Here is a 57,671-nt window from a genome sequence, read left to right as displayed (position 1 = left end):
ATGCGGCTCTCACTCCACCCGGCTCGACGGCATCCCTGCCGGCCCACTCTGCCAGGTGCGGGAGGGCGCGCCGGTGCCCGGGTGCGGGACCAGGACGCTCAGCGGACCAGCAGCTCCACCCCGCCGAGGACGGTCGCCGCGATCACCAGGCGCTCGAACAGGGCCTGGTCAAGGCGGTCCGCGCAGATCCGGCCCAGGTACGCGCCGGGCAGCACGAACACCGCGAGCGCCGCGTCGAGCAGCAGCGAGTGCCCGTCCACCAGGCCGAGCGCGGCACTGAACGGCAGCTTGGAGACGTTGACGACCAGGAAGAACCACGCGGCCGTGCCGAGGAACCGCCACTTGGCGAAGCCCGCAGAGAGCAGGTAGAGGGACATCACAGGGCCGCCCGCGTTGGCGACCATCGTCGTGAACCCGCCGAGCACGCCGTACGAACCCGCCCTGAGACGGGCGCCTCCTGCCTCCCGCGCGGCGGGTTCCGGCACCCCGTCCGCGGGCGGCCGTGGCGCGGGGCGTGCGGTGGCCCGCCTGCGCCACACCGTGACGGCCGCCATCAGCAGCAGGATCGCCCCGATCGACGTGCGGACCGCCGTGTCGTCGGCCCACACAAGGAAGGCCGTGCCCACCAGGACACCCGCCGCCACGGCGGGGAACAGCCGCAGCAGCGTGGGCCAGTGGGCGTGCCGCCGGTAGCTGAGCACCGCGATCACGTCCCCGGCGGCGAGCAGCGGCAGCAGCACACCCGTCGACGCGCGGGCCGGCAGGAGGGCCGCGAAGACCGCGAGGGAGATCGTGTTGGCGCCGCTCACCGCGGTCTTGGAGAAGCCGACGAGGACGGTCGCGGCGGCCAGCGCGAGGAACGCCCACACCGAGAGGCCGAGGACGGTCACCGGCGCACGCCCGCGGTGGCGCGGGCCCGCGGCGGTCGGCGGGGGAGCGGGGCGGGGCGTGCGTCGCGTATCGGCATGGGGCGAGGCTACTGGCGGGGGACGGCCGCGCGGCCCGCGGCCGCAGGCGGCGGAGCAGGCAGGAAGCAGCCCGCCGCGCACCCGACGAGCACCGCCGCGAGGCCGACCACCCCGGCGGAGGTCAGCCGCAGCAGCAGCGCGCCCGCCGCGGCGCCCGCCAGCATCGTCACCACCGAGGCGGCCTTGCGCATCTGGCTCGCCTCGGCGCCCCGGCCGAGCGCGCTGCCCGCCGCGAACCCGGCGAGCGACTGGGTGATGACCGTCGTGGTCACGTCGCGCGCGCCCATGAGCCGCACGACGGACGTCTGGGCGCCGAGGCAGAGGGCGAGGACCGCGATCAGCACGGAGCGCGGCACGCCCGTCGTCGCCAGCAGGCCCGCGCCGACCAGGGCAGCGAGGGCCGCGAAGACCAGCGCCTCACCGGCGAACGCGACACCCGCCCGCCGCCCGCCGAGCCCATCCGGCCCGGCCGCCAGCCCGATCCTTCCGCCGAGCAGCGAGCCGGCCGCGAACGCGGCCATCGCCGTCAGCGGACCCGCCACGGACAGGCCGGAGCCCGGGGCCACGGAGAAGCCGAGGAGCAGGACGTTCCCCGTCATGTTGCCGACGAAGGCGCGGCCGAGACGCAGATAGCAGAAGGCGTCGACGAGGCCGGTCGAGAAGGTCAGGAACAGCAGCGCGGGCACCGCCCACCGGTCCGCCACGGGCAGCCGCTCGGCCATGGACCCCACCTGCCTTCCGCCGGACCCGGGCCGGCGTGTCAGAGTTCTCGCAGTTCCCGCAGTTCCCGCAGTTCCCGCAGTTCTCGCAGTACCTGCGGTTCCCGCAGTGCCGGCTCCGCCCGCGGTTCCGGCGCCGCCCGCCGTACGCACTGCCCGCTGTTCCCGCACCACCCGTTGTTCCCTCAGTCCACGCTCATTCGACCACGTTCGAGCGCCGGGTCCTTCCACCCCGGCGCAGCGGGCCACCGCCCGGCGGGCCCACCGCCGTGCACAGGCGCCCGCACCGCAGCAGAAGGAGACAGCCGTGCGCCCCACGCCAGGAGCGACCCCCGCCCCGAGCCCCGCCAACTGGGCCGGCAACATCGTCTTCCGCGCCGCGCGCCTGCACACGCCCGCGACCGTCGACGCACTGCGCGCCACCGTCGCGGCCGGCGACCGGGTCAGGGTGCTCGGCAGCGGCCACTCCTTCAACGCACTCGCCGACACGACGGGCGACCTGGTGTCCGTCGCGGGGCTGCCCGCGGCCGTGGACATCGACGCGGGCGCGCGCACCGCCGAGGTCACCGGAGGCCTGCGGTTCGCCGGGTTCACCGGCTCCCTGCACCGCGCCGGGCTCGCCCTGCACAACCTGGGGTCGCTGCCGCACATCTCGCTCGCCGGGGCCTGCGCCACCGGTACCCACGGCTCGGGCGCGGACAACGGCTCGATCGCCACGGCCGTGCGCGCGCTGGAACTGGTCACGGCCGACGGTTCCCTGCTCACCCTGGAACGCGGCGACGAGGGCTTCGACGGCGCCGTCGTCAGCCTGGGCTCCCTGGGCGTCGTCACCCGCGCCACCCTCGACCTGGTGCCCTCCTTCGACGTGCGGCAGTGGGTGTACGAGGGGCTGCCGGGCGCCGCGCTGCGCGAACGGTTCGACGAGGTGCTGACGGCCGCGTACAGCGTCAGCCTGTTCACCCGCTGGCGCGCCGACGCGATCGAGCAGGTCTGGCTCAAGCAGCGCGTCGGCGACCCGGTGCCGGGCACCGAGGGGACCACGGGCGACGCGCCGGGCACCTGGCTCGGCGCGCGCCTCGCGGACGGCCCGCGCCACCCGGTGCCCGGCATGGACCCGGCACACTGCACCGTCCAGGGCGGCGAGGCGGGCCCCTGGCACGAGCGGCTGCCGCACTTCCGCGCCCAGTTCACCCCGAGCAACGGCGACGAGCTCCAGAGCGAGTACTTCGTGGCCCGCGAGGACGGCCCCGCCGCCTACGAGGCGCTGCGCGCCGTCGCCGACCGCATCGCCCCCGTGCTCCAGGTCGGCGAGATACGCACCGTGGCCGCCACCGGCCTCTGGCTCGACCCGGCGCACGGCCGCGACTCGGTCGCCTTCCACTTCACCTGGGTCCAGGACCTCGACGCGGTCACGCCCGCGCTCGCCGCGATCGAGGAGGCGCTCGAACCGTTCGCGGTGCGGCCCCACTGGGGGAAGGTGTTCCTGATGGGGGGCGAACGGCTGAGGGAGCTCTATCCCCGCTTCGACGACTTCCGCGCCCTGGCCGCGCGGCTCGACCCGGATGGGGTCTTCCGCAACGAGCTGACCTGCGAGTTCTTCGGCTGGGAGCTGGGCGCCTGACCCTGCGGGCGGCCCGGACGGCACCGGGTCGCGGCGCGCTCGTGTGATCTATCGTTCACACGCAGGGGTGGTTTTCGTGCCATCGGACTTCCTACGCTCGCCCCTATGTTCCGGTCCGTCCCGCCCGGGTCCGCCGCTGCCCTGCGCCGCCGCCCGCTGCTGTACACGTCCGCGGCCGTCGCCCTGCTGATCGCCGGGTGGGCGGCGGCGGACGGCGCGGGCACCGCTGACGCGGCCGACGGGCACGCGAGGGCCGCTGCGCGCGCCGCGCCGCCGCTCCCTGCGGTCCCGGCCCCGCGCGCCGCGCCGCCGTCGTCCGTCGTCCCGGTCCCCGCCACCGCCGTACCCGCCTCACTCCCGGCCGCGCCCGCCGCGGCCCGCGGCACACCGGAGCACGCCGTGCGCGAACTGCGCATCACCCTCGACAAGGGCTCGCACGCCGCGCTCTCCGTCGCCGCGCTCGACCTCACCGACGGGCGCAGGGCCGGATACGGCACCGCGGACGAACCCGTCTTCGACACCGCGAGCATCGTCAAGGCCGACGTGCTCGCCGCGCTGCTGCTGCGCGCCCAGGACTCGGGGCACGCCCTCTCCGCCGCCCAGCGCGACCTCGCCTCGGCCATGATCAAAACGAGCGACAACCGCGCCACCGACCGGCTCTGGAACACCATCGGCGGCACCGCGGGGCTGACCCGTGCCAACCGCAGGCTCGGCCTGACGCACACCACGGCCGGCGCCGGCGGCCTGTGGGGGCTCACCCAGACCACCGCGCACGACCAGCTGACACTGCTGTCCGCCGTGTACGGCACCGGCCACTCGCCGCTCACCGCGGCCTCGCGCGCCTACGCGCGCTCCCTCATGGCCGGGGTGGAGGCGGACCAGCGGTGGGGCGTCTCGGCGGGCGGCACCCCGGCCGGGCTCAAGAACGGCTGGCTGCCGCGCAGCGCCACCGGCAAGTGGGACATCAACAGCATCGGCGCCGTCACCGCGGGCGGGCACCGCGTGCTGCTGGCCGCCCTGTCGTCGGGAAACTCCGGCATGGACGCCGGGATCTCCCTCGTGGAGAAGGGCGCGCGGGCCGCCGTGGCCGCGCTCGGCCTGCACGCCACGACCTGACGGGCCGGGGCACCCGGCAGCGGGCGCCCCGCGCTCTACGGTGCGGGCCGCGTCCGGACGTACGGTGGTCCGCATGGCAGCCCCGTACCAGCGTCCGGAGCCGCGGCCCGCAGAGCCCACGGCCGACCCCCTCTCGGACATCCTCTCCTCGCTGAACCTGCGCACCGGCTCGCTGTCCGGCTTCGACGCCGGCGGCGACTGGTCGTTCTCGTTCGGCGTGCACGAGCACATCAAGATCGGCGTCGTCCTCAGCGGGGGCTTCTGGCTCTCGGTGGACGACGGGGACTGGCGGGAGCTGCGGGCCGGCGACTGCTACCTCCAGGCGGCCCGCGCGTCCTTCCGCGTCGCCTCGCGGCCCGGCCTCGCCACGGAGCCGGGCGCGCCGGTCTTCCAGGCCTCCCGCACCAGGATCGTCCCGCTCGGCGACCCGGCGGCGCCCCGCCGCACCCGGGCGCTCGGCGGCAGCGTGACCTTCCTCGACACCACGGTGGCCCTGCTCCTCGAAGGGCTGCCGCCCGCCGTCACCATCCCCGCGGGCACCCCTGAGGCGCTCGCCATGCGCCCGCTGCTCGAACTGCTGATGGCGGAGACCGCCGCGGGCCGCCGCCTCGGCGGCGCGGTGATGTCGGAGCGGCTCACCGAACTCCTCTTCGTCCAGGCGCTCAGGGCGCTCGCCGCGGGCGGCGGCGGCCACCGGCTGAGCGGCTGGCTCGGCGCCCTGGGCGACGACCGCATCGGCGAGGCCCTCGTCCTGATGCACCAGGACCCGGCGCACGGCTGGACCGTCGCGGAACTCGGCGCCAAGGCGGGCATGTCCCGTGCGGCCTTCGCGTCCCGCTTCCGCGCGCTGGTGGGCCTGCCGCCGCTCGACTACCTCCAGCGCTGGCGCGTGCTGGCGGCCGGGCGTGAACTGCGCACCGGGGACCGCACCGTGGCGTCCGTCGCCGCCCGCTGGGGGTACGGCTCGGAGAGCGCCTTCAGCAACGCCTTCAAGCGGGTCACCGGGGTCTCGCCGGGCCGCTACCGCGAAGGCGCGCACGCCCCTGGCGTCCTGCCGGACGGCTGGCCCGCGCCCCAGTTCAGGGCGGACGGCGCGGGCCGGGGCTGAGTCTGCCGGAGGAGCGGGGCACCGGAGGACGGCGGCCCGCCGCGGGCCCGGCTGGACGTACGCGCAAGTTCCCTGGACCATGCGTCATGGCCGGGGCCCGCCCCGCTCCGTAGCGTCACGAGGGTGAGCCCCGTGGACGGCGCGGGGCCAGAAGACGGTTGGACCACCATGAAATACGCGCAGCTCGGCAGCACCGGCATCTTCGTCTCCCGGGTGTCGCTCGGCACCATGACCTTCGGCGGCAAGGACATCGAGCCCTGGGACCGGATGGGTGCCCTCGACCAGAAGGCGGCCGGTGAACTCGTCGGCATCGCCCTGGACGGCGGCGTGAACCTCTTCGACACCGCGGACGTCTACGCGGCGGGCGAGAGCGAGGAGATCCTCGGCAAGGCCCTCGGCAGGCGCCGCGACGACATCGTGCTCGCCACCAAGGCGTGCGCGCCGATGGGGCGGGGCGCCAACGACCAGGGCCTGTCCCGGCTGCATCTGACCCGCGCGCTCGACGCGAGCCTGCGCCGCCTCGGCACCGACCACATCGACCTCTTCCAGCTGCACGGGTTCGACCCGTACACCCCGCTGGAGGAGACCCTCGGCGCGCTCGACGACGCTGTGCGCCAGGGCAAGATCCGCTACATCGGCGCGTCCAACTTCACGGCCTGGCAGCTGATGAAGGCGCTCGGCGTGTCCGACCTCAGGGGACTGAGCCGCTTCGCCTCGCTCCAGGTGTACTACTCGCTCGTCGGCCGGGACCTGGAGGACGAGATCCTGCCCGCCGTGCGGGACCAGGGCCTCGGGCTGCTGGTGTGGGGACCGCTCGCCGCGGGCTTCCTGACCGGCAAGTACACCCGCCAGGGCGCCACCGACGAGGACGGGCGCCGCCTGAAGGGCAGCCTGCCGCCCGTGGACGCCGAGCGCGGCCACGACGCCGTCGACGCACTGCGGGCGGTGGCGGAGCGGCACGGCACGGACATCGCCGCCACCGCGCTCGCCTGGGTGACCGCCCAGCCCGGCGTCAGCAGCGCCGTCGTCGGCGCCAAGCGGCCCGAGCAGCTGCGGGCCAACCTCGCCGCCGCCGACGTCGAACTCACCGCCGAGGACCTCGCGGAGCTCGCCGCCGCGTCGGCGCCCGCGCCCACCTACCCCGCCTGGATCACCCCGGACCCTGCGGGCCGCGTCCCGCGCGGCTGACGCCCCGTCCGCGGGCGCGGCGGCGGACGGGGCGTCAGCCACCCCATGCGGTCCACCTGCCGCATCTTGTTGGTCACGTCCAGGGCGGCGACCTGGTACGACTCGGCGGGCGTCGGGTAGAAGACGGCGTCCACGGCTCGCCGATCGCCGGCATCCTCGCGGACGCCGGCGCCAGGTTCGCCACCGCGAGCACCCGCCTCGCGGTGCAGCATTCCGTCCCCTACGAGTTCGTCACCACGAAACTCGCCGACGCCGACGCGGTGTTCTACGACACGGCCAACGACGGCAAGCCCGCTGACCTCGGCCCGAAGCTGTTCGCGCAGCAGGCGTTCAAGCAGCTGCCCGCCACCCGGGTGCGCCACCTCTTCGGCAGCGAGTGCTTCCTGTCCGGCGGGTTCGGGGGCGCACTCGCCGCGTTCGACGGCTTCGAGTCCGCGCTGCGGAAGCTGAAGACGGCATGAGGGGCGGCCGTGCGCCCGCGGCCCGCCGGGACCGCGGTGGCCGCGTCAGCGCCCGCCGCGGTCCCGGGCGGCGAAGTACGCGCCGGGCGTGCGGCCGGTCTCCGCCCGGAACGCGGCCACGAACGAACTCGGCGTCGTGTACCCCACCTGCCGCGCCACGGCGGCCAGCGGCCGGTTCGCCGCCATGTGCTCAAGCCCCGCCCGCAGCCGCACCCGGGTGCGCCAGCGGCCGAAGGAAAGACCCGTCTGCGCGCTGAACAGCCGGGCCAGCGTCCGGGCGCTCGCGCCCGCGTCCCGGCCCCACTCGGCGAGCGCCCGCGGGTCGGCGGGCGAGGCGATCAGCGCGTGCGCCACCCGCAGCGCCCGCTCGTCCGTCGGCATCGGCACCTCGATCGTCGTCACGCCGACCGGCCGCAGCAGGTCGAACAGGACCGCCTCGGCCCGGCGGCGCGGCCCCTGGTCGAGGTCGGGGTCGCCGAGGTGCCGTATGAGTTCGCGCAGCAGCGGGCCGACCGAGACGACCGTGGGCCGGGTCCAGCGGACGGGGCACCGCTCGGGCAGGAGGTACACGCTGCGCATCAGCGCGGGTCGGGTGGCCGTCGTGGCGTGCGGGACCCCCGCGGGGATCCACAGCGCGAGCGTCGGGGGCAGCACCCACTCGTGCTCCTCCACGTCCACGCCGAGGACGCCCGCCGACGCCCACACCAGCTGGTGCACGTCGTGCTCGTGCTCGTCGAAGTGCTGGCCGCGCGGCATGTCGAAGTTGATGACGCGCAGCGCTTCCCCGGAGGCGTGGTGCGCGTCCCGCCGGCCGCCGCCCGTGCGGCGCGCAGCCGGAAGCGGGGCCGGCTCGGCGGGGGCCCCCACCGAGCCGGCCCGAGCCTCGGCCTCCCGACCGCCCCCGCCACGGGTGCGCACCGGGGCGTCCTGCTGTCCTGCGTGTCCGTTGAGCGACATGACACGGCACTGTATCGCCTGTTGGCCAGTGCCGTGCCGCCGATAGGCTCTCTCCCGGGTGTTCCGCGCCCCGGCCGGGCCCGCCAGGTCCGGCAGACCGCGGCTGCCGGGCGGCCCGTGCCCCGCGCACGCAGGCAGCACCGGCGGTCCACCGCCCCCACGTCCCCCGGAAGGTGACCCCCCAGCATGTCCGAAGCCCCGGCCGGCCACGACCCCGACCGCCCGCCGTCCGCGGCCGAGCGGCCGCCGGGCCCCGACGCGCTGCTCCTCGCCACCGCGCGCTCGCTGCGCGGGAAGCTCTCCTTCGCCGCCCTGCTCGCCTGCACCCACCAGGCGGGCGAGGCGCTCGTCCCGGTCCTCGTCGGCGTCGTCGTGGACCGCGCCGTGGACGGCGGGAGCGTCCACGACCTCGTCCTCTGGCTCGGCGTGCTCGCCCTCGACTTCCTCGGGCTCTCCCTCTCCTTCAGGTTCGGCTCGCGCTCCGCGATCCTCTCCTCGGAACAGGCCGCGCACGACCTGCGGGTACGGGCCGCGAGCCGCCTCCTCGCCCCGGGCAGCGCGACCGACCCGGGCACCCGCGGCCGCACCCCGGGCGAGCTGCTGTCCGTGGCGACCTCCGACGCCCAGCGCGTCGGCCAGTTCAACGCCGGCCTCGTCGTCACGGCGGGCGCCGTCGTGGCGCTGGTGCTCGCCGCGGTCCTGCTGCTGCGGATGTCGCTCGGGCTCGGCCTCCTCGTGGTCGTCGGCACGCCCGCCGTCCTCGTCGGTATGAACAGGCTCGGCCGCCCGCTGGAGCGCAGGGGCGCGGCGGAGCAGGCCGCCGCGGCCCGCGCCGCCGGCACGGCCGTCGACCTCGTCGCCGGGCTGCGGGTGCTGAAGGGGCTGCGGGCCGAACGCCCCGCCTACGCGCGGTACGTGGCGGTCAACGGCGCCAGCCTGCGCGCCACCCTCTCCGCGGCGCGCTCCGAGGCGCTGCTCGACGGTGTGGCGCTGCTGCTCGCCGGGGCCCTCGTCGCCGCCGTCGCCCTGGTCGCGGGGCGGCTCGCGCTCACCGGCTCCATCAGCCTCGGCGACCTGATCGCCTGCGCCGGGCTGTGCCAGTTCCTGATCGGACCCACCCAGACACTGATGTCGTTCGGACCCGACCTCGCCCGCGCCCGCGCCTCCGCGGGCCGGATCGCCGTCCTGGTCCCCGACCCGGGCCGCCCGGCGACCGCCCCCGCCGCCGGGGCCGCGGCGACCGCTCAGCACGGGCCCGGGGCCCCGGACCCGCGGGACGCACCAGGGCACACCCCCGGAGCGCTGTCCCTGCGCGGCGTCTCCACCGGCCACCTGCGCGGGGTGACGCTCGACATCGCGCCGGGCGAGCACGTCGGCGTCGTCGTGCCCGACCCCGCGGCCGCCGAGGAGCTGATGGGGTGTCTCAACGGCGAGCGGCCACCCGAGTCCGGCACCGTCACGCTCGACGGCACGCCGCTGGCCGACCTGCCGCTGGAGACCGCCCGCGCCGCCGTCCTGGTCGCGCCGCACCACCCGTACCTCTTCGACGGCAGCGTCGCCGACAACCTGCGGGTCCCCGGCAGGGCGGGCGACACCACGCCCGCGGACGAGGCCGACCGGCGGGCACTGGCCGCCGCAGCCGCCGACGAGGTCGTCGACGCGCTGCCGGACGGCGCCGGGACCAGGATCGGCGAACAAGGGGCCTTCCTGTCCGGCGGGCAGCGCCAGCGCGTCGCGCTCGCCCGCGCCCTGCGCGCCGATCCGCCCGTACTGGTGCTGCACGACCCCACCACCGCGGTGGACTCCGTGACGGAGGCGCGGATCGCCGACGGCGTCCGCTCGCTGCGCCCCGGGCGCACCACCGTCGTGGTGACCTCGTCGCCGACCCTGCTCGCCGCCTGCGACCGGGTCGTCCTGCTGACCGGCGGCGCGGTCGCCGCCGCCGCGCCGCACGCCAGCCTCGCCGCGTCCCACGCGGACTACCGCGCGGCGGTGTTCGCATGAGCGACGTCGTCAGGGAACTGCTGCCCACCGCGACCGGCGCGCGCACCCGCCGCGCCGCCGTCGAACTGCTCGCGCGGCACCGGTGGCTCACCCTCCTCACCGTGGCCGTCTTCGCCGGCGGCGCCGCCGCGGGGCTCGTCGCGCCCTTCGCCCTCGGCCGGATCGTCGACGCCGTGACCGAGCGGCAGGGCTCAGGCGCTGTCACGGCGGCGGCCGCGGTCCTGCTGGCGGGAGCGTTCGCGCAGGCCGCGCTGGGCGCGGCGGGCGACGCGCTGAGCGCCCAGGTCGGCGAGAGCGCGCTCGCGAGACTCCGCGAACGCGTCATCGCCCGCGCCTTCGCGCTGCCCGCCCAGCGCATCGAGGAGGCGGGCGCCGGCGACCTCGCGGCCCGGATCGGGGACGACTCCTCACTCGTCGCCGCCGCCCTGCGCAACGTGCTGCCGAGGATCACCTCCGCCTCGCTCACCATCGTCTTCACCCTGCTCGGCCTCACCGCGCTCGACTGGCGCTTCGCTCTCGCGGGGCTGTGCGCCGTCCCCGTACAGGCGGCGACGCTGCGCTGGTACCTGCGGACCTCGACCCCGCTGTACGCGGCGCAGCGCATCGCGGGCGGCGAGCGGTCCCGGCAGATCCTGGAGTCCGTGTCCGGCGCTCCCGCCGTACGGGCCTTCCGGCTCAGCCGGGAGCACACCCGCAGGGTCGCGGAGCGCTCCTCCCAGTCCGTGGACTACGCGGTGCGCGCCGCCGTGCTGCGGTCCCGTTTCTTCGGCCGCCTCAACGTGGCCGAGTACGTCGGACTCGCCCTGATCCTGGTGGCCGGCTACGCCCTCGTGCACACGGGCGCGGCCCGGGTCGGCGAGGCCACCGCGGCCGCGCTGATGTTCACCCGCCTCTTCGACCCGGTCAACGTCCTGCTGGCACTCGCGGGCACCGCCCAGGAGGCGGCCGCCGGCCTCGCGCGCCTGGTCGGCGCCGCCGACCTGGCCCCCGCCGCCGGCCCGGGGTCCGCACCCGCGGGCACAGGCACCACGGACACGGACACCGTCAGGGCGTCCGCCGCGGAGGCGGGCGCCGCGAAGGACACGGCGGGAGCGGGCGCCCCGGGCGGGGGCAAGCCGCCCGCCGTGCTGGCACGCGGTATCACCCACGACTACCGCCCGGGCCATCCGGTGCTGCGCGGGGTCGACCTGCGGATCGCGCCGGGGGAGCAGGTCACGCTGGTCGGGCCGAGCGGCGCGGGCAAGTCCACGCTCGCCCGGATCGTCGCCGGCGTGCACCCGCCGACCGGGGGAGCCGTCGAGATCGAGCCCGCGACGGGCACGGAGGGCGCGTCGGCCGGGAGCGACCGGCCCACGGTCCTCCTGCTCGACCAGGACACGCATGTCTTCGCCGGGACGCTCGCCGAGAACCTGCTCCTCGCGCGGCCGGGCGCGCCGGACTCCGCGCTGCGCGCCGCGCTCGACCGGGCGGGCGCGCTCGCCTGGGCGGAGGCCCTGCCCGAAGGGCTGGAGACCGTGGTCGGCTCGGGTGGCGCGAGCCTCACCGCCGTACAGGCGCAGCAGCTCGCGCTCGCCCGGCTCGTCCTCGCGGACCCGCCGGTCGCGGTGCTCGACGAGGCGGCGGCCGAGGCGGGCAGCGCCGGTGCGCGGCAGCTCGCGGCCGCCGCGCGCGAGGTGCTGCGGGGACGCACCTCGCTCGTGGTGGCGCACCTGCTCGACCAGGCCGTCACCGCGGACCGGGTGGTCGTGCTCGAAGGCGGCCGGATCGCGGAGGAGGGCACCCCCGACGAGCTGGCGGCGGCCGGCGGCCGGTACGCAGCGCTGTGGGCGGCCTGGTCGAGCCGCGGCGCCCCCGCTCTGCCGGAGCAGCGCGCGGCGGGATGGGCGGAACCCGGGGCAGGCGCCGCCCCGCCCGGGGCCTGAGGGCCCGGCGCCCGGACGGTCCGCGCCACCCGTACGCCCTGCTGGGCCGTGCGGGTGGCGACCGCCGGGTAGGCGTTTTGGCCCGTTGATGCGGGGGACCCGATAGCGGTGACCGCTGCGCCCACGACGGAGGTAGGAACGTGACCGAGGTACCGGCCATCACCCTCAACAACGGTGTCCGCATTCCCCAACTGGGCTTCGGGGTCTTCCAGATCCCGCCCAAGGACACCAGGGCCGCGGTCCTGACGGCCCTGGAGACGGGCTACCGCCACATCGACACGGCGCAGATGTACGGGAACGAGAAGGAGGTCGGCCAGGCGGTCAGGGACTCCGGGCTCGACCGCACCGAGATCTTCGTCACCAGCAAGCTGGACAACGACGCGCACGACCCGGAGACCGCGAAGGCCGCTTTCCGGCGCACGCTCGAAACCCTCGACATCGGCCATGTCGACGCCTTCCTGATCCACTGGCCGCTGCCCAAGGTCGGCGACTTCGTGGAGACCTGGCTCGCGCTTGAGGAGATGTACCGCGCGGGCGACGTCAACGCGATCGGCGTGTCGAATTTCCAGGTCCACCACCTGCGCAGGCTGCTCGACGGGTCCACGATCGTGCCCGCGCTCAACCAGATCGAGATCCACCCCTATCTCACCCAGGACGAGCTGCGCTCCTTCGGCGCCGAGCACGACATCGCGACCGAGGCGTGGTCCCCGATCGCTCAGGGCCTCGTCCTCGACGACCCGGTGATCACGTCGATCGCGGAGCGGCTCGGCAAGACGCCCGCTCAGGTCACGCTGCGCTGGCACATCGACAGGGGAGACATCGTCTTCCCGAAGTCCGTGACACCGAAACGGGTCAAGGAGAACTTCGACCTGTTCGACTTCGCGCTGAGCGAGGAGGACATGGCCCAGATCACCGCGCTCAACAGGAACCAGCGGACGGGCTTCGACCCGGACACGTTCAACGGCTAGCGCGAGCGGTGCGGCCCGCACACCGCAGAGGGATGGAGGTCCGACCAATAAGTCGGGCCTCTTTTTCATGGCCTCCGAATGCCTGTGGCAACGGCGGGATTCGGGGCTCGGCTACCGTCGCGTACTCCCTTGACGGTCCGATACCTCCGATGTCCACTGCGTGTAGTGCACCTGTCCTCCCGCGCAGCGGCGACGCGCCGAACCTGGACACCTGGAAGACCGTCTCCGCCTACGCCGACGCGGACAGCGCGGGCGTCAGCCGCGGACAGGCCGATCCGAACGGCTTCGGCTCCACACTGGCCGCGACCGTCGAGGGCGCGTCGTTCACCGCGAAGGTGGTGGACGGTCGCACCGTGCGGCTGACCATCACCCCCTCGTCCGGTTACACCGTCTGGTTCACGTCGAGCAGCAGGCTCGACGCGACCGGGCCACGACTCCGTCACCCAGGCGAAGAACGCCCTCACCGACCTGGCCGCCGTGCGCAGTCTCTTCCCCGCCGCCATCGCCACCGCGAGGCGACTCGGCAGGGACGGCGACCTCGTGGCCAGTGGCAGGACGTGCTCGACCGCCTCGTCGCCTGCCCCTCGGACACCGCGAAGGACACCCATCTGCCGCACACCCCGCCGATCGCGCAGACCCGCAACGACGAGAACGCCGCCTCGGAGCCCGTCTGGCCCTACGGCGTGACCGGCATCGGCTACCCCGACCGGCAGAAGGCCGTACCACCGTCGTGAACCCCTGGGGCACCGAGCGGGTACGAGTGCGCAGGCTCTCCGACAACGCGGTCGTGCGGACCACCGGCGCCGCCGAGTTCACGCTGGACACCACCGCGAACACCGGGTACGTCGTCGAACGCACCGCCAAGCCGCTGAGCGGCTACGGGCACACCGCGCTCACCGGCACCGCCAACCAGGGCGTGAAGCCCCTGGGCACCCACGCGGCGCTCGGCATCGGCACGGCCCCGAACGCGGCCGCAGCCGCCCGCCCCACCGCGCGGCAGCGGGGCCCGACAGGCCCCGCCCCGCCCCGCGCTACACCGTCATCCAGCCCAGCACCGGCGTGGACTGGAGGTACACCAGCACGCACATGAACGCGAGGAACACCACCGACCAGACCACGACCCGGCGGAAGATGACGCCTTCCTTGCCCTGCATCCCCACGGCGGACGCGGCGATCGCCAGGTTCTGCGGCGAGATCATCTTGCCCAGCACGCCGCCCGACGAGTTCGCCGCCGCCATCAGGGTGGGGGAGAGGCCCGCCTGGTGCGCCGCGGTGACCTGGAGCGCGCCGAACAACGAGTTGGAGGAGGTGTCCGAGCCGGTCACCGCCGTACCGAGCCAGCCGAGGACCGGCGAGAGGAGCGCGAAGAAGCCGCCAGCGCCCGCCACCCACAGCCCGAGCGTGGTGGTCTGCCCCGACTCGTTCATGATGAACCCGAGGCCGAGCACCAGCATCACCGTGAGGATCGCGTACTTCAGCTGGTCCAGCGTCCGCCCGTACGCCCTGAGGGACCGCAGCGGCCCCACGCCGAGCAGCGCCATGGTGACAAGGCCCGCGATCAGCAGCAGACTCCCGGCCGCCGAGAGGACGTTGAGCTTGAACGTCGTCGCAACCGCGCCGCCCGCCGCGTTGGTGATGTGCAGCCCTGGCCAGTCGACGATCCGGGTGACGGACTCGATGCCCGTGCCCGACCGGCCGACACCCGTCGGCGGTGTGCCCTGGATCGCGGGCACCCGGGTCGCCAGCACGAACACCACGATGATCACCAGATAGGGCGCGTACGCCCGGAAGACGTCGAGCGGCGCGTCCCGCCGCGGCCCCTCGGCGGCGCCGCCGGCGGCCCGGCCGGATCCCGCGGGCGCGGTCCCGGGAGCCTCGTCCCGCGCGTCGGCCGCCCCCTCGTGGTACGTCTCGGCCGGCCGCCACACCCTGGTCAGCGCGACCACTGCGAGCGCGGCGGCCAACGAGGCGACGATGTCGGCCAGTTGGACCGACCAGAAGTTCGCTGACAGATACTGGAACACACCGAAGACCACACCGGCGGCCAGCGCGGGCAGCCAGGTCTGCCGCAGCCCCTTCCTGCGGTCCACGATGAACACCAGCGCGAGCGGCACGAACACCGAGAGCACCGGCGTCTGCCGGCCCACCATCGCCCCCAGGCCGTCGAGCGGCAGACCCGTCACCCCGGCGAGCGTGGTGACGGGCACGGCGATCGCGCCGAACGCCACCGGCGCGGTGTTGGCGACCAGGGTCACTGTCGCCGCTTTCAGCGGTTCGAAGCCCAGCGCCATCAGCATCACCGAGCTGATGGCGACCGGCGTGCCGAAGCCGGCCAGCGCCTCCATCAGCGCCCCGAAGCAGAAGGCGATGATGATCGCCTGTACCCGCTGGTCGTCGCTGACGGACGCGAACGACCTGCGCAGCACGTCGAAGTGGCCCGTGACCACGGTGAGGTTGTAGACAAAGATGGCGTTGATGACGATCCACATGATCGGGAAGAAGCCGTTGGCGGCGCCCAGCGCGCCGCTGTTCAGCGCGTCGCCCGACGGCATGCCGTACGCGGCGACGGCGACCACCACGGCGACGGCGGTGGCGATCAGCGACGCGAGCCAGGCCCGCATCCGCACCACACCGAGCAGGACGAACAGCACGAACAGCGGGAGTACGGCGACCAGCGACGACCAGCCGACCGAGTCGGCTATCGGACGGTAGTTCTGTTGGTAGGCGGCAAGCAGCACGGTGCACCCCTTCTCGGACGGCGGGGAAACCTGCGGCCCCGGCGCCAGGACACACCGCCGGGGGAATCCTTCAGCGGTGCCGGGCGCTACCCCGGCGCACCTCCTCGCGGCGGTCGCGCGCCCGCCGGCCGTGCGGGCGGCAGCGCCGTGCCCGGCCCGTCGAGCGCCCGCGCGAGCACCCGCTCCACCGGCACCCCGCGGATCGAGGCGTCGAGCACCTGCACGGTGTGCGCCACCGGCATCCGCTCGCCCATGCCCGCCAGAGTCGTCGCCACCTGCATCCAGCAGCCAGGGTTGGCGGTCACCATGAGGTCGGCGCCCGTCGCGAGGACCGCGCGGGCCTTGCGCGCACCGAGCTCGGCGGCGGGCTCCGGGTGCAGCAGGTTGTACGTGCCCGCGCTGCCGCAGCAGATCTCGGCCTCCGCGAGCTCTCTCACCTCGACCCCGGGCACCCCGCGCAGCAGCCGCCGCGGCTGGTCGCGCACCTGCTGGGCGTGCGCCAGATGGCAGGCGTCCTGGTAGGCGACGGCCACCGGCAGCGGATGGCGCTCGGCCACCGGGCCGAGTTCGTCGAGGAGTTCGGTGATGTCGCGGACCTTCGTCGCGAGCGCCGCGGCCCGCTCGGGCCAGCCGGGTTCGTCGCGCAGCAGGTGCGCGTACTCCTTGAGGTGCGAGCCGCAGCCCGCCGCGTTGACCACCACGGCGTCCACCCCGGCCCCGCCCCGCGCGCCCTCGAACGTCTCGATGACCCGCTTGGCGAACCCCAGCGCCTCGGGTTCGCGGCCCGCGTGCGCGGAGAGCGCGCCGCAGCAGCCCTGCCCCCGGGGCACCACGACCTCGCACCCCTCCGCCGCGAGCACCCGGGCCGTCGCCGCGTTGACGTCGGGGAAGAACGCGCCCTGCACGCACCCCGTCAGCAGCCCCACGGTGGCGCGCCGCGCGCCGCGCGCCGGGACGTGCGGCGGCAGCGGGCGGGTCCTGCCCAGCTTCGGCGCGAGCGACTCCATCGCCCGCAGCGGGCCGGGCAGCCGGTCGAGCAGCCCCGACCTGGCGAGCAGCCGCCCGAGCCCGGCCGTCTGGTACGCCCGCAGCGGCCCCCGCAGCGCCCGCAGCCTGCGCGGGTACGGGAACACCGCGAACACCGCGTCCCGCAGCAGGCGTTCGGCCCTCGGCCGCTCGACGCGCCGCTCCAGCTGCGCCCGCGTCGCCTCGATCAGCTTGTCGTACTGCACCCCGGAGGGGCAGGCCGTCACACACGCCATGCAGCCGAGGCACTGATCGAGGTGGCGGACGCTGCTCGCGTCGAACGCGTCGCCTTCGAGCGCGCCCTTCATGAGGTCGATCCGGCCGCGCGGGCTGTCCATCTCCTCGCCCCACAGCACGTACGTCGGGCACGTCGGCAGGCAGAACCCGCAGTGCACGCAGTCCCCGATGAGCGCGGCGTCCGGCGGGTGGTGCGCGTCGAAGGGCCCGCCGGGCGGCGGCCCGCTGCCCGGCATGCCGAGCCCCACGGTCGCCGAGGCCGCGGTCGCGGCGACCGGCCCGCCCTGCCCGACAGACAACGGCCCCCGCGCCCCCACCACCTCCGCCGCGGCCCGGTCCGCGGGCCGCGCCGCGCCGCCGGTACCCCGTCCGCCGCTGTCCTGCCCCGCCGGGGGCCGTCCGCCGTGTGTCTCCTCGGGGCACGGGTCGCCGGGCCGGTCGGACGGTTCGGGTGACATCGCCATTCAGAGCCCTCCGAGCAGACGGCCGGGCGACAGCCGCCGCGCCGGGTCGAACTGGTCCTTCACCCGTGTCATCAGGCCGAACGAGTCGGCCACAGGCCCCCAGTGAGCCGCCGCGTCCAGCGGTTCGGGCGCGGCGAGCACCACCGCGGAGCCGTCGTACGGGGCGAGCGCCGCGCGCAGCGCGCCCAGGTCCGTGCCCGCGTCCACCGCCGCGTACGCCACCCCCGTGCACGCGGACGCCGTGCCCGACGCGCCCTCGGGCAGGGCCGCGAGCACGGCGGCCAGCGCGGCGGGCTCGTACGCGAGCCGCAGCACCAGCGGGCCCTCGGGCCTGCGGCCGAACCACCCGGGCACGGTCGGCAGTTCGCTCCCGCCGCCGAGCAGGGCGCGCGCCTGTGCCGACTGCGCCCGGACCGACGCCTCGATCGACTCGAACAGCAGCACCAGCTCACCGCCGCCCGGCGCGAAGCGCAGCTCCACCGCGGTCGGCGTGAGCGCCGAGCGGGCCACGAGCCCCGCGAGCCTGCCCGCCTGCGCCGGGTCCGTGACGGGCAAGGACACCGCGCCCGCCGCCCGCGGCAGCGGATGCAGCCGCCACACCGTCGACACCACGACGCCGAGCCCGCCGTGCGCGCCCGTGTAGAGCTTGCCGAGGTCGTACCCCGCGACGTTCTTGACGACCTTTCCGCCCGAGCGGGCGAGCGTGCCGTCGGCGCGGACCACCGCCACCCCGATCAGCAGGTCCCGCACCGTGCCGTAGCGCAGGCGGCGCGGGCCCGACGCGTTCGCCCCGACGATCCCGCCGAGCGTGGCGCCCTCCTCCGGCGGGTCGAGCGCCAGCATCTGGCCGTGCCCGGCGAGCCGCCGCTGGAGCGCGCGGAGCGTCACCCCGGCCTCCGCCACCACCACCAGGTCGCCCGGCTCGTGCGCCACGATCCGGTCGAGCCCCGTGGTGCGCAGCAGCACGTCGCAGGAGGCCGGGCGGGCCGCCCAGCCCGTCTTCGTCCCCGCGCCGACCGGCACCACGCTGCCGCCGGTCGACCGCAGCACCTCGGCGACCTCCTCGGCCGTGGCCGGCGCCACCACCTCGGCGGGCACCACGCCGCCCACGGCGTCCCGGGCCCCGCCGCGCGCCGACGCCACCTCAGAACACCTCGCCGAGGGCCGGGTCGTGGGCGTCCCGCGCGGTGCGGGCGCCCGGCCGCTCCCCGCACAGTCGCGGCGTGGGGAACAGCTTGCCCGGGTTGGCGAGCCCCGCGGGGTCGAAGGCGCACCGCACCAGTTGCATCGTGTCCAGGTCCGCCTCGGTGAACTGCCGCGCCATACGGCTCCGCTTCTCCACGCCGACGCCGTGCTCGCCCGTGATCGAGCCGCCGAGGTCCACGCACAGGTCGAGGATGGCGAACCCGAGCTCCTCCGCCTTCCCGGCCGCGCCCGGCACGGTGTCGTCGAAGAGGATCAGCGGATGGAGGTTGCCGTCGCCCGCGTGGAAGACGTTGGCGACCCGCACCCCGGCGTCGTCGGCGAGCCGCCCGATCGCGGCGAGCACCTCGGGCAGCCGGGTGCGGGGGATCACGCCGTCCTGCACGTAGTACGCGGGACTGATCCGGCCCACGGCGGCGAACGCGGACTTGCGGCCCCGCCACATCAGCGCCCGCTCGGCGTCGTCCCGCGCGATCCGCGTCTCGAACGCGCCCCGCCCGCCCGCGATCTCCTCGACCTGCCGGAACTGCTCGTCGACCTCGGAGCGCGGCCCGTCGAGCTCGATCACCAGCACCGCGACCGCGCCGTCCGGATAGCCGCACCGCACGGCGGCCTCCGCGGCCTCGATCGCCAGGGCGTCCATCATCTCGATCGCGGCGGGCAGGATGCCCGCGGCGATGGTGTCGCTGACCGTGCCCGCCGCGTCCGCCACCGAGCGGAAGCCGACGAGCATGGTCCGAACGGTCTCCGGCGCCTGGATGGTGCGGACGGTCACCCGGGTGGCCACGCCGAGGGTGCCCTCGCTGCCGACGAACGCGCCGAGCAGGTCGAGGCCGGGGTGCTCGGGCGCGGTGCCGCCGAGGTGCACCACCTCGCCGTCCGGCAGCACCACTTCCGCGCCGGTCACGTGGTTGACGGTGAACCCGTACTTGAGGCAGTGGGCGCCACCCGCGTTCTCCGCGACGTTGCCGCCGATCGAGCAGACCTGCTGGGAGGACGGGTCGGGCGCGTACGCCTGCCCGTACGGCGCCGCCTCGCGCGTCACCCACAGATTGACGACGCCCGGCTCGGCGACCACCCGCGCGTTGTCGGGGTCGACGGAGACGATCTCCCGCAGCCGCGACAGCACGATCAGCACGCCGTCCGCGACGGGCATCGCGCCGCCCGACAGACCCGTGCCGCTGCCCCGCGCCACGAACGGCACACCCTCGCGCGCGCACATCCGCACGGTCTCCACCACGTCGTCCCGGCTGCCCGCGAGTACCACGACCGCGGGCCGCACCCGGAAGGTGGCGAGGCCGTCGCATTCGTAGGTGCGCACCTGGGCGGGGTCGGTGAGCACCCGGTCCGCGCCGATCAGCGCGCGCAGCCGCTCCGCGAGGCGCAGCGCGCGGGGCGCCCGTCCGCCGGGGGCTTCGGCCTGTGCCAGGTGCTGACTCATCGCGTCTCCTCGTCGCTCGGGTGACCGCCCGGCCGTGGCCGGCCCGCGGCCCCGGTCCTCGCGAGGTCCACTGTCCTGCGCCTCACCCCTCCCGTCCCGGTACCCGGGCCGTGGCTGCGCCGGATCACCGCACCGACGCAGTACGGGTGCGTCCCGCGCCCGCACCGCCTCGACAGCGACTACCGAATACCGGTAATCGGCTACCGGATGCCGGAAGAATGCAACCGTGGCGCTGGGGTGTCAAGGGTTCCGGCACCCTGCCCCTTCCCCGCGGGCCGCCCCCTGACGCCCCGTCACTCCCGCCGCGGGGCGGGCACAAGGGGCGGGGCCCTGGGGGCGGACGGTGTGACGAGCCCGGGCGACGCGCCGATGCGCCCCCGCGCCGCCCTGCCCCCGGCGGCTGTTCCACGGACCGTCGAGGACATGAGCGAGTGGGAGCGCGCCTGCGCCGGCTGCGGCCGGCGGTTCGCGGCGGAGGAACTGGCCGAGATGGACGACGACACCTACCAGTGCGAGCGCTGTCTCGAACAGCTCGCGCTCGACCACCTGGTCCCCGAGCGCGCGCCGGAGCGGGACGACGGGCCCACCAGGCCGCTCGGCGATCCGGGCGAGTCGGGCCGGGGCGCGGGCCCCGGCCGCGGCACGGCGGCCTGACTCCGCGCGCCCGGCACCGGACGCCGGCCCGTCGCGATCCGGCGCGTCAGGCGCCGAGGAAGGCGGCGAGCCCGGCCAGCAGCCGGTCCACGTCCTCCGTGTCGTTGTACGGCGCGAGCCCGACGCGCAGCCCGCCCGTGTCGCCGAGGCCCAGCCTGCGGGACGCCTCAAGCGCGTAGAACGAGGCGGCGGGCGCCGCCACGTCACGCTCCGCGAGGAACCGGTAGGCGTCCGCCGCGTCCCGCCCCTCGAACGTCATCAGCAGCGTCGGCGTGCGGTCCGCCGCGCGCGAGTGCACCGTGAGTCCAGGAAGGGCCGCGAGCCCGGCCTCGATCCGGGTGCGCAGCACCTCCTCGTGGCCTCCGAGGACCGTGAGCGAGCGGGCGAGGCGCTCCCTGCGCGTGCCGCCGGCGTCGCCGCCTGCGAGCCCGGCGAGGAAGTCCACGGCCGCCTCGGCGCCCGCGAGCAGCTCGTACGGCAGCGTCCCCAGCTCGAAGCGCTCGGGCACCGCGTCCGACGACGGCAGCAGCTTGTCAGGGCGCAGCCCCGCGAGCAGGTCGGGCGAGCCGGCGAGCACCCCGAGGTGCGGCCCGAGGAACTTGTAGGCAGAGCAGACGTAGGTGTCGGCGCCGAGCGCCGCGAGGTCCACCAGCGCGTGCGCGGTGTGGTGCACGCCGTCCACGTGCAGCAGCGCCCCCGCCGCGTGCGCCAGTTCAGCGATCCGCGCCACCGGCGGCCGGGTGCCGATCAGGTTGGAGGCCGCGGTCACCGCCACGAGGCGGGTGCGCCCGGTCAGGACCGCCGCCACGTCCTCCTCCGTCAGCTCCCCGGTCGCCGGGTCGAAGTCCGCCCACCGCACGACCGCGCCCGCCGAGGCCGCGGCCTGCACCCAGGGCCGGATGTTCGCGTCGTGGTCCAGCCGGGTGACGACCACCTCGTCGCCCGGCCCCCAGGTCTTCGCCAGCGCTCTGGCCAGGTCGTACGTCAGCTGGGTCGCACTGCGCCCGAACACCAGGCCCCCGGGCGGCGCGCCCAGCAGGTCCCCGAGCGCCGACCGGGCGCCCGTGACGATCCGGTCCGCGTTGCGCTCCCCCTTGGTGAGGGTGCCCCGGTTGGACAGCGGTGCGGCCATCGCGGCGGCGACGGCGTCGATCACGGGCCCGGGCGCCTGGGTGCCCCCCGGGCCGTCGAAGAAGGCGACCCCGCTGCCGAGGGCGGGGAACGCGGCGCGTATGGCGGTGATGTCGTAGGTCACGGGCCCCACGGTAGATCGCCCGCGCCCCGCGTGGTCCGCCGCGCGGCTCAGAGCACGCCGTGCGGGCGGAACTGGACGCTGATCCGCGGCCCCACCCGCCGGGCCGTCTTGAGGACGGCGTGCTCCCAGGTGCGCTGGCACGACCCGCCCATCACCACCAGGTCCCCGTGGCCGAGCGGCACCCGCAGGGCCGGGCCCCCGCCGCGGGGCCGCAGCGCCAGGTCGCGGGGCTCGCCCACGGAGAGGATCGCCACCATGGTGTCCTCGCGCGAGCCCCGGCCGACGCGGTCGCCGTGCCAGGCGACGCTGTCGCGGCCGTCCCGGTAGAAGCAGAGCCCCGCCGTGGTGAACGGCTCGCCCAGCTCCCCGCCGTAGTGTGCGCTGAGCGCCTCGCGCGCCTCGGCGAGCACGGGGTCGGGCAGTTCGGTACCGGCCCCGTAGAAGCAGAGCAGACGGGGGACCGCGACCTCGCGCTCGTACATCCGCCGCCGCTCGGCGTGCCAGGGGACGCCGGCGGCGAGCCGTTCGAACAGCGTGTCAGCGCCCGTCAGCCAGCCGGGCAGCAGGTCGAGCCACGCCCCGTCGCCGAGCGCGGTGCGTCGGGTGCCGGCGAGCGGCCCCAGCCGGGGCGTGGGGGCCTGGTCGAACAGCGATCCCTGGAAGGGAGCGGGTGATACGGACATACCGCCCAGCGTACCGCCGAAACCGAACAGGTGTCCTATTGAATGTCCGTGCGATCTGTCACGGGGCTGCCCGCCGCGCGGTCCGGCTCTGGGGCCTCCTCCGCCGTCACATCGCCGTCGACCGTGCGCAGCGCCAGGGTGGCGGGACCGCCGCGCCGCGTCGGCGCCGCGATCCGCCGCCCGCCGCGCGGCCCCGCACCGGCCGTGTACGGGGGCGCGCCGCGCGGCACGGTCAGCCGCACCGAGCCGTTGGCGGTGGCCGCGTCCACCGAGGCGGGGGCGTGCGCGCAGCCGAGGTCCACGTCGCCGTTGACGGTGGACGCGGTGAGGCTCGACGCCGCGAGCCCGGTCGCGCGCACCGAATGCCGAGGTAGAGCTCGACCAGGACGCGGGGCAGGGTGGCGAGCGCGAGGAGCCGTCGCGGGTCGTGAGCGACACCGGCTCACCGGCGGCGCCCAGATCCGCCCCGGTCACGTCGCCGCTGCCCGTGGCCAGGCGGAGACCGCAGGCAAGACCGGCCGCGTCGATGCCCGCGTCGCGCGCCGAGACGGTGACCCGGGCGCCCGCGGGCACCTCGACCGTCGGCGTCCGGTCGCAGGGCCCGCCGGCCCGGCAGGCGAGCGTCAGCGCCCACGCCCCGCCACGGTGCGACCAGTGGGGCTCGACCCTTACGGTCACCCGGGCGCGCCCGCCTCGTGCGCGCCGCAGCCGCACACCGCCGCGGGTCGTGACCGTCAGCCGGTCCACGGCGCCCCGGGGCGCGGCGAACGCCGCGGGGGAGGAGCCGTCGGGCCAGACACCCCCGAGGCTGCCGTCCCCGCCGGGGCCGCGGCCCGCGGCCCCGGCGGCGAACGCCGCGCACAGCACGCCCAGTGGGGCCCTTACGCCACCTTCCCCGGACGCGGCGGGAGTGACACGCGCCTCGTCCGCGCGTCCCGCCGGGAGAGAGCCGCGCCGGAGAGGGAAGGTGGGTGCCATGAAGAAACTCGGACTGCCGGAACATATCCGCGCGTGCCTGTTCGACCTCGACGGCGTCATCACCAAGACCGCCGTCGTCCACGCCGCGGCCTGGAAGGAGATGTTCGACGAGTTCCTCCGGCGGCGGGACGGCGCGGACTTCACCCCGTTCACCCCGGACGACTACGACCGCTACGTCGACGGCCTGCCGCGCGCCGACGGCGTGCGGTCCTTCCTCGCCTCCCGCGGCATCGAACTGCCCGAGGGCAAGGACGACGATCCCGGGTCCGCCGACGGCCCCGACACCGTCCACGGCCTCGGCAACCGCAAGAACACGCTGGTCCTGGAGAAGATCCGCACCGAAGGCGTCGAAGCGTACGAGGGCACGCTGCGCTACGTGCGCGCCGCGCGCGCACTCGGCCTGCGCACCGCCGTCGTCTCCTCCAGCGTCAACTGCCGCGACATCCTGCGCTCCGTGCACGCCGAGGACCTCTTCGAGGTGCGCATCGACGGCGTCGTGGCCGCCGAGCGCCGCCTGCCGGGCAAACCGCGGCCCGACACCTTCCTCGCCGCCGCCCACGACCTCGATGTCCCGCCCGGCGACTGCGCCGTCTACGAGGACGCGCTCGCCGGCATGGACGCGGGCCGCTCGGGACACTTCGGCTACGTCGTGGGGCTCGACCGGGTCGGCCAGTCCGACGCGCTGCGCGAGCACGGCGCCGACATCGTCGTGCAGGACCTCGCGGAACTGGAGGCGGACGCGTGATCACCCACTCCAACTACACCGTCGAGCCGTGGGTCCTGCGCGAGTGCGGGATCAACCTGGACATCCTGCCGCAGAGCGAGTCCGTCTTCGCGCTCTCCAACGGCCACGTCGGCTGGCGCGGCAACCTGGACGAGGGTGAGCCGCACGGCCTCCCAGGCTCCTACCTCAACGGTGTCCACGAACTGCACCCGCTGCCCTACGCCGAAGCGGGCTACGGCTACCCCGAGTCCGGCCAGACCGTCATCAACGTCACCAACGGCAAGGTCTTCCGCCTCCTCGTCGACGACGAGCCCTTCGACCTGCGCTACGGCACCGTGCGCGAGCACGAGCGGGTGCTCGACCTCAAGACCGGACTGCTGCACAGGACCTGCGAGTGGGTCTCGCCCGCGGGCTGCGCCGTCAAGGTCCGCTCGACCCGCCTGGTCTCCTTCACCCAGCGCGCCATCGCCGCCGTACGGTACGAGGTCGAGGCCGTCGACTCCGACGTGCGCCTCGTGGTGCAGTCGGAGCTGATCGCCAACGAGCAGCTGCCGCAGGGCGGCGGCGACCCGCGGGCGGCCGTCGCCCTGGAGTCCCCGCTCCTCGCCGAGGAGAACTTCGCCTCGGACGCGCGGCTGCGGCTCGTACACACCACGGCCCGCAGCGGCCTGAGGGTCGCCGCCGCCGCGGACCACGCCGTCACAGGGCCCGGGTCGACCAGGACGGGCAGCGAGAGCGGCGACGACGTCGGACGCGTCACCGTCACCTCGCACCTCCAGCCGGGCGAGGTGCTGCGCGTCGACAAGGTCGTCGCCTACGGCTGGTCGTCGACCCGCTCCCTGCCCGGCGTGCGCGACCAGGTCGACGCGGCCCTCGCGCAGGCCGTCGGCACCGGCTGGACGGGGCTCGTGCGCGAACAGCGCTCCTACCTCGACGACTTCTGGGCGCGCGCCGACGTCGAACTCGACGGCGACGAGGAGATCCAGCAGGCGGTGCGCTTCGCCCTCTTCCACGTACTCCAGGCCGGCGCGCGCGCCGAACAGCGCGCCATCCCCGCCAAGGGCCTCACCGGCTCCGGGTACGACGGGCACAGCTTCTGGGACACCGAGATGTTCGTGCTCCCGCTGCTGACGTACACCGCGTCCGACGCCGTCGAGGAGGCGCTGCGCTGGCGCCACAGCACCCTGGGGGCGGCCAGGGACCGGGCCGAGCAGCTCGGCCTCAAGGGCGCCGCCTTCCCCTGGCGCACCATCGAGGGCTCCGAGTGCTCCGCCTACTGGCCCGCGGGCACCGCCGCCTTCCATGTCAACGCGGACATCGCGAGCGCCGCCGTCCGCTATGTCAGCGCCACCGGGAACCGGCGGTTCGAGGAGGACATCGCCGTCGAACTCCTCGTGGAGACGGCCCGGTTGTGGCGCTCCCTCGGCCACCACGACCACCACGGCGTGTTCCACGTCGACGGTGTCACGGGCCCCGACGAGTACAGCGCCGCGATGGACGACAACATGTACACGAACCTGATGGCGCGGGCCAATCTCAGGGATGCCGCCGACGCCGTCGAGCGCCACCCGCGCCGCGCCGCCGCGCTCGGCGTGGACGACGAGGAGAGCGCCGCCTGGCGGGACGCCGCCGACGCCATGCACATGCCCTACAACAGTGAACTCGGCGTGCACGAGCAGCATGCCGGATTCACCGGGCATCAGGTGTGGGACTTCGCAGGCACCCGCCCCGACCAGTACCCGCTGATGCTGCACTTCCCCTACTTCGACCTCTACCGCAAGCAGGTGGTCAAGCAGGCCGACCTGGTACTCGCCATGTACACCTGCGGGGACGCCTTCGACGCCGAGCACAAGGCCCGCAACTTCGCCTACTACGAGCCGCTGACCGTCCGCGACTCCTCCCTCTCCGCCTGCGTGCAGTCGGTGATGGCGGCCGAGGTCGGCCATCTCCGGCTGGCTTACGACTACTTGGTCGAGGCGGCCCTCATGGACCTGGAGGACAAGGAGAACAACACCCGCGACGGCGTGCACATCGCGTCCCTCGCGGGAACGTGGATGGCGCTGGTCGCCGGGTTCGGCGGCATGCGGCACAGCGGGGAGCGGCTGGAGTTCACCCCGAAGCTGCCGGAGCGGCTGCGCAGGCTCGCCTTCAAGGTGCACATCTTCGGGCGCAGGCTCCGGGTGGAGATCAAGGCGACCGCCGTCACGTACACGCTCCTGGAGGGGGAGCCGCTGACGCTGCGGCACTGCGGGGAGGAGATCACCGTCACAGCTGACGCCCCGGTCGAGCGCAAGCTGCCGCTCTGGTCGGTGCACCCGGCCCCGGCGCAGCCGCCGGGCCGCGCGCCCTCGCACGACCACGACCAGATCCCGTCCTGACGGGCCGTAGGCCGGAGCGGAGGGGGTCCGGGGGCGGGCCGGGAGCCGGTGGCGGCCGTCCACCGGCTCCCGGCCCGCCGCCTGCGTCAGCGCGCGAGCGCCGCGCAGTTGGTCTGGTTCTTGCCGGCCACGGCGCCCGCGATCTCACCGCGCCAGCTGACACACTGACCCGGAGCGGAGAGGTACACGGGACCCGCGTACGTGGTGTAGTCCCCCTCGTCCACGACGTCCCTGGTGTGCGTGCCGAGGCCGAGCGACGCCGTCATGTGCACGGCGCTCCCCGGGTTGGCGCGGACCGTCACGACGCAGTTCTTCTTGGTGGTGGCGCTGTACGTGAGGTAGACGGTGCCGGCGGAGCCGACGGGCGCGGAGTTGACCACTCCGTACCCGGCGCCGCAGGCGTTGTTGTACGCGGTGGCCGGGGCCTTCGCGGACCTGGCCGCCGCCGCTGCCCCTACGGCGTGCGCGGACGCCGCGGGCGCGGCGGCCGCCCCGCCGGACGACGGTGCGGCCCCGGCGACGGGCGCCAGGGCGACGGCGGTACAGGCCAGGCCCGCGAGGACGGTACCGGCCACGGCACCGCGCTGAGTGAACTTCACTGTTCTTTCCCCCTGCTCTCGCAGTCATGACGTCGGTCAACGTCACGCCCAGTCAGACCGGCGGAGGCGCGGCGGAGTTGTACGGGCCCGGCGCTGTTACACGCCCGGGACAAACAGCGGGGGCCGGCTCAGGCGGCGGCGACCCCGGCGAAGCGGTGCGCAACCCGCCGCCACACCGGGCCCGACGCGGCGTCGTCACGCAGCGCCGCCCGGTGCAGTGCCGCGCGGTCGGCGCCGTACCCGCCGAGGCGCTCCTCGCTCCAGAACCGGATGCGGTCGGCCGCGGCCTCCGGGTGGAACTGCACGCCCCACGCCCGCGCGCCCACCCGGAACGCCTGGTACGGGCAGTGCTCGCTGCGGGCGAGCCAGGCGGCGCCCGGCGGCAGCTCGGTGATCCGGTCCACATGGTTCTCGATAGCGGTGGGGTGCGGGGGCAGACCGGCGAAGAGGGGATCGTCCGCCGCCTCGGGGCGCAGCGCGAGCGGGGTGCTGCCGAACTCGGGCTCGCCGTACGCGCCGCGCACGGCACCGCCCGCGACCTGTGCGAGCATCTGGCCGCCCAGGCAGATCCCGAACACCGGGACGTCCCGGTCGAGGGCCTCGCGCACCAGCGCCCTGGTCGGTGCGAGCCAGGGCGCGCGGGCGTCGTCGTCCGGCAGGTAGGCGCCGCCCAGCACGATCAGCGCCCGGTGGCCGCCCAGCGACGCCGGGAGGGCCGCCCCGCCGTACGCGGCCACCACGTCGGGCGCAAGACCGCCCTCGGCGAGCCACTCCGCCCACCGGCCGAGGCCGCCGTTCTCGCCGTGCTGCACCACCAGTGCCATGGGCCTCGCCATGCCCGCCACCTGCCCCTTCTGCGCGCGCCTTGCCGCCGTTCACCCTACGCGGTGCCCGCGGGGCGGACGGCGGCAGTCACCGGGCCGCGACCGGGCCGGGGCCGTCACTTGTAGGCGGCGAACGCCTTCGTGAAGTCCAGCGGCTGCTGCTCGATCGAGCTGCACGTCGGGTCCGCCGAGTCCTTGGCGCCGCCCGCGCACGCCGTGTCGCGGGCCGCCGACCACATCGAGAGCCAGGCGAGGTGCTTCGAGGAGGCGAAGTCCGCCAGCTCCTTCGCGTCGTCGACGGTGAACTTCTCGGTGTTCACGTCGTTCACGCCGATCATCGGCGTGACGGCGACGGCCTTCCACGCGGCGTCGTCCGACAGCCCCAGCACGCCCTTGATCTGCGCCTGCGTCGCGGTGGCCGCCTGGATCGCGTACTGGCCCATGTCGCCGCTGTACGAGGCGCCGTAGTCCATCGCCATCACATTGACCGCGGAGACCTTCACGCCGTTGTCCTCGGCGTTCGCCACGAGATCCACGCCCGCTTGGGTCAGCCCCTCGGGAAGCACCGGCAGGGTGAACGACACCTGCAGGCCGGGGTGGGACTTCTGGAGCTGCGCGATCGCCTGCGCTCGGCGCGTGTTGGCCGCGGTGTCGGGAAGGGCCGCGCCCTCCACGTCGAAGTCGACCTTCGTCAGCTTGTACTGGTCGATGACCTTCCCGTACGCCGACGCGAGGTCCGAGGCGGACGAGCAGGCGGCGGCCAGCTCGGTGCCGGACGCGCCGCCGAACGAGACGCGCACGTCGCCGCCCTTGTCGCGCAGCGCGCCGATCTGGCCCGCCACCCCCGAGTCGTCGACGGGGCTGCCGCCGCCCCACTTCGGGTCGCAGCCGCCGCCCGAGGTGACGAACGCCAGGTTGAAGGTGTTCACCCCCGTCTTCGAGGCGGTGTCGAGCAGGTCGTAGGCCGGGTAGAGCGACGTGTCGACGTACGGCGCGAAGCCCGCGTCCGCGGCCTCGGGCGCGCTGCCGGCGGGCGGCGCCGTCGCCGGTCCTGACGGGTCGGCGGCGGGCGGCGTCGTCGCGGGCGGTGCGGGCTGCTCGGAGGGCCGCCCGCTCGGCTGCGGGGCCGCGCCGTCGTCCACGGAGCACTTCGCCGAGTCGATCAGGCAGGAGGTCGGGTCGGCGGCCTTCCCCGACGAGGAGGTCACGAAGCCCACGGTGACGGACCCGCCGGGCGCGATGTCCTTGTTCCAGCTCTCCGGCTTGACCGTGACATGGCGCCCGCTGACGGTGTGCGTGCCGTTCCACAGTGAGCTGATGGCGGTGCCCGCGGGCAGGTCGAACTCCAGCGTCCAGCCGGAGACCGTCTTGTCCGTGGCGTTCCTGACGACGTACTGGCCGGTGTAGCCGCCGTCCCAGGCCGCCGTCCTCGTGTACGCGGCCCCCGTCGTGGCGGCGCTCGCGGTGCCGGCGACGGCGAACGCGGCGCCGCCGATCACGCCCGCGGCGACCACGGCTGCGATCGCCTTCGTCCTGCGGGTCACCGTGCGGCGGTGTGTGTGGTTGCCCATCGCGTCTCTGCCTCTGCGTTGCGGGGAGTGTGAGGGGAACGGTGCCGTTCCACGGGCCAGCACGCTAGCCCCGCCCGACGGGCCGAAACCGCCCTAACGGGCGGTCGTTGAGTTTCTTAGGGTCCGCTTAAGGAACCCATCGGGGACGGTTAAAGATCGACACCGGGGACGCGGGCCCCGTCTCGTACGGACGCACGAGACGGGGCCCACGCGTCCTGGCGGAAACCACACCGGCGCTCAGGCGCCGTCACGGTAGCGCGGCGCGAGGGACGCGCCGGTCGCCGTGCGGAGCTCCAGCTCGGCCGCGGTCAGGCGGTCGACCGCCGCGCCCTCCTCAAGGCCCGGCACACAGACCGTCTCGCCAGTGCGCAGCGCGGCGAGGGACGCGGCCACCACGTCCTCGACGGGCATGCCGCCCGCGTCGTGCACCCGCGGGGTGTCGCCGGCCACGGGCTCCTCGCCGCGAGTGAGGTGGAACTCGGTGGCGGTCAGACCCGGGCAGAGCAGCTGGACGTGGACCGGCGCCTGCGCCAGCTCCGCCGCGAGCGTGCGCGTGAAGGTGACGACGAACCCCTTCGTCCCGCCGTACACCGCGCGCTGCGGCAGACCGCCGGGCGACGGCGGGAGGCTTCCGGCGAACGCGAGTGTCGACGCCACGTTGACGACGGCTCCCCGGCGGCGCGCCAGCATCCCCGGGAGGGCGGCGCGGCTCAGGCCCGTCAGCGCCGTCACGTTGAGCGTGACCACCTTGGCGAGCAGGGCGGGGTCGGCCTCGGCGAACGGCCCGTATCCGTTGATGGCCGCGCTGTTGACCAGCAGGTCCACATCGTCGTGGCCGACCCGGGCGGCCACGGTGGCGAGCCCCTCGGGCTCCGAGAGGTCGGCGGGCAGCTCCTCCACCCGCACGCCGTGCGCGGAGCGGAGCCGCCGCGCGTGCAGCGCGAGCCGCTGGGCACGCCGGGCCACGAGCACCAGGTCCCAGCCGAGTGCCGCGAGCCGCTGCGCGTACGTGAATCCGATGCCGGACGACGCGCCCGTCACCACCGCGGTCCCGGTCCGCTCCAGCACGCTCCGCACTCCGCCACCGCCGCGTTCGCCGCTCACACCCTGCTCCTGTTCTCCGTGGCCGGTGTTCCGGACCTGTCCTGCCCCGTACACGCCCGATGATCCACCATGACCGGGACCAGGCGGTCCGCGACGGGCCCGCCCGCCGGGGCGGCCCCTTGGCCGGGAGGCGCCGCTCGGGAGTGGCACAGACAGCGCGCGGCGCGGCTCGCGCAACTCCGGTGTGCCCGTCGCGCGCCCCTTACGATGGCGCGCATGCCAGTGACCGGCTCGTCCCTTCCGCCGCCCCGCGCGGCCGGGGCGCGCGGCCTGCTGGTCCTGGCCCTGCTCGTCGGCGTCCTCGCCATGCACGGACTGCCGATGCGGGTGGACGTCGGGCGCCATCTCCCGGGCGGTACGGCCGGCATGGCCGCACCCACCGCCGGTGCACGGCCCGCGGCCGGCACGGGCGGTCCGCACCGCCCGGCCGTCCGCGAAGGGGGCCCGTACGGGCCCGCGGGGTCCTGGGAGGCCCGGCCCGCGACCGGCCGCGGGCCCGCGCCGTGCGGTGGCGGCGCGGAGGGCGGGCACGGGCACGCGGCGACCATGTGCCTCGCCGACGCCGTCGCCGCCGGATACGTGCCGCCCGCTCCGGCTCCGGCCGTCCACGCCGCCCCGGCCCGCGGCTCAGCCGCCCCCGCAGGCCCCGCGTCAGCGGCGGCCGAGTGCCGGGCACCGCCTGACCTGAGCGAACTCCAACTCCTGCGGATCTAGGACGCGCCCGCCCGGCACGGCCTCCGCGCGTCCGTGCCGCGCCCCGGACGCGCCCACGGCACTCCGGCGCTCCCCTCGGGGACGCCGTCGCCGTGGGCACCCCTGACCGCCCGTACGCAGATCCGCAGACCCGTACCAGGAGTCGCACCAGCATGACCGGAACCATGACCACGAAGACCACGAAGACCACGAAGACCACGGCGGCCCCGGCCGCCCGCCCCCGCGGCGCGTCCCGCGCCGCCTCGGCAGCCGCGCTCGCCGTGCTAGCCCTCGCCGCCTGCGGCGGCACCGCGCAGACGGACGGCGGCGCCCCTGCGACCGGCGGCCCTTCGGCGCCCGCGAGCCCCGGGCCGCACAACACCCAGGACACCGCCTTCGCGCAGGCGATGATCCCGCACCACCGGCAGGCCCTCGCGATGGCCGCCCTGGCACCGGGCCGGGCGGGCAGCGCGGCCGTGCGCACGCTCGCCGCGCGCGTCCGGGCCGCACAGCGGCCGGAGATCACCCTCATGACCGGCTGGCTCACCGCCTGGAATGCCGGCCAGTCGCCCACGGCCACGCCGCCCGGCCGCGGTGGCACGGCGGGGATGACCGGCACGATGGGGGAGGACGACATGGCCGCCCTGCGGCGGCTGCGGGGCCAGGCGTTCGACAGGGCGTTCCTGACGATGATGATCGGCCACCACCAGGGCGCCCTCGCGATGGCGCGCGCCGAGCGCTCCGGCGGTGTGTACGCCCCGGCGAGGAAACTCGCGGCGTCGATCGAGGCGTCCCAGGGCGCCGAGATCGCGCGGATGCACGCGCTGCTCGGCGACGGGCATCCGGCGCACACCGCACCGGCCACGGACAACACGCAGGGCACCCACGGCCTGCGCGACTCCCACGACCTGCACGACACACCGGGCATGCACGGCATGGACGACGCGTCCGGCCGCCACTGAGGACGGTCCCGCGGGGCGCCCCGGTTCCCCGGTGCGCCCCGCGGCACCCTCAGTCCACGAGCGCCTGCCGGACAAGGCTCCGCAGGTACGCCCTGATGGGGTACGTGCTCGACGGCATCAGCTGCGTGAAGAACGACACGGTGATGTCCTCACGGGGGTCCACCCAGAAGGCGGTGCTCGCCGCCCCGCCCCACCCGTACTCGCCGCGCGAGGCGAGCCCGTGCAGGGCCACCGGGTCCGTGACGACGGAGAAGCCGAGGCCGAAGCCCGTGCCCTCGAACGCTGTCTCGGCGAACAGCCGCCGGCCGAAGCCCTCCAGGTCGGCGCCGCCCGGCAGTTGGTTGCGCGCCATGTGGTCGACCGTCCGCGAGCCGAGCAGCCGTACCCCGTCCACCGCGCCGCGTCCGCGCAGCATCCGGGTGAAGCGATGGTAGTCGGACGCCGGGCCGATCAGCCCACCGCCGCCCGAGAGGTGAGCGGGCGGCGTCTGCGCCCTGCCCGAGGTGCCCGTCCTGCTGAGCACCCCGCCCGGCCCCCGCACATACAGCGACGCGAGCCGGTCGGCCCGCTCCTCGGGGACGTGGAAACCGGTCTCCTTCATACCGAGCGGCTCGAAGATCCGGGTGCGGAAGAAGGCGTCGAGGCTCTGCCCAGACGCCACCTCGACCACCCGGCCGAGCACGTCGGTGGCGAGCGAGTAGTTCCACTCGGCGCCCGGCTGGAACAGCAGCGGGATCCCGGCCCACGCGTCGCACGAGTCGGCGAGCGTGAACCCCTCGGGCGTCCCCCACTCGAACCCCCGGGCGCGCAGCATGGCGTCGACGGGGTGCGCCCGCAGGAAGCCGTAGGTGAGGCCCGCGGTGTGGGTGAGGAGGTGCCACACCGTCATCGGCCTGGCGAGGGGCACCGTCACCGGCTGGAGGTCGCTGCCGCCAGCGAACACCCTGAGGCCGGCGAACGACGGGATGAACCGCTCCACCGGGTCCGTGAGCTGGAGCGCCCCCTCCTCGTACAGCATCATCGCGGCCACCGAGGTGACCGGCTTCGTCATCGAGTACCAGCGCCAGAGCGTGTCGGGCTCCACCGGGCGGCCCGACTCCACGTCCCGGTGGCCGTACGTGGACAGGTGTACGAGGCGCCCGCCCCTGCTCACCGTGATCAGCCAGCCCGGCAGCCTGCCGTCGTCCACGTACGGCCGGAAGTACCGGTCGATGCGCGCCAGCCGCTCCTGGTCGAAGCCGAGCTCTCCGGCCTCGGCCTCCACCCCGAAATCCGCCATGTGCCGCCTCCTTGTAGCGCCGCGCGGGACGCCTCGCCTCCGCCGTCCCGCGTGGCGGCTGCGCCCCTGGACCGTGGCAGCCTGCCACCCCGCGCCACCTGCGGCAAGGCCCACCAGGCGGGTGGGGTGCCGCCACGGAACGCGGTGGTACCGCACCGGTTCGCCGGGCAGACCGGCGGGACCCCGCGAGTGCGCCGAGCTGATCAGGGAGCTGCTGTACGCCCAGCAGACCCAGGGCCTTCGAGCGGCTGGCGCGGGAGCGGCGCGGCGGCTGGCCGCGGCCGTCCCGGGACCGGTCGTCCGAAGCGGCCCCCCCCCGAGCGGTGCGGCGGCCGGGCGCGGTCGTCCCAGCGGCCGTCCCGGCGCGGCCGTCCCCGAGCACCGGGGCGGCGCCGCGGCCGGGGGGCGTGCGGGACGCGACCGGTCGGCACCGGTCCGCCGGGCGCGCAGGCCAACAGGCAGACGTGGTGTCAGCACGGCGGAACACGGCTGTGACACGACCTCGCCGACGGCAACCCGTGTTTATTCCGGAAGACTTCATTCCGAAATCTGCCGCCGGTGAAGTAGTGGCCGTAAGCGGTACTGAGGCCACCGGGCACCTGCCCCGGCGGCCCGCCCCGGAATCCCGCCCGGAGGTGGCGCATGCCCGACTCCACGACCATCGGCACACCCGCTGCCGCGCTCCAGCCGTCGAAACCGGCGGCCCCGTACACCCCGGCCCCCGGCTCCCACCACCCCGTCGCCGTCGTCGGCGGCGGACAGGCGGGCCTGTCCGTCAGCTACTGCCTGCGGGAGCGCGGCATCGGCCATGTCGTCCTGGAGTCCCACCGCATCGGCCACGAGTGGCGCACCCGGCGGTGGGACACCTTCTGCCTCGTCACACCGAACTGGCAGTGCCGACTGCCAGGACACCCCTACCGGGGCGACGACCCCGACGGCTTCATGGTGCGCGACGAGATCGTCCGCTACCTGGAGGAGTACGCGGCGCGCTTCCAGCCGCCCGTGGCCGAGGGCGTGACCGTCACCCGGCTGCGCCACGGCGCCCACGGTCCCTATGAACTACGCACCACCGCAGGAGAGTTCACCGCCGACCAAGTGGTCGTCGCGACCGGCCCCTACCACCGCCCCGCCGTGCCCCGCCTCGCCGAGCGGCTGCCCGCGGCCGTGCACCAGCTGCACTCCTCCGAGTACCGCAACCCGCACGACCTGCCCGAGGGCGCCGTCCTGGTCGTCGGCACCGGCCAGTCCGGCTGCCAGATAGCCGAGGACCTCCACCTCGCGGGCCGTGAGGTCCACCTCGCCGTGGGCAGCGCCCCCCGCGTCGCCCGCGCCTACCGCGGCCGCGACTGCGTCGCCTGGCTCGACGCCATGGGCCACTACGAGAAGACCGTCGACTCCTTCCCCGACAGCGACGCCGTGCGGATGCGCGCAAACCACTACGTCACCGGGCGCGACGGCGGTCGCGACATCGACCTGCGGGCCTTCGCCCGCGACGGCATGCGGCTGTACGGACGCCTCACCGGCGTCGACGGCAGCTCGCTCGCCTTCGCCGACGACCTCGCCGAACACCTCGACCACGCCGACGCCGTCGCCGAGTCCATCAAGGACTCCATCGACGCCCACATCGACGCGTTCGGCATCGACGCCCCCACCGAACCCCGCTACACACCGGTGTGGCAACCCGCGCCCCCCGGCACCCCCGCGTCCCCGCACACCGCGCTCGACCTCGGGAGCGCCGGTATCAGCACCGTGGTGTGGGCCACCGGCTTCACCCGCGACCACCGCTGGATCGAGGTGCCCGTCTTCGACGGCCGCGGCTACCCGATGCACCGGCGCGGCATCACCAGCAGGCCGGGCCTCTACTTCATCGGCCTGCCCTGGCAGCACACCTGGGGCTCGGGACGCTTCGAGGCCGTCGGCCGCGACGCCGCCTTCCTCGCGGGGCACATCGACGCCTCCCGGCGCGTGGCCGACGTGTGCGGCGCGCTCACCGGCGCCCCCACCGCCCTGTCCGCCGCGCTCCCCGTGGGCTGAGAGGACACACCGCCATGCACCACGACGCACATCGCCACATCGGCGTCCTGCCCGCCTACCCGTTCTACGGCGGCCCCCCGGTCCACCCCGACACCACCGCGCGAGCCACCGTCAAGGAACTCCTCGCCGACCTCGACCGCGAGGGCACGGAACGCGCGCTCGTCCTGCCCAACTACGGCGTGCCCGACCCGTCCGTCGCCTTCACCTTCAACGAACTCGCCCTGGAAGCAGCCCAGTCCGACGACCGGCTGCGCGCCGCCCTGTGGGTGTCGCCCCGGCCGGAGGACGCCGAGCGCACCGAACAGGCCCTCGCCCTCGCCGGCGAGGACGGCGTACGCGCCCTCAAGCTCAGCTTCCTGCTCGGCGGCCACCCCACAGAACCGGCCTGCCGCCCCCAGCTCGACCGCATCTTCGCCACCGCCGAGACCCACCGACTCGTCGTCCACATCCACACCTCGCCGGGCGCCGCCTCCGACATCGACCAGGTCGGCCGGCTCGTCGAGTGGTACGCCGACCGGGTACGGCTGCACCTCGTGCACTTCGGCGGCGGCATGAGCGGCCACATCAAGCTCGTCGGCTCCCGCTTCTTCGACTGGATCGCCGAAGGCAGGCAGGTGTACACCGACCTGTCCTGGGCCATCGGCTTCGCCCCCTACTGGCTCGCCCGGGAGATCGAGCGGCGCGGCAGCGGCCACGACCGGGTGCTGTTCGCCAGCGACCAGCCGTGGGGCGACTTCGCGGGCGAACACGCCCGCATGGCCGCGGCCGTGGGCGACGGCGAGCTCGCCCGCCGCGTCTTCCGCACCACGTTCGCCGACCTCTACGACTGACCGGGCCCAACCCCCAGACCACCCCTCCCCACTGCCCGTCCTTGCACCCACCACACCGAGGAGACCCACCATGTCAGAGACCGCCGAGCTCACCGAGGTTGAGCAGAAGTCGCTCACCGAGATCGCCCACCCCTCCCTGCCCGAGGGCTCCACGATCTACGGCACCACCAAGGTCTTCCCCGACTACAAGGCCGAGGACGGCGAGACCTACTTCACCCTCGTGCACGGCATCGCCCACGAGTCCTCCGTGAGCTTCGTGGCCGTACTCCAGGCGACCCGCGCCCTGCGCAAGGGCTTCGAGACCGCCATCTACTTCTACGGCCCCGGCTCGCTCAACTGCCTCGCCACCCGCGGCTTCCCGACCACCGGCAACTCCGCGTTCCCCGGCGAGCACAACATCAACAACCAGCTCAAGACCTTCATCGCCGAGGGCGGCAAGGTCTACTGCTGCCGCTTCGGCCTCTCCCTGCACGGCGCCCGCGAGGAGGACCTCATCGAAGGAGTCATCCCCACCCACCCGCTCGACGTCCAGGACGCGCTGATCCACTACGCGCGCAAGGGCGCCATCATCAACTCGACCTACCAGCTGTAGGAGGTACGCGGTGAGCGCCGACACCGGAACGGCCCCCGAGGCCGCACAGCACGCGAACCCCGTGGACGTCCGCATCCTGACCCGCGCCGACCTCGCCCTGCGCGGGATCAGTACGGACACCCCCCTGAGGCGTCCCGACGGAGCGGGACCGAGCGACGACGGCCATGTACGCGTCGACGGTGTGGGCGCCGCCCTGCCCATCGACCCGGCGAGCCCCTACGCCGTACGGGACGGCAGGGTCTGGCTCGGTGAGGACGACACCGGCCTGACCCTGACCCCCGTACGCCGGCCCCGGTTCTACGACCTCGCCACCGCAGACGGCGTCCCCTACGAGCACATCGCCAGGCTGCACGGCACCGACGTCCTCGCCACCACCGTCGTGCAGACCTGCATGCGCTACGCCGAGAGCGACCGCTGCCGCTTCTGCACCATCGAGGAGTCCCTGCGCGCGGGAGCCACCGTGGCGGCCAAGACCCCGGCGCAGCTCGCCGAGGTCGCCGAGGCCGCCGTACGGCTCGACGGCGTACGGCAGATGGTGATGACCACCGGCACCACCACCGGGCCCGACCGGGGCGCCCGCGCCCTCGCCAGGTCCGTGCGCGCCGTACTCGGCGCCGTGCCCGGACTGCCTGTCCAGGTCCAGTGCGAACCGCCCGCCGACCTCCGCTGGATCACCGAACTCCGCGAAGCGGGCGCCACCGCCATCGGCATCCACGTCGAATCGCTCGACGAGGACGTGCGCAGGCGGTGGATGCCGGGCAAGGCGAGCGTGCCGCTCGCCGCCTACGAGGAGGCGTGGGACGAGGCGGTCCGCGTCTTCGGCCGCAACCGCGTCTCCACCTACCTCCTCGTCGGACTCGGCGAGGATCCCGACGAGCTGATCGAGGGCGCGGGCCGACTCGTCGACCGGGGCGTCTACCCGTTCGTCGTGCCCTTCCGTCCCATGCGCGGCACCCTCGCGGCCCGCGACGGAGCCACCGCACCCGACGCGGACCTGCTGGCCCGCGTCACCGCCGCCGTCGCCGCGAAGCTGCGCGCCGCCGGCATGCGCGGCGCCGACCAGGGCGCGGGCTGCGCGGCCTGCGGCGCCTGCGGCGTCCTGTCCACGGCGGGCGGGTGAGCGCGCCGTGACCACACTCGACGGCGGCCCCCCGCCGCTGCCCAAGGCGGCCCCGCCGCAGGACATCCTGGCCCTGCTCGGCGACCACAGCACCCTCACCGCGCGGCGGAGCGCACCGCCCGCCTTCCACGTCGAGGAGGCCGCGGACCCCGCGGCCCTCGGCGCCTACCGGCGGCTGCGGCACGACGTGTTCGTCACCGAACAGGGCCTGTTCGACCGGCACGACCGCGACGAGCACGACGACGATCCGCGCACCCTCAGCCTCGTCGCCCGCGATCCGTCGGGCGCGGTACTCGGCGGCGTGCGCCTCGGACCGGCGCACGGCGGCGCGGACATCGGCTGGTGGGCCGGCGGCAGACTCGCTGTCCACCCCGGCGCCCGGCACCGCGGCGGCATCGGCGCCGCCCTCGTGCGCGCCGCCTGCGCCCGCGCCGAGGCCGCGGGAGCCCTGCGGTTCGACGCGACCGTCCAGGCCGCCAACGAGACGCTGTTCACCCGCCTCGGCTGGCGCAGCGTGCGCCCGGTGACGGTCGCGGGCCGCCCGCACGTCCTGATGCGCCACCCCGTCGGCCGCGTCCAGGCGCTCGTCACCGCGGCCAAGGGGCCCCTGGGGGACCTGCTCTCCGCGCTCGCGGACGGCCCGCCCGGCACCCTCGGCGGCCCCGGATACGTCGGCGACGACGGCGCGCCCGTACCCGGGGGCGGCGGTCTCGTCGCCGCCTGCGATGCCATCCTGCCCGCGCTCGCCGAGCGCGACCCCGACTGGGCCGGCTGGTGCTCCGTCCTGGTCAACCTCAACGACCTGGCCGCGATGGGCGCACGGCCCGCCGGGCTGCTCGACGCCGTCGCCGCGCCGGACCTGCCGCACGCCCGGCGCCTGCTCGGCGGGCTCGCCCGCGCCGCCGCCGCGTACGGCGTGCCCGTGCTCGGCGGCCACACCCAGCTCGGCGTGCCCGCCGCGCTGAGCGTCACCGCGCTCGGCCGCGCCGCCCGGCCCGTGCCCGGCGGCGGCGGGCGCCCCGGGCACCGCGTCCGGCTCACCGCCGACCTCGGCGGCGGCTGGCGCCCCGGCTACCACGGCCGCCAGTGGGACTCCACCACCCGCCGCACCACAGCGGAACTCACCGCCATGCTCGGCGCGGTGGCCGCGGCGGCGCCCGCGGCCGCCAAGGACGTCTCCATGGCGGGCGTCGTCGGGACCCTCGGCATGCTCGCCGAGGCCGGGGGCTGCCGCGCCGTGCTCGACGTCGCCAACGTGCCGAGGCCGCCCGCCGCCACCGCCGGGGACTGGCTCACCTGCTTCCCCGGCTACGCCATGCTCACCACCGAAACGCCCGAGCGGTCCCGCGCCCTGCCCGCGGGCCCCGCGACGAGCGCCGAGTGCGGCGAACTGACCAGTGGAGAAGGCGTCGGGCTGCGCTGGCCCGACGGAGAGATCACCGAAGCAGTCACCGCAGCGGTGACCGGAATGGGGACCGCATGACCACTCTGCGCATGGCGGCGTCCGCCGCCGCGTACGGCCGCGACCTGGAGGCCGACTTCGCCACCGTGGCCGCCGTCATCGCCGAGGCCCGGGAGCGCGGCGTACGGCTGCTCGCCCTGCCCGAGGCATGTCTCGGCGGCTACCTGCTCAGCCTGGACACACCGGACGGCGCGGGCGACGCGGGACCGCCGCCGCTCGACCAGGACGGGCCCGAGATCCGGCGGCTCGCCGCGCTCGCCCGGGAGATGACCGTGATCGCCGGGTACTGCGAGGCCGACGGCGGACAGCGCTACAACAGCGCTGTCTGCGTCACCGGCGACGGCGTGCTCGCCAACCACCGCAAGGTGCACCAGCCGCTCGGCGAGAACGCCTCCTACGCGTCGGGAGACCGCTTCGACGCCTTCGACACGCCCGTCGGCCGGATCGGCATGATGATCTGCTATGACAAGGCGTTCCCCGAGGCCGCCCGTGCCCTCGCCCTGGACGGGGCCCGCATCGGCGTCTGCATCTCGGCCTGGCCGGGCGCGCGGACCCGCCCGGCCGCCGACCTCGCGCAGGACCGCTGGAAGCGCCGCTTCGACCTGTTCGACCGGGCCCGCGCGCTGGAGAACCAGATGGTGTGGCTCTCCGCCAACCAGGCGGGCACCTTCGGCTCGCTGCGGTTCGTCGCGGGCGCCAAGGTCGTCGACCCCGGTGGCGACGTCCTCGCCGACACCGGGACGGGTCCGGGACTCGCCGTCGCCGAACTCGACGTGGACGACGCCCTCACCACGGCCCGCCGCGCCATGGGCCACCTCCGCGACCGGCGCCCCGACGCCTATCCGCCCCTGTCGCTGCCCGCGCCCGCCCGCGCCTGAGCCCGAGGACCGCCCCATGGACAGCAGAGCCGCCCCCGGCCGCGCCCCGCGCGGCCCCAGACCGCCCGGCACCGTACGGATCGCCGCCGCGGCGGCCCACTTCGGCCGTGACCTCGACTTCGACCTCGCGCGCATCGGCAAGATCGTCTCCGACGCCCGTGACCACGGCACCGACCTCCTCGTCCTGCCGGACGCCGCGCTCGGCGGCTACCTCGCCGACCTGCGCCGCCCCGACCCGGACGCGCTGCCGGAAGCACTCAAGCCCGACGACCCGCTCATCCACGAGATCGCCCGCCTCGCACGGGAGATGGTGGTGTGTGTCGGCTACTGCGAGGCGGCGGGCGCCGCCCGCCACAACTCCGCCGTGTGCGTCAGCGGCGACGGCGTGCTCGGCCGCCACCGCAAGGTCCACCTCCCGGCGGGGGAGACGGTCGCCTACACGCCGGGCGACCGCTTCGAGGCGTTCGACACCCCCATCGGCCGCATGGGCATGCTCATCGACTACGACAAGACGTTCCCCGAGTCGGCCCGCAGCCTCGCCCTCGACGGCGCGACCGTACTCGCCTGCCTCTCCGCGTGGCCCACCAGCCTCACCAACCGGGCGCCCCGCCTCGCCCAGGACCGCCAGGCACGCCTCTTCGACCTGTACGACCAGGCGCGCGCCGCGGAGAACCAGGTCGTCCTCGCCTCCGCCAACCAGACCGGGGCCATGGGCGGCATGCGCTTCCTCGGCCAGGCCAAGGTGGTCGGGCCCGGCGGCGACATCCTCGCCCGCACCTGGTCCAAGGCCGGGCTCGCCGTCGCCGAGCTCGACGTGGCCGCCGAGATCGACCGCGCCCGCCGCATCCTCAGCCACATCGACGAACTGCGCCCTGCCGCCTACCGCACCGGACGGCCCGTATGAAGGTGGCCCTGCTCAGCTACTCCACCAAGCCGCGCGGCGGCGTGGTGCACACCCTTGCGCTGGCCGAGGCGCTCGCCCGCACCGGACAGGACGTCACCGTGTGGACGCTCGGCCGCGACGGCGACCACGGCTTCTACCGGCGGGTCGACCCGGCCGTGCGCACCCGCGTCGTCCCCTTCGCCCCCGGCGGCGCGGAGGAGACCGTGGGGGAGCGGGTGCTGCGCTCCATCGACACGCTCCGCGACGCGTTCGCGCCGCACGCCCGCGGGTACGACATCGTCCACGCGCAGGACTGCATCAGCGCGGGCGCGGCCGGCCGCTGCGTGCGCACCGTCCACCACATCGACCACTTCACCACGCCCGAACTCGCCGCCTGCCACGAGCGCGCCCTCGTCGAGCCGTACGCCCATGTCTGCGTCTCCCGCTCCGTCGCCGACGAACTGCGCGCGGGCTGGGGCATCGAGGCCGCCGTCATCCCCAACGGCGTCGCCTACGAGCGCTTCGCCACCACCGACCCGGCGGCCCGCGCCCGCAGGCGCGCACAGCACGGCCGCTACATCCTCACGGTCGGCGGCATCGAACCCCGCAAGGGCTCGCTCGACCTGCTGGAGGCGTACGCGCTGCTGCTGGAGCACGACCCGTCGCTGCGGCTCGTCGTCGCGGGCGGCGAGACCCTCTTCGACTACCGGGACTACCGCGCCCGCTGGGAGCGCAGGGCCCGCGCGCTCGACGTGGCGCCCACCGTTCTCGGCCCCGTGCCGGAGGACGACCTGCCGCCCCTGGTCGCGGCGGCCGAGGCGTTCGCCTTCCCCTCGCTCAAGGAGGGCTTCGGACTCGCCGCGATGGAGGCGCTCGCCGCCGGCGTGCCCCTGGTCGTCCGCGACCTGCCCGTGCTGCGCGAGGTGTTCGGCGACGCCGCGCGCTTCGCCGCGGATCCCGCCGCCCTCGCCCGCGAACTCGCCGCCGCGGTCGACCCGGAGGACCAGGACCGGGCGGGGCGCCGCCTCGCGGGCCGCCGGCTCGCCGCCCGCCACACCTGGCGCGCGGCGGCCCTGAGCCACCTCGCCCTCTACGAGAAGCTGGCCTGACCGCCTGACCGCCTGACCGCCTGACCGCCTGACCGCCTGACCGCCTGACCGGGCCCCCGGCCGCCCGTCCGGGCGGCGGTCCAGGGCTCCGACCGACCGCCGGGGCCTGGGATCCCGCCGTCGCGATCAGCCTCGGTGGCCGCCGTGGGCCGGGTGGGCGGGCGGCACCGGACGGGTGCGCGACGGCGGCGCCTGCCGCGGGTCGCTGCCCCACTCCTTGTCGGGCTCCGACCCCATCACCAGCGTCAGCCGCCCGCCCGACACGATCTCCTCGTGGGTGATCCACGCCCGGTTCAGCACCCGCCCGTTGAGCCGCGCCGAGCGGATGTACATGTTCGCCGCCGAATTGTGCCGCGCCTCCACCGTGAAGCGCGTACCGCGGCTCGTGGTGAACACCGCCTCGTCGAACAGCGGGCTCCCCAGGGCGTACACGCCGCTCGCCGGGGCCACCGGATAGAAGCCGGACGCCGCGAGCACGTACCACGCGGACATCTGCCCGCAGTCGTCGTTGCCCGCGAGGCCCGCGGGTCCCGTGGCGTACGCGTACTCGCACACGTACCGCGACCACTTCTGCGTCAGCCAGGGCGCGCCCGCGTGCACGAACGTGAACGCCATCTGGTGCACCGGTTCGTTGGAGTGGTTGTACGCGTCGTTCCACTTCATCATCTCGTCCGGCGGGGTCCGCTCGAACATGCCGTTGAGCCGGGAGACGAACGCGTCGCGGCCGCCGAGGAGTTCGATCAGGCCGGGCACGTCGTGCGGCACGTACCAGCCCTGCTGGTCCGGGTTGGACTCCACGCACCCGTCCTGGTCGCCCATCCACGAGCCGTCCGCGTTGCGGCCCCTGAACCAGCCCACGTCCTTGCTGAAGACGTTGCGGTAGTTGCGCGACGTGCCGTCCAGGCGCCGCGCGTCCGCGTGCCGTCCTGTCGCCTCGGCGAACCGGGCCAGCGCGTAGTCCGCGTACGCGTTCTCCAGCGTCTTCGACAGGCTCGTGTCGACGCAGTAGCCGAGCCGCGTCCAGTTCTCGAAGTCGTTCCTGTTGGACTTCTCCGCCGGGCCGAGTGCCACGTCGCGGCAGTACGCGTACGCCTTGTCCACGTCGAAGCCGCGCACCCCCTTCACATACGCCTCGGAGATGATGTTCACCGCGGGGTCGCCGACCATCGTGTCGGTGTCCGTGCCGAGCAGCTCCCAGCGGGCCAGCCCCTTCACCGCGCCCGAATCCGTCAGTGCGAGCAAAGTGTTGACCTGGTCGCTCACCGTCTGCTCGTCGATGATCGTGAGCAGCGGGAACTCGCCGCGGAAGACGTCCCAGCCGCTGAAGACCGTCCGCTGCGTGAACGGGTCGTGCCGCACGGGGCCCTCGCCGAAGCGCGAGGCGCCGTCCGCGTCGCCGGAGATCCGCGGGTCGATCATGGTGTGGTAGAGCGCCGAGTAGAAGATCTCCCGCTGGGCGTCCGTACCGCCCCGGACCGCGACCCTGCCGAGTGCGCCCGCCCAGGCGTCGCGGGCCGCGGCGTGCGCGCCGTCGAAGTCCCAGCCGGGCAGCGAGTCCTGCAGGTTGCGCCGCGCGCCTTCGACACCCGTGAACGAGACCCCGGCCTTCACCAGCACCCGCTGGCCGGCGCGCACCGGGAACTCCACGAAGAACCCGGCGCTGTCGCTCGCGCTGCTCTGCTGCGCGGCACCGCGGTGTACCGTGTCGCCGTCCCAGGTGCCGAGTGAGCCGACGGGACGCTGGAAGCGCATCGAGAAGTAGACCGTGTACTCGGGGCCGTTGCCGCAGATCCAGCCGCCGCCCGAGCGGTCGGCCCGCATCGAGCCCTCGACGGTGTACGGGTCGGCGAGCCGCAGCTCCTGCGCCACCGAGTGCGAGCCGTCGAAGCCGACGCGGCGCGCCAGGTCGACCTTGATCCGGCCGGTGCCCGCCTCCTGGAAGGTGAACCGCAGCATGCCGGCGCGGCGCGCCGCGGTCAGCTCGGTGCGCACCTTGTACCGGTCGAGATCGACGGCGTAGTACCCGGCACGCGCCACCTCGGTCTCCTTGCGGAACGGGCTCTTGGCCGCGTCCCTGCCGGTGACCAGGTCGCCGGTCTCCGGCATGACCTGGAGGTTGCCGAGGTCGCCGTAGCAGCCGATGCCGCCGAGATGGAGGAAGCTGAAGCCCTCGATCGTCGTCATGTCGGCCGAGTAGCCACTGCCGTTGTCGCCGCCGCTGACGGTGTCCGGGCTCAACTGCACCATGCCGAACGGGGTGTCGGCGCCCGGGAACGTCTTGCCGCAGGCGGTGTCGGGGGACGTCGTCAGCGCGCCGGTGAGCGGGTTGACGAGATCCACCGGCGCGGTCGCGCGCCGCGCGGTCGCCGCGGTGGCCGCCGCGCGGGAGGCGGACCCGGCCCATCCCGCTGCCTCCGCCTGGCCGCCCACCCCGAGGGCGACGAGCGCGCCCGCTCCCGTCCCGGCGAGGAACGTGCGCCTGTCCAGCCGGCTCTCAGGTCGGTCCCGGTCCACGGTCTGTGCCTCCACGCTGGATTCTGACAACGTTGTCTGACTCCGGGTCAACCTCCGTCATCGACCGGCCGCTGTCAAGGGTGCGGGCGGATCCCGCACGAGAGCCCCATGCCGTCCCGTGTACCGGGAGCACGCCGCCCGCGCCCCGCGCGTGGCCCGGTGGGGAAGGGCCGGGGCGTCGCCGTGGGCGTCAGCCCAGGGGGAACCCGCCTCAGCCCAGGGGGAAACCCGCCTCGTCGCCCACCACGGGGAACCCCGCGGCCCCGTCGCCGAGCGACTGCTCGGTCCAGATGGTCTTGCCCTTGCGGCCGTAGCGGCTGCCCCACCGCTGCGCGCACTGCGCCACGATGTAGAGACCGCGCCCGCCCTCGTCCGTGTCGCCCGCGCGCACCAGCCGCGGCTGCGTGTTGCTCGGGTCGGAGACCTCGCAGATGAGCACGGAGGAGCGGATCAGCCGCAGCCCGACGGGGCCGCCGGCGTAGCGCACCGCGTTGGTGACGAGCTCGCTCACGATCAGCTCGGTCGTCAGGCTCAACTGCCCGAGGCCCCAGGCATCGAGCTGCTCGTCGGCGAGCTTGCGCGCCTGGGCGACCGCCTCGGGATCGGCGGGCAGCTGCCAGATCACGGTGTCCGACGGCGGCACGACCCGCGTACGGGCCATCAGCAGCGCCACGTCGTCGCGAGGCTGCCGGTCGCCCAGGGTGCCGAGGAGCCGGTCGCCGAAGTCCCGCAGGCCGGTGTCCGGGCGCCACGACTCCGCGAGCCCGTCCCTGACCCGTTCGAGGCCCACGTCCGCGTCGAAGTCCGTGAGGGCGAGCAGGCCGTCCGTGAACAGCGTGAGCACACTGCCGGGCGCGGGTTCGAGGGTCACCGACTCGTACGGCACGCCGCCGACGCCGAGCGGAGGTCCTGGCGGCGCGTCGACGAACTCCGCTCTCCCGTCCGGCGAGACGAGGACCGGCGGCGGCTGCCCCGCGTTGGCGAGCGTGCAGCGTCCCGCGACCGGGTCGTAGACCGCGTACAGGCAGGTGGCGCCCACCGCGTCCTTCTGCTCGGCGCTCGTCTCCGCGGCGAGTCGCTGGATCAGGTCGTCGAGCCGGGTCAGCACCTCGGCCGGCTCCAGTTCGAGGTCGGCGAGCGTGAGGATCGCGGTGCGGAGCCTGCCCATGGTGGCCGTGGCGGGCAGCCCGTGCCCGATGACGTCGCCGATCACCAGCGCGGCCCGCAGCGACGGCAGGCCGACCACGTCGAACCAGTCGCCGCTGATGTCGGCGCCGCCGGTCGCGGGCCGGTAGGTGCCCTCGGTCTCCACCGCCGCCATGTCGGCGGCTGCGCGCGGCAGCAGCCGCTCCTGGAGTGAGACGGCGGCCCGGTGCTCGCGCGCGTAGCGGCGCGCGTTGTCGAGCCCGAGCGCGGCCCTTGAGACGATCTCCGTCAGCAGGACCAGCTCGTCGCCGTCCATCGGCTCCGGCTGGTCGGTCCGCCACACCGACACCGTTCCGAGGCCGAAGCCCCTGGCCAGCAGCGGCGCGACCGCCACCGACGTGGCGCCCTCGGGGATGAACCGCCGCGCCAGCTCCTCGGAGCCCAGCTCCGCTGCCACCTGCTCCCGGGTGAGGGTGAGCAGCTTGCCCTGTTCGAGGCGCTGCGTCTGCACGGTCTCCGGCAGCGGCGGATAGACGTCCCCGGGCCGCAGCAGTTGAAAGGACCGGTCGCCGGCCTCGCCCGCCACTGCGGTCCTGGTCAGGCCGGGCGTGGTCCAGCCGAGCAGCTGCGGCGGGTCCTCGCCGGCGAGGACGCCCTCCGCGAGGTCCACCGTCACGAAGCTGCCGAGCTCGGGCACGAGCACGTCCGCCAGGTCCTGCGCCGTGCGCCTGATGTCGAGGGAGGGCCCGATGAGCTCGGCGGCCTTCTGGAGCAGCGCGAGGTGCCTGCGGTCCCTGTTCTCCTTCGTCGCGTCATACGTGAGGACGGCGACGCCGTCGGGCGAGCCGTCGCCGTCGTCGAGCCGGAAGGCCGACACCGAAGCGACGGGGGAGGGGGCGCCCGGGGCGTCGGCGTGGCGCAGCGGCTGCACCCTGCTCACGACGGGCGTACCGGTGCGCAGCACGTCCGTCAGCAGGCGCCGCATGGTCTCGGCGTCGGGCTCGTAGAGCCGGGCCGCCCAGTCCTCGCCCTGCGGGGAGGAGCCCGCGAGCACCGTTGGGGCGGTGTTGGCGCGCAGCCGCCGCTGGTCCTGGTCGTGGATCGCCACGCCGATGCGGTCCTGCGCGAGCAGCGCCTGGAAGAACGAGATGCCCTGGGCCCACTCGGCGGCCGTCCCCGAGGCCAGCGCGATCAGCACCCGGTGGCCGTGCGGCGGCACGGGCACCACACCGTAGGTGATGTCCCGGCCCCCGGCCGCGCCGCGCCCGGTCCTTACGGTGTCGGCAAGGGTGACCGTCCGGCACGTGCCGGACGGGGAGACCATCTCCCACAGCGGCAGGCCGACCGCGTCGTCCGTGCCGCGTCCGAAGAGTCGGGCCGCCTCGGCGGACCAGGACACCACGGTGCCCTCCCCGTCCAGTACGGCGACGGCGACGGACTCGATCCGGAATCCCCCCCGAAGGACGCTGCCCTCGTCAGGTTCCACGCTGGCTCCTCTCGCCAGGCGAGAGAGTTTTCTCAACTTTAACCCGATATGTCACAACCTTGAATCCGGAGCGGCGGGGGCGCCCGCCGGGCGGGCCGGCCGCGCCGGTCCGTGGCCGGACGCCGCGCGTGCCGCCGCGGTCGCGGACCGTGAGGGCGCCGCCCGGCAGCCGACCGCGGGACCGGCGCGTCCGGGCTTCCCGCGGGCTCCCGTGCGGCGGGTCCCGCTTCCGGGGCCCGCGCCGCCCCGCAGACGGGTGCCCAGACCGCGGGCCGCCCACACGAGGTGTTTCCGTGCGGCACGCGGCGCGGTGGCCGGCGCGGAGCAGCGCCTCGCGCTCACCCCGCCGCGCTCACCCCGCTGCCGGTCCGCCGCCCGCGCGGGCCAGCCTGCGGGCCTCGGACTCCGCCGGGTCGAGGACCGGGACGGCGGCCAGCAGACCCTTGGTGTACGGGTGCTCCGGCGACTCGTAGACCCGGTCCGCGGGACCCTCCTCCACCACGCGGCCCGCCCGCATCACCAGCACCCGGTCGCTGACCTGCCGCACCACCGCCAGGTCGTGGGCGATGAACACCAGCGAGAGGCCGAGCTCGCGCTGCAGCTCGCCCAGCAGCCCGACGATGTTCGCCTGCGTGGTGACGTCGAGCGCCGAGACCGGCTCGTCGCACACCACCAGCTTCGGCTCGGGCGCCAACGCCCGCGCGATACCGACCCGTTGGCGCTGGCCGCCGGAGAACTCGTGCGGATAGCGGTCATACCACGCCGGGTCGAGGCCGACCCGGTCGAGCAGCTCCCGCACCCGGGCGCGCACGGACCTGTCGTCCAGGGCGCCCGCGGCCCGCAGCGGGTCGGCGATCGACTCGCCGATGCTGCGCCGGGGGTTGAGCGACGACACCGGGTCCTGGAAGACCATCTGGAGCTCACGCCGCACCGGCCGCAGCTGCCGCTCGCCGAGGTGCCCGATCTCCCGTCCCCCGTAGCGCAGTCCACCGGCGGACGGTTCGATCAGCCGGACCAGCATGCGGCCCAGTGTGGTCTTGCCGCTGCCCGACTCACCGACCACGCCCAGCGTCTCGCCCCTGCCGACGGTCAGGGACACCCCGTCGACCGCGGGGACCAGTCCGGCCCCGCGCCCGAACTCCTTGCGCAGGCCGGACGCTTCGAGGAGTACCTCGCCGCCGGCCGCGTCGGTGGCGCAGGCTGCGCCGTCCCGGACCTCCCGCACGGCCTCCACCGTCCGCACCGGCCGGGCGGCCGGCACGTCGGCGCGCGGCACCGCCGCGATCAGCTCCCGCGTGTACGCCTCGCGCGGCGCGCCCAGCACCTCTTCCACGGTGCCGCGCTCCACCGCCCTGCCCTCCCGCATCACCAGGACGTCGTCGACGGAGCCCGCCACCACCCCCAGGTCGTGGGTGACGAGGAGCAGCCCCGCGCCCGTCTCCGTGCGCAGCTCGTGCAGCAGGTCGAGGATCTGCGCCTGCACCGTCACGTCGAGCGCGGTGGTCGGCTCGTCGGCGACCAGCAGCCGGGGACGGCAGGCGAGCGCCATGGCGATCACCGCGCGCTGCCGCATGCCGCCGCTGAACTCGTGTGGACGCGCGCGCGAGCGGCGCGCCGCGTCCGGGATGCCGACCCGGTCGAGCACCTCCACGGCGCGCGCCCGCGCCGCCGCGCGGGCCGCCCTCGTGTGCACCCGGTACACCTCGGCGATCTGGTCGCCGACCGCGTAGTACGGGTCGAGGGCGGACAGGGGGTCCTGGAAGACCATCGCGGCGAGACCGCCGCGCAGCCTGCGCAGGTCGTCGCCCTCGGCGGTCAGCGCGTCGACACCCGCGACCAGGGCCGAGCCGCCGACCCGCGCGCCGGTGTCACGGTGCAGGCCGAGCAGCCCGAACGCGACGGTGCTCTTGCCGGAGCCCGACTCGCCGACGATGCCGAGGGCCCGGCCCGCGCCGAGCGCGAACGACAGCCCGTCCACCGCCCGCACAGGACCCTCCCCGGTCGGGAACTCCACGACCAGGTCGCGGACTTCGACCAGCGGCCCAGGGGCCGCCGCGGCACCGGCCCCCGGTCCCGCGCCCGCACCGGACACACCGGCGCCCACGCCGGAAGCACTGTCGCTCACTGGAGCACCACCCGTCGGTCGATCACCGCGTACAGCAGGTCGGCGCCCGCGTTCGCCACCACCACGCAGAACCCGGTCACCAGCACGAGACCCACCACCACGGGCAGGTCGATCTGCGCCACCGAGTCCACCAGCAGCCGCCCGAGGCCGGGCAGCCCGAACAGCGACTCCGTCAGCACCGCGGAACCGAACATCGTGCCCAGGTCGAGCGCGCTGAGCGCGATCACCGGGGTCAGCGCGCCGCGCAGCGCGTGCCGGGTCACCAGGTGCCGCTCGCTGACCCCGTAGGCGCGGAAGGTCCTGATGTGGTCCTCTGCCAGCGTCTCCAGCATCGAGGAGCGCGTGAGCCGCGCGTACTTGGCCGACTCGATCAGGGCGAGCGACACCCACGGCAGCAGCAGGCCCCAGAACCACTGCTGCGGGTCCGAGGTCAGCGAGACGTAGTCGGGGAAGGGCAGCCACTGGAGTGTCGAGCAGAACAGCACGAGCAGCAGCAGCCCGATGACGAACACCGGCATCGCGTTGCCCGCGAGCGTCAGCGCGGTCAGCGCCCGCTCTGTGAACCGGCCGCGCCGGAGCGCCGACATCAGGCCCGTGCCGACGCCGAGCAGCAGCCACAGCACCATCGCGCCGAGCGCGAGCGAGGCCGTCACCGGGAGCCGCTCACCGATGAGCGACGTGACCTGCTCGCTGGTCCGGTACGACACGCCGAGGCACGGGGCGTGGCAGTGCAGCACCCCGGTGCCCGTGGAGAAGTCGCGCCCCGCGACGACGCCGCCGAGGAAACGCGCGTACTGGAGGTAGAAGGGCGCGTCGACGCCGAGGCGCTGGCGCACCTGCTCCACCTGCGCGGGGCTGCACCTGGCCCCGCAGGTCAGCTGCGCCGGGTCGCCGGGGGCGACGTAGAACGCCGCGTAGATCACGATCGAGAGGACCAGCAGCACGACGAGCGCGCCGATCACCCTGCGGAACAGATAGCGCGTCATGCCGCGGCCTCCGTACCGCCCGCGGGGGCTCCCGCGCCGCCGTCGGGCGGCGGCGCGGCCCCCCGGCGACGCCCGCCGAGGCGCAGCCGCGACGCGGCACGCGGGTCGAGCGCGGTGCGGACCGCGTCGCCGAGGAGCGCGAACGACAGCGTCGTGATGAAGATCATCAGGGACGGCAGCAGCACGTACATCGGATCCGCCTGGAACCACGTCGTGGCCGACGTCAGCATCTGCCCCCACGACGAGGTCGGCGGCCGCACCCCCACCCCGAGGAACGAGAGGCCCGCCTCGCTCACCACGTTGGAGGGCAGCAGCAGCGCCGCGTACGTCACCACCGGTGCCGCGAGCGACGGCAGCAGCTCCCTGCGGGCCACGCGCCACGCCCCCGAGCCGCCGAGCCTGGCGGCCGCCACGTAGTCGAGCGACTTGAGGCTCAGCGTCTGGGCCCGCACCACCCGCGCCGTGCCGCCCCACCCGAGCAGCCCGATGACCAGCATCAGCAGCAGCGGGCGCGGGAAGCCGGCCGGCACGATCGCCATCAGCGCGATCGCGAACACCAGCGTCGGCAGCGCGAGCATCACGTCCGTGGTGTGCGCGAGCACCTGGTCGAGCAGCCGGTTGCCGAGGCCCGCGGCGAGCCCGAGGACCAGTCCGATCACCACCTGCACCACCGTCGCGCCGACCGACACGAGCAGCGACACCTGCGCCCCGTACACCAGGCGCGCGAACAGGTCGCGCCCGGTGCCCGGTTCGACTCCGAGCCAGTGCGCGCCGCTGACCCCGCCGAACGGCCCGGTCGGCACCCCGCCCGAGGCCGAGTTCACCAGGGCGTCGTGGTACGTGGTGGGGTCCTGGCCCTCCGCCGCGGCGAGCAGCGGCGCGGCGGCCGCGATCAGGATCAGCAGGACGAGGACCGCCCCGCCCGCGAGGGCGGCGGGCTGCGCACGCAGCCGCCGCCAGACCTGCCGGGCCCCGGCGGCGGGGGAGACCGCCGCCACCGGGTCGCCGGTGAGGAGTTGTTCCGTACTCATGCCCGGTGGTTCCGCGTCACTTCACCGCGACCTGCGAGATGTCGAGCACCCCGGTCCAGTCGCTGATCACCACGTTGCGCACGTCCTTGCCGACGAGCCGCTTGTACACCGGGTGCAGCAGCGGCACGGTCAGCGCCTTGGCGCCGATCTGCTGGTCCAGCGCACCCCACTGCTTCGCCGCGGCCGCGTGGTCGGTGAGCTTGTTGATGCGGTCGATGGTGCTGTTCACCGAAGCGTCGTCCAGCTGGGCGTTGTTGAAGTTCGAGCCGTCCTTGACGATCTGCCGGCCGTCGAAGATCGGGGCGAGGAAAGGACCGCCGGAGGGCCAGTCCGCGCCCCATGTCGAGAAGAACAGGCCGGGCTCGGTGGAGACCGCGTGCACCGTCTGCCGGTACTTGTTGTCCTCGAGGCCGTCCAGCTTGACCGTGATCCCGGCTGCCTTGAGGGCGCCCTGCACGGCCGAGGCCATCGCCGGGCCCGAGTTGTTGGCGTCGCTCTCGGAGTGCGTCAGCGTGATGGTGAGGCCGTGCGGGTAACCGGCCTGCTTCAGCAGCTCCTTGGCCTTCGCCGGGTTCCCGCTCTTTCCCGCGGGGAACGGGTCGTACGGCGTGTAGCCGAAGGCCGCCTGGTTCGGCAGGAAGGTCGTGGCGGGCTCGGCGAGCGAGGAGCCGCCCGCCGCGTTCACCGCCGAGGTGCGGTTGATCGCGTACGCGATCGCCTGGCGCACCTTCGGGTTGTCGAAGGGCTTCACCTTCGGGTTGAAGGAGAGGTAGTCGGTCTCGCCGAAGTGGCCGGTGCCGACGCGGGAGGCGAGCTCCTTGTCGCCCGTCACCTTCGCCAGTTCGGCCGGGCCGAGGTTGGTGTCGGTGGTGATGGCCGCGGCGTCGGGTCCTGAGCCCGCCGACAGCCGCTGGTTGATGACCGCCGTGTCGAGGCCGCCCTTCACGTCGATCGTGTCGGGGTAGTCCTTGCGCTGGCCGTCGGTCTTGGCGGACCAGTGCGGGTTGCGCTTGAAGGTCAGTTCGAGGCCGTTGTTCTCGTTCTTGACGACCTCGTACGGGCCGGAGGATATCGGGTGGTCCGCGTACTTGGTCCCGGTGTCCTTGGCCTTGGGCACCGGCGTGAACTGCGTCTGCGTCGCCAGGTAGGGGAAGTCGCCCTCGGGCTTGTTGAGATGGAAGACGATCGTCTTCGCGTCCGGCGTCTCGATCGCCGAGAGGCCCTTCTTGTCCTTGTAGGGCCCCTGGTAGTCCGCCGCGCCGACCAGCCAGTCCCGCAGGTACGGTGCGCCGCCCGACAACTCGGGCGCGAAGGACCGCTCGATGCCGTACTTGACGTCCGCGGTGGTGATCGGCGTGCCGTCCTCGAACTTCAGGCCGCTCTTGAGGTGGTACGTCCACACCGTGGCGTCCTTCGACGGCTCGCCGGTGTTGGTGGCGAGGTCGGGCACCACCTTGTTGCCCGCGGCGCCGTCGGCCCGGTTGCGGGTGGTCAGCGTACGGAAGACCAGGGACGGGATGTTGCCGCCGCCCGAGGTGTACTCGCGCGCCGGGTCGAAGTTGGTCATCGGCGTCTGGTTGAGGACGAGCAGCTTGCCGCCCTTCTTCGGCGCGTCGCCGCCGCCCGCGGCATCGCCTCCCTTGTCAGGGCCGCACGCGCAGGCGGCGACCGCGAGGGCCGCGGTGACCGCGACGGCGGCCGCCGTACGGCGTGGGGGGCGAGGTGATCGGGACATCGGCTACGGCCTTTCACTGCAAGGAACGACGTGGGGAGAGAGCCACGGAGCAGCGGAGGACCGACCGGAGGAAGGGGGAGCGCCGCGCCCGCGGAAGGGCCCGGAACGCAGCGGAGCACACACCGGGCACGCCGGTGGCGGGACTGCGGAAGCGGGCCGGTCAGCGACAGAGGATGTCGGCGACGCAGTGCCCGGTCACCCCGATGAGCGCCAGCGCGAAGGCGGCGCGCGGCAGGGGGCGGTGAGCAGTCATGCGGAGAAGACTGAACGATTGTCCGAAGGAAGTCAAAACGGTGCAGGTCAGCACCGCAGGAACGTGACCACGCTCACGCCCTGCGGCGTCCCGGCGGCGTCCACGCCACCTTCGCGGCCGGCATCCGGCGCGGGACGTGCGCGCCGCCGGCACCCGGCGCACGTCCGCCGCGCGGCCCCCGAACCGCCGAGGTGGGCGGCATCCGCCGCTCGGCGGGGTCCGGTGGGCGGATGGGGGCGTCCCCGGGCGGGCCGGCCCGTGTCGGCGCGGTGCGTGCGCCGCCGGTACCTACACTCGGGCCCCCACCACCCGCCCGTCGTGAGGAGCCGCCCGTGCCGCAGGCCTGCGACCCCGTGCCGGAGGCCGCCGCGCGCTGCCTCGCCTCGGCCCTCGCCTCCGTGTCGCCAGGGGACCTGTCCGCCGCGCGCGCCCAGATGGGCTTCTCCCTCGCCTGGCACATCGTGCTGGCCTGCCTCGGGGTCGGGCTGCCGCTGCTGACCCTCGGCGTCGAGTGGTACGGCGTCCGCACCGGCAGGCCGGAGCACCGGCTGCTCGCCCGCCGGTGGGCCCGCGCCATGGGGGTGCTGTTCGCGGTCGGCGCCGTCTCCGGGACCATCCTCAGCTTCGAACTCGGCATCCTCTGGCCCGGCCTGATGGGTCGCTTCGGCCAGGTCATCGGCCTGCCCTTCGCCCTCGAAGGCTTCGCCTTCTTCATCGAGGCGATCTTCCTCGGCATCTACCTCTACGCCTGGGACCGGCTGCCGCCCCGCGCCCACCTGCTGACGGGCGTGCCCATCGTCGTCGCGGGCGTCGCCTCCGCCTTCTTCGTCGTCTGCGCCAACGCGTGGATGAACCAGCCCCGCGGCTTCACCCTCCGCGAAGGGAGGGTCGACCACGTCGACCCCTGGGCCGCGATGATCAACCCGGCGGCTCCGCCCGAGACGGTCCACATGATCCTCGCGGCGCTGATGGTGGCGTGCTTCCTCACCGCCTCCGTGTACGCCGTCGCGCTGCTGCGAGGCCGCCGCGACACCTACCACCGCACCGGGTTCCTCGTCCCGTTCACCCTCGGCGCCGTCGCCGCGCCCTTCCAGATCGCCGCAGGCGACTGGGCCGCCCGCTTCCTCGCCCACTACCAGCCGATGAAGCTCGCCGGCATCGAGGGCGTCTACCGCACCCGCTCCCACGTGCCGCTCACCCTCCTCGGCTACGCGGACGGCGAGCGGCTGCGCTACGGCCTGGAGATCCCCGACGGCCTCTCCCTCCTCGTCGGCTACCACCCGGGCACCGTCGTACGCGGCCTGGAAGAGGTGCCGCGCGACCAGTGGCCGCCCGTCACCGGCGTACACCTCTCCTTCGACGCGATGGTCGGCATCGGCACCTTCCTGCTCGCCATGGGCGTGTGGCTGCTGCTCCTGTGGTGGTGGTCGCGCCGCACCGGCACCGCCCTGCTGACCCCGCGCGGCACCCGCCCCTTCCTGCTGCTCGCCGCGCTCGCGGGACCCGCCGCGGTCGTCGCCCTCGAATGCGGCTGGTGCGTCACGGAACTGGGCCGCCAGCCGTGGATCGTCTGGGGCGTCATGCGCGTCAGCGACGCCGTCAACCCCGCCCCCGGACTGATGGCGGGCCTGTGGGTGGTGCTGCTCGTCTACGCGGCGATGACCGCGGGCACCGTGTACGTCCTGCGCCGCCTCACCCGCACCACCCCCGTACCCGTCGCGCCGCAGGAGCGCGACGTCCAGGAGTACCCCGTCGTCTGACCCCCGGCCCGGCCGAGCGCCGCCGGGCCCCGCAGCAGGAGGCGTACGTGATCGCAGACGTGATGCTGGCCGTGATGTGGGTGGGCCTCACCTGCTACGCCCTGTTCGCCGGGGCCGACTTCGGCGCCGGCTTCTGGGACCTGTTCGCGGGCTCCTCAAGCCGCGGCAGGCAGCGCCGCTCCCTGATCGAACACAGCATCGGACCCGTGTGGGAGGCCAACCACGTCTGGCTGATCTTCGTGCTGGTGATGCTCTGGTCCTGCTTCCCGCCGGTGTTCGCGGCCGTCCTGTCCACGCTCTACATCCCGCTCACCCTCACCGCGCTCGGCATCATCGCGCGCGGCGCGGCCTTCGCGTTCCGCAAGGCCAGTACGGCGGTCTGGCAGCAGCGCCTGTTCGGCGGCTGCTTCGCCCTGTCCTCCGTCGTCACCCCGCTGTTCCTCGGCGCCGTCGCGGGCGGCATCGCCTCCGGCCGCGTACCGCCGGGCATCGCCGAGGGGGACACCGTCACCAGCTGGCTCAACCCGACCTCCGCGCTCGGCGGCGTCATCGCTGTCCTGACCTGCGCCCATCTCGCCGCCGTCTATCTGTGCGCGGACGCCGTGCGCGAAGGCGACACCGTCCGCGCCGCCGAGTTCCGCCGCGCGTCCGCCGCCGGCGGACTCGCCTGCGGCGCCGTCGCCCTCGCCGGCATCGCCGTGCTCGACCGGGACGCCCCCGTCCTCTTCCACGGCCTGACCCACCGCGCCCTGCCGCTCGTCGTCATCGGCGCCGTCGCGGGCCTCGCGGACCTGGCGCTGCTGCTGCGCCACCGGTACGTCCTCGCACGGGGCGCGGCCGCGATCGCCGTCGCGGCCATCCTGTGGGCGTGGGGCGTCGCCCAGTACCCCCGCATGCTCGTCCCCTCGACCACCGTCGCGGAGACCGCTTCCCAGACGTCCGTGCTGGTCGCCTGCCTGATCTCCGTCGGCGTCGGCTTCGTGGTGCTCGTACCGTCCCTGTGGCTGCTGTACGCGACGTTCCAGCGCGGCCCCGCGCCCGGCGGTCCGCGCGGGCCGCGTTCCGGTGGCGGCGCCGAGCCCGGCGGCGGCACCGCCTGACCGCGGTGCGAGGGCCGCCCCCGCGCGCCATCGCAAGAGAGCCGCGGCCCCGGGCAGCCCGATCCCCGCCCCGGCCGGTTGACCAGGGGTGAAGGACACTTGCTCGACAGGGACAGGACGGCGGGGGCGCGGCGGTGAGGGCCACAACAGCGGACTTCGAGGAGTTCGTCGCCGCGCGCGGACCGCGGCTGCTGCGTGCCGCCTGGATGCTCACAGGAGACGCGCACCTCGCGGAGGACCTGCTGCAGACCGCGCTCGCGAGGATGTGGCCCAGGTGGCCGCGCAGAGCGGCCCAGAACCCGGAGGCGTACGCGCGCAGGGTGCTCGTCAACATCTTGTCCTCCTGGTGGCAGCGGCGCTGGCGCGGCGAGGTCCCGGACTCCGCCCCCCCGACGTGTTCTCCGCCGTCGACCTGGAGCACACCCTCGCGCGGGTCGTGCACGCCCTGCCGCCCAGGCAGCGCGCCGTCGTCGTCCTGCGGTTCTTCGAGGACCTCAGCGTCGAGGAGACCGCTCAATTACCCGGCTGCCGCCCCGGCACCGTCAAGAGCCGGACGGCCAAGGCCCTGCGGGTGCTGCGCGAGCAGCTCACGGACGAACGGGACCGAGACGGGACCGAGAGGGGGACGCGTCCTGTGCGGGACACCGATGACGTACTCGAACAGCGGCTGCGCGCGCTCCTGAACGGCGCCGCCCCCCCTGCTCACCGCGCCGCCCGACCGGATGCGGCAGATCCGCCGCCGGGTCGCGGCGCGCCGCCGCCGCGTCGCCGTGCGCGGCACC

General features: G+C 74.8%; 49 protein-coding genes and 1 pseudogene (1 of these 50 running past the window's edge). 27 read left to right on the top strand and 23 right to left on the bottom strand.

Features of this window, described 5'->3' with window-relative positions:
- From ABEA77_RS23740 to ABEA77_RS23730, 3 genes are all read right to left on the bottom strand, one after another.
- Window positions 1–2, bottom strand: a 2-nt sliver of a protein-coding gene (locus ABEA77_RS23740) for a VOC family protein (RefSeq protein WP_345651159.1). 781 nt of this gene lie to the left of the window's left edge; just 2 of its 783 coding nucleotides fall inside the window; its start codon straddles the left edge of the window (only 2 of its three bases are visible, at window positions 1–2); its stop codon lies beyond the left edge, outside the window.
- Window positions 3–98: 96 nt separating this feature from the next.
- Entirely contained in the window at window positions 99–890 is a 792-nt protein-coding gene (locus ABEA77_RS23735; protein WP_345651157.1) for a sulfite exporter TauE/SafE family protein, read from the bottom strand.
- Between the two features lie 86 nt (window positions 891–976).
- A complete protein-coding gene (locus ABEA77_RS23730; RefSeq protein WP_345651154.1) occupies window positions 977–1,690 on the bottom strand; it encodes a YoaK family protein in 714 nt (237 codons plus the stop codon).
- A 304-nt stretch (window positions 1,691–1,994) separates the two neighbouring features.
- Between ABEA77_RS23730 and ABEA77_RS23725 the strand changes: the two genes are divergently transcribed.
- The 5 genes from ABEA77_RS23725 (at window position 1,995) to ABEA77_RS23705 (ending at window position 7,181) form a co-directional block, all read left to right on the top strand.
- Window positions 1,995–3,308, top strand: coding sequence for a D-arabinono-1,4-lactone oxidase (locus ABEA77_RS23725; RefSeq protein ID WP_345651151.1), 1,314 nt, complete (start codon window positions 1,995–1,997; stop codon window positions 3,306–3,308).
- A 105-nt stretch (window positions 3,309–3,413) separates the two neighbouring features.
- Window positions 3,414–4,424 (top strand): serine hydrolase, encoded by a 1,011-nt coding sequence (locus tag ABEA77_RS23720; protein ID WP_345651149.1) that lies wholly within the window; start codon window positions 3,414–3,416, stop codon window positions 4,422–4,424.
- A 73-nt stretch (window positions 4,425–4,497) separates the two neighbouring features.
- A complete protein-coding gene (locus tag ABEA77_RS23715) occupies window positions 4,498–5,532 on the top strand; it encodes an AraC family transcriptional regulator (RefSeq protein ID WP_345651146.1) in 1,035 nt (344 codons plus the stop codon).
- 168 nt (window positions 5,533–5,700) lie between these two features.
- Window positions 5,701–6,720, top strand: a complete 1,020-nt coding sequence (locus ABEA77_RS23710; protein ID WP_345651143.1) for an aldo/keto reductase — start codon at window positions 5,701–5,703, stop codon at window positions 6,718–6,720.
- A 203-nt stretch (window positions 6,721–6,923) separates the two neighbouring features.
- Window positions 6,924–7,181 (top strand): hypothetical protein, encoded by a 258-nt coding sequence (locus ABEA77_RS23705; protein ID WP_345651141.1) that lies wholly within the window; start codon window positions 6,924–6,926, stop codon window positions 7,179–7,181.
- Window positions 7,182–7,226: 45 nt separating this feature from the next.
- Here ABEA77_RS23705 and ABEA77_RS23700 read toward each other — a convergent pair whose 3' ends face one another.
- Complete coding sequence (locus ABEA77_RS23700) at window positions 7,227–8,138, bottom strand: AraC family transcriptional regulator (protein ID WP_425588371.1); 912 nt, start codon at window positions 8,136–8,138, stop codon at window positions 7,227–7,229.
- A gap of 186 nt (window positions 8,139–8,324) precedes the next feature.
- Between ABEA77_RS23700 and ABEA77_RS23695 the strand changes: the two genes are divergently transcribed.
- The 5 genes from ABEA77_RS23695 to ABEA77_RS23675 all read left to right on the top strand — a co-directional run bounded on the left by ABEA77_RS23695 (window position 8,325) and on the right by ABEA77_RS23675 (window position 14,122).
- Complete coding sequence (locus ABEA77_RS23695) at window positions 8,325–10,142, top strand: ABC transporter transmembrane domain-containing protein (protein ID WP_345651139.1); 1,818 nt, start codon at window positions 8,325–8,327, stop codon at window positions 10,140–10,142.
- Window positions 10,139–12,064 carry an ABC transporter ATP-binding protein gene (locus ABEA77_RS23690; protein WP_345651136.1) on the top strand — a complete coding sequence of 642 codons (1,926 nt, stop codon included), beginning with the start codon at window positions 10,139–10,141 and terminating at the stop codon, window positions 12,062–12,064. Before ABEA77_RS23695 ends, ABEA77_RS23690 begins: the two co-directional genes overlap by 4 nt.
- Window positions 12,065–12,204: 140 nt before the next feature.
- On the top strand, window positions 12,205–13,032 hold the full coding sequence (locus tag ABEA77_RS23685; RefSeq protein ID WP_345651133.1) for an aldo/keto reductase: 828 nt from the start codon (window positions 12,205–12,207) through the stop codon (window positions 13,030–13,032).
- A gap of 149 nt (window positions 13,033–13,181) precedes the next feature.
- Entirely contained in the window at window positions 13,182–13,766 is a 585-nt protein-coding gene (locus tag ABEA77_RS23680) for a hypothetical protein (protein ID WP_345651130.1), read from the top strand.
- Window positions 13,763–14,122: a hypothetical protein gene (locus tag ABEA77_RS23675; RefSeq protein WP_345651128.1), complete on the top strand. Its 360-nt coding sequence runs from the start codon at window positions 13,763–13,765 to the stop codon at window positions 14,120–14,122. Before ABEA77_RS23680 ends, ABEA77_RS23675 begins: the two co-directional genes overlap by 4 nt.
- On the opposite strand, the gene ABEA77_RS23670 is transcribed toward ABEA77_RS23675, so the two are convergent.
- The 4 genes from ABEA77_RS23670 to ABEA77_RS23655 form a co-directional block, all read right to left on the bottom strand.
- Entirely contained in the window at window positions 14,064–15,770 is a 1,707-nt protein-coding gene (locus tag ABEA77_RS23670) for an L-lactate permease (protein ID WP_345651125.1), read from the bottom strand. The two genes, ABEA77_RS23675 and ABEA77_RS23670, sit on opposite strands and share 59 nt — an antisense overlap.
- Window positions 15,771–15,856: 86 nt before the next feature.
- Window positions 15,857–17,497, bottom strand: coding sequence for a (Fe-S)-binding protein (locus tag ABEA77_RS23665; RefSeq protein WP_345651123.1), 1,641 nt, complete (start codon window positions 17,495–17,497; stop codon window positions 15,857–15,859).
- On the bottom strand, window positions 17,498–18,640 hold the full coding sequence (locus ABEA77_RS23660; protein WP_345651120.1) for an FAD-binding oxidoreductase: 1,143 nt from the start codon (window positions 18,638–18,640) through the stop codon (window positions 17,498–17,500).
- A 1-nt stretch (window position 18,641) separates the two neighbouring features.
- Window positions 18,642–20,141 (bottom strand): FAD-linked oxidase C-terminal domain-containing protein, encoded by a 1,500-nt coding sequence (locus ABEA77_RS23655; protein WP_345651117.1) that lies wholly within the window; start codon window positions 20,139–20,141, stop codon window positions 18,642–18,644.
- 423 nt (window positions 20,142–20,564) lie between these two features.
- On the opposite strand from ABEA77_RS23655, the gene ABEA77_RS23650 reads away from it, so the two are divergent.
- Window positions 20,565–20,795, top strand: a complete 231-nt coding sequence (locus ABEA77_RS23650; RefSeq protein ID WP_345651114.1) for a hypothetical protein — start codon at window positions 20,565–20,567, stop codon at window positions 20,793–20,795.
- Between the two features lie 46 nt (window positions 20,796–20,841).
- On the opposite strand, the gene ABEA77_RS23645 is transcribed toward ABEA77_RS23650, so the two are convergent.
- Genes ABEA77_RS23645 through ABEA77_RS23635 form a run of 3 tightly spaced genes read right to left on the bottom strand, consistent with a single transcriptional unit; the run spans window position 20,842 to window position 23,092 of the window.
- Window positions 20,842–22,050, bottom strand: a complete 1,209-nt coding sequence (locus tag ABEA77_RS23645; protein WP_345651111.1) for a cysteine desulfurase-like protein — start codon at window positions 22,048–22,050, stop codon at window positions 20,842–20,844.
- Between the two features lie 47 nt (window positions 22,051–22,097).
- Entirely contained in the window at window positions 22,098–22,733 is a 636-nt protein-coding gene (locus ABEA77_RS23640) for an alpha-ketoglutarate-dependent dioxygenase AlkB (protein WP_345651108.1), read from the bottom strand.
- A 35-nt stretch (window positions 22,734–22,768) separates the two neighbouring features.
- Window positions 22,769–23,092 (bottom strand): DUF4097 family beta strand repeat-containing protein, encoded by a 324-nt coding sequence (locus ABEA77_RS23635; protein ID WP_345651105.1) that lies wholly within the window; start codon window positions 23,090–23,092, stop codon window positions 22,769–22,771.
- 617 nt (window positions 23,093–23,709) lie between these two features.
- Between ABEA77_RS23635 and ABEA77_RS23630 the strand changes: the two genes are divergently transcribed.
- Complete coding sequence (locus tag ABEA77_RS23630; RefSeq protein ID WP_345651102.1) at window positions 23,710–24,456, top strand: HAD family hydrolase; 747 nt, start codon at window positions 23,710–23,712, stop codon at window positions 24,454–24,456.
- Complete coding sequence (locus tag ABEA77_RS23625; RefSeq protein WP_345651099.1) at window positions 24,453–26,813, top strand: glycoside hydrolase family 65 protein; 2,361 nt, start codon at window positions 24,453–24,455, stop codon at window positions 26,811–26,813. Before ABEA77_RS23630 ends, ABEA77_RS23625 begins: the two co-directional genes overlap by 4 nt.
- A gap of 86 nt (window positions 26,814–26,899) precedes the next feature.
- Here ABEA77_RS23625 and ABEA77_RS23620 read toward each other — a convergent pair whose 3' ends face one another.
- From ABEA77_RS23620 to ABEA77_RS23605, 4 genes are all read right to left on the bottom strand, one after another.
- Window positions 26,900–27,412 carry a spore-associated protein A gene (locus tag ABEA77_RS23620; protein WP_345651096.1) on the bottom strand — a complete coding sequence of 171 codons (513 nt, stop codon included), beginning with the start codon at window positions 27,410–27,412 and terminating at the stop codon, window positions 26,900–26,902.
- A 128-nt stretch (window positions 27,413–27,540) separates the two neighbouring features.
- On the bottom strand, window positions 27,541–28,248 hold the full coding sequence (locus ABEA77_RS23615) for a type 1 glutamine amidotransferase (protein ID WP_345651094.1): 708 nt from the start codon (window positions 28,246–28,248) through the stop codon (window positions 27,541–27,543).
- 104 nt (window positions 28,249–28,352) lie between these two features.
- Window positions 28,353–29,807, bottom strand: coding sequence for a glycoside hydrolase family 18 protein (locus tag ABEA77_RS23610; RefSeq protein WP_345651091.1), 1,455 nt, complete (start codon window positions 29,805–29,807; stop codon window positions 28,353–28,355).
- 237 nt (window positions 29,808–30,044) lie between these two features.
- Complete coding sequence (locus ABEA77_RS23605) at window positions 30,045–30,911, bottom strand: SDR family NAD(P)-dependent oxidoreductase (protein WP_345651089.1); 867 nt, start codon at window positions 30,909–30,911, stop codon at window positions 30,045–30,047.
- A 216-nt stretch (window positions 30,912–31,127) separates the two neighbouring features.
- Between ABEA77_RS23605 and ABEA77_RS23600 the strand changes: the two genes are divergently transcribed.
- Window positions 31,128–31,625 (top strand): DUF6153 family protein, encoded by a 498-nt coding sequence (locus ABEA77_RS23600; protein WP_345651086.1) that lies wholly within the window; start codon window positions 31,128–31,130, stop codon window positions 31,623–31,625.
- A 152-nt stretch (window positions 31,626–31,777) separates the two neighbouring features.
- Window positions 31,778–32,566 carry a DUF305 domain-containing protein gene (locus ABEA77_RS23595; RefSeq protein ID WP_345651084.1) on the top strand — a complete coding sequence of 263 codons (789 nt, stop codon included), beginning with the start codon at window positions 31,778–31,780 and terminating at the stop codon, window positions 32,564–32,566.
- Between the two features lie 49 nt (window positions 32,567–32,615).
- Here ABEA77_RS23595 and ABEA77_RS23590 read toward each other — a convergent pair whose 3' ends face one another.
- Entirely contained in the window at window positions 32,616–33,845 is a 1,230-nt protein-coding gene (locus ABEA77_RS23590) for a serine hydrolase domain-containing protein (RefSeq protein WP_345651081.1), read from the bottom strand.
- 642 nt (window positions 33,846–34,487) lie between these two features.
- Here ABEA77_RS23590 and ABEA77_RS23585 point away from each other — a divergent pair.
- The 8 genes from ABEA77_RS23585 (at window position 34,488) to ABEA77_RS23550 (ending at window position 42,753) form a co-directional block, all read left to right on the top strand.
- Window positions 34,488–35,879, top strand: coding sequence for an MSMEG_0569 family flavin-dependent oxidoreductase (locus ABEA77_RS23585; protein ID WP_345651078.1), 1,392 nt, complete (start codon window positions 34,488–34,490; stop codon window positions 35,877–35,879).
- Window positions 35,880–35,893: 14 nt separating this feature from the next.
- Window positions 35,894–36,709 (top strand): amidohydrolase family protein, encoded by an 816-nt coding sequence (locus ABEA77_RS23580; protein ID WP_345651076.1) that lies wholly within the window; start codon window positions 35,894–35,896, stop codon window positions 36,707–36,709.
- Between the two features lie 70 nt (window positions 36,710–36,779).
- Window positions 36,780–37,301, top strand: coding sequence for an MSMEG_0572/Sll0783 family nitrogen starvation response protein (locus ABEA77_RS23575; RefSeq protein WP_345651073.1), 522 nt, complete (start codon window positions 36,780–36,782; stop codon window positions 37,299–37,301).
- A 10-nt stretch (window positions 37,302–37,311) separates the two neighbouring features.
- The gene (locus ABEA77_RS23570; RefSeq protein ID WP_345651070.1) at window positions 37,312–38,421 is read left to right on the top strand and encodes an MSMEG_0568 family radical SAM protein; all 1,110 of its coding nucleotides are present in this window, start codon (window positions 37,312–37,314) and stop codon (window positions 38,419–38,421) included.
- A 7-nt stretch (window positions 38,422–38,428) separates the two neighbouring features.
- Window positions 38,429–39,904 (top strand): MSMEG_0567/sll0787 family protein, encoded by a 1,476-nt coding sequence (locus ABEA77_RS23565; protein ID WP_345651067.1) that lies wholly within the window; start codon window positions 38,429–38,431, stop codon window positions 39,902–39,904.
- A complete protein-coding gene (locus tag ABEA77_RS23560; RefSeq protein ID WP_345651064.1) occupies window positions 39,901–40,761 on the top strand; it encodes a carbon-nitrogen hydrolase family protein in 861 nt (286 codons plus the stop codon). The genes ABEA77_RS23565 and ABEA77_RS23560 overlap by 4 nt, the downstream gene beginning before the upstream one ends.
- A 16-nt stretch (window positions 40,762–40,777) precedes the next feature.
- Entirely contained in the window at window positions 40,778–41,665 is an 888-nt protein-coding gene (locus ABEA77_RS23555) for a carbon-nitrogen hydrolase family protein (protein ID WP_345651061.1), read from the top strand.
- On the top strand, window positions 41,662–42,753 hold the full coding sequence (locus tag ABEA77_RS23550) for an MSMEG_0565 family glycosyltransferase (protein WP_345651058.1): 1,092 nt from the start codon (window positions 41,662–41,664) through the stop codon (window positions 42,751–42,753). Before ABEA77_RS23555 ends, ABEA77_RS23550 begins: the two co-directional genes overlap by 4 nt.
- A 126-nt stretch (window positions 42,754–42,879) precedes the next feature.
- Here ABEA77_RS23550 and ABEA77_RS23545 read toward each other — a convergent pair whose 3' ends face one another.
- From ABEA77_RS23545 to ABEA77_RS23515, 7 genes are all read right to left on the bottom strand, one after another.
- On the bottom strand, window positions 42,880–45,282 hold the full coding sequence (locus ABEA77_RS23545) for a GH92 family glycosyl hydrolase (protein ID WP_345651055.1): 2,403 nt from the start codon (window positions 45,280–45,282) through the stop codon (window positions 42,880–42,882).
- A 196-nt stretch (window positions 45,283–45,478) separates the two neighbouring features.
- Window positions 45,479–47,899: an ATP-binding SpoIIE family protein phosphatase gene (locus ABEA77_RS23540; protein ID WP_345651052.1), complete on the bottom strand. Its 2,421-nt coding sequence runs from the start codon at window positions 47,897–47,899 to the stop codon at window positions 45,479–45,481.
- A 352-nt stretch (window positions 47,900–48,251) separates the two neighbouring features.
- Window positions 48,252–49,991, bottom strand: coding sequence for a dipeptide ABC transporter ATP-binding protein (locus tag ABEA77_RS23535; protein ID WP_345651173.1), 1,740 nt, complete (start codon window positions 49,989–49,991; stop codon window positions 48,252–48,254).
- 29 nt (window positions 49,992–50,020) lie between these two features.
- Window positions 50,021–51,010, bottom strand: a complete 990-nt coding sequence (locus ABEA77_RS23530) for an ABC transporter permease (protein WP_345651051.1) — start codon at window positions 51,008–51,010, stop codon at window positions 50,021–50,023.
- The gene (locus ABEA77_RS23525; RefSeq protein ID WP_345651048.1) at window positions 51,007–52,041 is read right to left on the bottom strand and encodes an ABC transporter permease; all 1,035 of its coding nucleotides are present in this window, start codon (window positions 52,039–52,041) and stop codon (window positions 51,007–51,009) included. The genes ABEA77_RS23530 and ABEA77_RS23525 overlap by 4 nt, the downstream gene beginning before the upstream one ends.
- A 16-nt stretch (window positions 52,042–52,057) precedes the next feature.
- On the bottom strand, window positions 52,058–53,776 hold the full coding sequence (locus tag ABEA77_RS23520; RefSeq protein WP_345651046.1) for an ABC transporter substrate-binding protein: 1,719 nt from the start codon (window positions 53,774–53,776) through the stop codon (window positions 52,058–52,060).
- 160 nt (window positions 53,777–53,936) lie between these two features.
- On the bottom strand, window positions 53,937–54,029 hold the full coding sequence (locus ABEA77_RS23515) for an Ms4533A family Cys-rich leader peptide (RefSeq protein WP_345651043.1): 93 nt from the start codon (window positions 54,027–54,029) through the stop codon (window positions 53,937–53,939).
- A 353-nt stretch (window positions 54,030–54,382) separates the two neighbouring features.
- Between ABEA77_RS23515 and ABEA77_RS23510 the strand changes: the two genes are divergently transcribed.
- The 4 genes and pseudogenes from ABEA77_RS23510 to ABEA77_RS23495 all read left to right on the top strand — a co-directional run.
- The gene (locus tag ABEA77_RS23510) at window positions 54,383–55,789 is read left to right on the top strand and encodes a cytochrome ubiquinol oxidase subunit I (protein ID WP_425588372.1); all 1,407 of its coding nucleotides are present in this window, start codon (window positions 54,383–54,385) and stop codon (window positions 55,787–55,789) included.
- Window positions 55,790–55,836: 47 nt separating this feature from the next.
- Complete coding sequence (locus ABEA77_RS23505) at window positions 55,837–56,889, top strand: cytochrome d ubiquinol oxidase subunit II (protein ID WP_345651040.1); 1,053 nt, start codon at window positions 55,837–55,839, stop codon at window positions 56,887–56,889.
- A 206-nt stretch (window positions 56,890–57,095) separates the two neighbouring features.
- A pseudogene (locus ABEA77_RS23500) lies at window positions 57,096–57,194 on the top strand (SigE family RNA polymerase sigma factor); the annotation flags it as partial.
- Window positions 57,155–57,671: sigma factor-like helix-turn-helix DNA-binding protein (locus ABEA77_RS23495; protein WP_345651037.1), on the top strand; the 517-nt coding region annotated here is incomplete at its 3' end. The pseudogene ABEA77_RS23500 and the gene ABEA77_RS23495, both read left to right, overlap by 40 nt.

It is taken from the genome of Streptomyces tremellae (genome assembly GCF_039540215.1).
Lineage (GTDB): Bacteria > Actinomycetota > Actinomycetes > Streptomycetales > Streptomycetaceae > Streptomyces > Streptomyces tremellae.
Note: the sequence above shows the minus strand (reverse complement) of the source record. Positions and strands in the feature narration are given on the sequence as shown.

Bases quoted from the DNA above. Each gene is read 5' to 3' on its own strand.
- ABEA77_RS23590 (WP_345651081.1), bottom strand. From the start codon at position 33,845: ATGGCGGATTTCGGGGTGGAGGCCGAGGCCGGAGAGCTCGGCTTCGAC.
- ABEA77_RS23520 (WP_345651046.1), bottom strand. From the start codon at position 53,776: ATGTCCCGATCACCTCGCCCCCCACGCCGTACGGCGGCCGCCGTCGCG.
- ABEA77_RS23700 (WP_425588371.1), bottom strand. From the start codon at position 8,138: ATGTCGCTCAACGGACACGCAGGACAGCAGGACGCCCCGGTGCGCACC.
- ABEA77_RS23515 (WP_345651043.1), bottom strand. From the start codon at position 54,029: ATGACTGCTCACCGCCCCCTGCCGCGCGCCGCCTTCGCGCTGGCGCTC.
- ABEA77_RS23615 (WP_345651094.1), bottom strand. From the start codon at position 28,248: ATGGCGAGGCCCATGGCACTGGTGGTGCAGCACGGCGAGAACGGCGGC.
- ABEA77_RS23680 (WP_345651130.1), top strand. From the start codon at position 13,182: ATGTCCACTGCGTGTAGTGCACCTGTCCTCCCGCGCAGCGGCGACGCG.
- ABEA77_RS23595 (WP_345651084.1), top strand. From the start codon at position 31,778: ATGACCGGAACCATGACCACGAAGACCACGAAGACCACGAAGACCACG.
- ABEA77_RS23530 (WP_345651051.1), bottom strand. From the start codon at position 51,010: ATGACGCGCTATCTGTTCCGCAGGGTGATCGGCGCGCTCGTCGTGCTG.
- ABEA77_RS23730 (WP_345651154.1), bottom strand. From the start codon at position 1,690: ATGGCCGAGCGGCTGCCCGTGGCGGACCGGTGGGCGGTGCCCGCGCTG.
- ABEA77_RS23650 (WP_345651114.1), top strand. From the start codon at position 20,565: ATGAGCGAGTGGGAGCGCGCCTGCGCCGGCTGCGGCCGGCGGTTCGCG.
- ABEA77_RS23655 (WP_345651117.1), bottom strand. From the start codon at position 20,141: ATGAGTCAGCACCTGGCACAGGCCGAAGCCCCCGGCGGACGGGCGCCC.
- ABEA77_RS23575 (WP_345651073.1), top strand. From the start codon at position 36,780: ATGTCAGAGACCGCCGAGCTCACCGAGGTTGAGCAGAAGTCGCTCACC.
- ABEA77_RS23525 (WP_345651048.1), bottom strand. From the start codon at position 52,041: ATGAGTACGGAACAACTCCTCACCGGCGACCCGGTGGCGGCGGTCTCC.
- ABEA77_RS23585 (WP_345651078.1), top strand. From the start codon at position 34,488: ATGCCCGACTCCACGACCATCGGCACACCCGCTGCCGCGCTCCAGCCG.
- ABEA77_RS23640 (WP_345651108.1), bottom strand. From the start codon at position 22,733: ATGTCCGTATCACCCGCTCCCTTCCAGGGATCGCTGTTCGACCAGGCC.
- ABEA77_RS23695 (WP_345651139.1), top strand. From the start codon at position 8,325: ATGTCCGAAGCCCCGGCCGGCCACGACCCCGACCGCCCGCCGTCCGCG.
- ABEA77_RS23665 (WP_345651123.1), bottom strand. From the start codon at position 17,497: ATGGCGATGTCACCCGAACCGTCCGACCGGCCCGGCGACCCGTGCCCC.
- ABEA77_RS23550 (WP_345651058.1), top strand. From the start codon at position 41,662: ATGAAGGTGGCCCTGCTCAGCTACTCCACCAAGCCGCGCGGCGGCGTG.
- ABEA77_RS23630 (WP_345651102.1), top strand. From the start codon at position 23,710: ATGAAGAAACTCGGACTGCCGGAACATATCCGCGCGTGCCTGTTCGAC.
- ABEA77_RS23715 (WP_345651146.1), top strand. From the start codon at position 4,498: ATGGCAGCCCCGTACCAGCGTCCGGAGCCGCGGCCCGCAGAGCCCACG.
- ABEA77_RS23560 (WP_345651064.1), top strand. From the start codon at position 39,901: ATGACCACTCTGCGCATGGCGGCGTCCGCCGCCGCGTACGGCCGCGAC.
- ABEA77_RS23600 (WP_345651086.1), top strand. From the start codon at position 31,128: ATGCCAGTGACCGGCTCGTCCCTTCCGCCGCCCCGCGCGGCCGGGGCG.
- ABEA77_RS23710 (WP_345651143.1), top strand. From the start codon at position 5,701: ATGAAATACGCGCAGCTCGGCAGCACCGGCATCTTCGTCTCCCGGGTG.
- ABEA77_RS23610 (WP_345651091.1), bottom strand. From the start codon at position 29,807: ATGGGCAACCACACACACCGCCGCACGGTGACCCGCAGGACGAAGGCG.
- ABEA77_RS23720 (WP_345651149.1), top strand. From the start codon at position 3,414: ATGTTCCGGTCCGTCCCGCCCGGGTCCGCCGCTGCCCTGCGCCGCCGC.
- ABEA77_RS23580 (WP_345651076.1), top strand. From the start codon at position 35,894: ATGCACCACGACGCACATCGCCACATCGGCGTCCTGCCCGCCTACCCG.
- ABEA77_RS23690 (WP_345651136.1), top strand. From the start codon at position 10,139: ATGAGCGACGTCGTCAGGGAACTGCTGCCCACCGCGACCGGCGCGCGC.
- ABEA77_RS23555 (WP_345651061.1), top strand. From the start codon at position 40,778: ATGGACAGCAGAGCCGCCCCCGGCCGCGCCCCGCGCGGCCCCAGACCG.